Annotated in this window: 51 protein-coding genes and 3 tRNA genes (2 of these 54 cut by a window edge); 41 read left to right on the forward strand and 13 right to left on the reverse strand. The window is 66.5% G+C overall.

The window, feature by feature from the left end; translation table 11 throughout:
- The 3 genes from QNO00_RS08335 to QNO00_RS08345 all read left to right on the forward strand — a co-directional run.
- Positions 1 to 102, forward strand: partial view of a bifunctional o-acetylhomoserine/o-acetylserine sulfhydrylase gene (locus QNO00_RS08335; protein ID WP_284024233.1) — the 3' end only. It extends 1,215 nt beyond the left edge of the window; 102 of the gene's 1,317 nt are visible here — the last part of the coding sequence; the start codon falls outside the window, past its left edge; its stop codon occupies positions 100 to 102.
- 74 nt (positions 103 to 176) lie between these two features.
- A complete protein-coding gene (metX, locus tag QNO00_RS08340) occupies positions 177 to 1,304 on the forward strand; it encodes a homoserine O-acetyltransferase MetX (protein WP_502863278.1) in 1,128 nt (375 codons plus the stop codon).
- A 73-nt stretch (positions 1,305 to 1,377) separates the two neighbouring features.
- Complete coding sequence (locus QNO00_RS08345) at positions 1,378 to 1,905, forward strand: SRPBCC family protein (protein ID WP_284024235.1); 528 nt, start codon at positions 1,378 to 1,380, stop codon at positions 1,903 to 1,905.
- Between the two features lie 30 nt (positions 1,906 to 1,935).
- Here QNO00_RS08345 and QNO00_RS08350 read toward each other — a convergent pair whose 3' ends face one another.
- A complete protein-coding gene (locus tag QNO00_RS08350) occupies positions 1,936 to 2,781 on the reverse strand; it encodes an SGNH/GDSL hydrolase family protein (protein WP_284024331.1) in 846 nt (281 codons plus the stop codon).
- A gap of 164 nt (positions 2,782 to 2,945) precedes the next feature.
- On the opposite strand from QNO00_RS08350, the gene QNO00_RS08355 reads away from it, so the two are divergent.
- Entirely contained in the window at positions 2,946 to 3,596 is a 651-nt protein-coding gene (locus tag QNO00_RS08355) for an alpha/beta hydrolase (protein WP_284024236.1), read from the forward strand.
- Between the two features lie 51 nt (positions 3,597 to 3,647).
- Here QNO00_RS08355 and QNO00_RS08360 read toward each other — a convergent pair whose 3' ends face one another.
- Positions 3,648 to 3,878, reverse strand: a complete 231-nt coding sequence (locus QNO00_RS08360) for an RNA-binding S4 domain-containing protein (protein WP_229967416.1) — start codon at positions 3,876 to 3,878, stop codon at positions 3,648 to 3,650.
- Positions 3,879 to 3,948: 70 nt separating this feature from the next.
- Here QNO00_RS08360 and QNO00_RS08365 point away from each other — a divergent pair, with 70 nt between their 5' ends.
- From QNO00_RS08365 to QNO00_RS08450, 18 genes are all read left to right on the forward strand, one after another.
- On the forward strand, positions 3,949 to 4,920 hold the full coding sequence (locus QNO00_RS08365) for a DMT family transporter (RefSeq protein ID WP_229967417.1): 972 nt from the start codon (positions 3,949 to 3,951) through the stop codon (positions 4,918 to 4,920).
- Positions 4,921 to 5,027: 107 nt separating this feature from the next.
- Positions 5,028 to 5,990 carry a DMT family transporter gene (locus QNO00_RS08370; protein WP_284024332.1) on the forward strand — a complete coding sequence of 321 codons (963 nt, stop codon included), beginning with the start codon at positions 5,028 to 5,030 and terminating at the stop codon, positions 5,988 to 5,990.
- Positions 5,991 to 6,144: 154 nt separating this feature from the next.
- Positions 6,145 to 7,533 (forward strand): glycine--tRNA ligase, encoded by a 1,389-nt coding sequence (locus QNO00_RS08375; protein ID WP_229967420.1) that lies wholly within the window; start codon positions 6,145 to 6,147, stop codon positions 7,531 to 7,533.
- Positions 7,533 to 8,441 carry a GNAT family N-acetyltransferase gene (locus QNO00_RS08380; RefSeq protein ID WP_284024237.1) on the forward strand — a complete coding sequence of 303 codons (909 nt, stop codon included), beginning with the start codon at positions 7,533 to 7,535 and terminating at the stop codon, positions 8,439 to 8,441. The genes QNO00_RS08375 and QNO00_RS08380 overlap by 1 nt, the downstream gene beginning before the upstream one ends.
- Before the next feature lie 921 nt (positions 8,442 to 9,362).
- Positions 9,363 to 11,027: a YibE/F family protein gene (locus QNO00_RS08385; protein ID WP_284024238.1), complete on the forward strand. Its 1,665-nt coding sequence runs from the start codon at positions 9,363 to 9,365 to the stop codon at positions 11,025 to 11,027.
- Between the two features lie 548 nt (positions 11,028 to 11,575).
- Entirely contained in the window at positions 11,576 to 12,748 is a 1,173-nt protein-coding gene (gene dusB / locus QNO00_RS08390) for a tRNA dihydrouridine synthase DusB (protein ID WP_229967423.1), read from the forward strand.
- A 6-nt stretch (positions 12,749 to 12,754) separates the two neighbouring features.
- A complete protein-coding gene (locus QNO00_RS08395) occupies positions 12,755 to 14,038 on the forward strand; it encodes a deoxyguanosinetriphosphate triphosphohydrolase (RefSeq protein ID WP_229967425.1) in 1,284 nt (427 codons plus the stop codon).
- A 370-nt stretch (positions 14,039 to 14,408) separates the two neighbouring features.
- Positions 14,409 to 17,246 carry a DUF5979 domain-containing protein gene (locus QNO00_RS08400; RefSeq protein ID WP_284024239.1) on the forward strand — a complete coding sequence of 946 codons (2,838 nt, stop codon included), beginning with the start codon at positions 14,409 to 14,411 and terminating at the stop codon, positions 17,244 to 17,246.
- 112 nt (positions 17,247 to 17,358) lie between these two features.
- Positions 17,359 to 19,434 (forward strand): DNA primase, encoded by a 2,076-nt coding sequence (gene dnaG, locus QNO00_RS08405; protein ID WP_229967429.1) that lies wholly within the window; start codon positions 17,359 to 17,361, stop codon positions 19,432 to 19,434.
- 85 nt (positions 19,435 to 19,519) lie between these two features.
- Positions 19,520 to 19,592, forward strand: a tRNA-Asn gene (locus QNO00_RS08410).
- Positions 19,593 to 19,886: 294 nt separating this feature from the next.
- Positions 19,887 to 19,959, forward strand: a tRNA-Asn gene (locus tag QNO00_RS08415).
- 406 nt (positions 19,960 to 20,365) lie between these two features.
- Complete coding sequence (locus tag QNO00_RS08420; protein WP_229967431.1) at positions 20,366 to 21,802, forward strand: sugar porter family MFS transporter; 1,437 nt, start codon at positions 20,366 to 20,368, stop codon at positions 21,800 to 21,802.
- Between the two features lie 98 nt (positions 21,803 to 21,900).
- Complete coding sequence (locus tag QNO00_RS08425) at positions 21,901 to 22,692, forward strand: phage holin family protein (RefSeq protein ID WP_229967433.1); 792 nt, start codon at positions 21,901 to 21,903, stop codon at positions 22,690 to 22,692.
- Between the two features lie 82 nt (positions 22,693 to 22,774).
- A complete protein-coding gene (locus QNO00_RS08430; protein ID WP_284024240.1) occupies positions 22,775 to 23,344 on the forward strand; it encodes a CDP-alcohol phosphatidyltransferase family protein in 570 nt (189 codons plus the stop codon).
- A complete protein-coding gene (locus QNO00_RS08435) occupies positions 23,344 to 24,285 on the forward strand; it encodes a DMT family transporter (RefSeq protein ID WP_229967437.1) in 942 nt (313 codons plus the stop codon). The genes QNO00_RS08430 and QNO00_RS08435 overlap by 1 nt, the downstream gene beginning before the upstream one ends.
- On the forward strand, positions 24,282 to 25,478 hold the full coding sequence (locus QNO00_RS08440; RefSeq protein WP_229967439.1) for a glycosyltransferase: 1,197 nt from the start codon (positions 24,282 to 24,284) through the stop codon (positions 25,476 to 25,478). Before QNO00_RS08435 ends, QNO00_RS08440 begins: the two co-directional genes overlap by 4 nt.
- 143 nt (positions 25,479 to 25,621) lie before the next feature.
- A tRNA-Ile gene (locus QNO00_RS08445) sits at positions 25,622 to 25,695 on the forward strand.
- A 435-nt stretch (positions 25,696 to 26,130) separates the two neighbouring features.
- On the forward strand, positions 26,131 to 26,742 hold the full coding sequence (locus QNO00_RS08450) for a hypothetical protein (protein WP_284024241.1): 612 nt from the start codon (positions 26,131 to 26,133) through the stop codon (positions 26,740 to 26,742).
- A 303-nt stretch (positions 26,743 to 27,045) separates the two neighbouring features.
- Here QNO00_RS08450 and QNO00_RS08455 read toward each other — a convergent pair whose 3' ends face one another.
- The 3 genes from QNO00_RS08455 to QNO00_RS08465 all read right to left on the reverse strand — a co-directional run bounded on the left by QNO00_RS08455 (position 27,046) and on the right by QNO00_RS08465 (position 29,185).
- The gene (locus QNO00_RS08455; protein WP_284024242.1) at positions 27,046 to 27,516 is read right to left on the reverse strand and encodes a TOBE domain-containing protein; all 471 of its coding nucleotides are present in this window, start codon (positions 27,514 to 27,516) and stop codon (positions 27,046 to 27,048) included.
- A gap of 229 nt (positions 27,517 to 27,745) precedes the next feature.
- Positions 27,746 to 29,017 (reverse strand): hypothetical protein, encoded by a 1,272-nt coding sequence (locus tag QNO00_RS08460; RefSeq protein ID WP_284024243.1) that lies wholly within the window; start codon positions 29,015 to 29,017, stop codon positions 27,746 to 27,748.
- Between the two features lie 39 nt (positions 29,018 to 29,056).
- Positions 29,057 to 29,185, reverse strand: coding sequence for a hypothetical protein (locus tag QNO00_RS08465; RefSeq protein ID WP_284024244.1), 129 nt, complete (start codon positions 29,183 to 29,185; stop codon positions 29,057 to 29,059).
- A 27-nt stretch (positions 29,186 to 29,212) separates the two neighbouring features.
- Here QNO00_RS08465 and QNO00_RS08470 point away from each other — a divergent pair, with 27 nt between their 5' ends.
- From QNO00_RS08470 to QNO00_RS08480, 3 genes are all read left to right on the forward strand, one after another.
- The gene (locus tag QNO00_RS08470) at positions 29,213 to 29,866 is read left to right on the forward strand and encodes a hypothetical protein (protein WP_284024245.1); all 654 of its coding nucleotides are present in this window, start codon (positions 29,213 to 29,215) and stop codon (positions 29,864 to 29,866) included.
- Positions 29,867 to 29,964: 98 nt separating this feature from the next.
- The gene (locus QNO00_RS08475; protein WP_284024246.1) at positions 29,965 to 30,372 is read left to right on the forward strand and encodes a hypothetical protein; all 408 of its coding nucleotides are present in this window, start codon (positions 29,965 to 29,967) and stop codon (positions 30,370 to 30,372) included.
- Positions 30,373 to 31,084: 712 nt separating this feature from the next.
- Positions 31,085 to 32,269 carry an acyl-CoA dehydrogenase family protein gene (locus tag QNO00_RS08480; protein ID WP_229967441.1) on the forward strand — a complete coding sequence of 395 codons (1,185 nt, stop codon included), beginning with the start codon at positions 31,085 to 31,087 and terminating at the stop codon, positions 32,267 to 32,269.
- A gap of 145 nt (positions 32,270 to 32,414) precedes the next feature.
- Here QNO00_RS08480 and QNO00_RS08485 read toward each other — a convergent pair whose 3' ends face one another.
- Complete coding sequence (locus tag QNO00_RS08485) at positions 32,415 to 33,038, reverse strand: murein hydrolase activator EnvC family protein (RefSeq protein ID WP_284024247.1); 624 nt, start codon at positions 33,036 to 33,038, stop codon at positions 32,415 to 32,417.
- A gap of 430 nt (positions 33,039 to 33,468) precedes the next feature.
- On the opposite strand from QNO00_RS08485, the gene rpsB reads away from it, so the two are divergent.
- From rpsB to QNO00_RS08515, 6 genes are all read left to right on the forward strand, one after another.
- A complete protein-coding gene (rpsB, locus tag QNO00_RS08490; protein WP_284024248.1) occupies positions 33,469 to 34,359 on the forward strand; it encodes a 30S ribosomal protein S2 in 891 nt (296 codons plus the stop codon).
- 135 nt (positions 34,360 to 34,494) lie between these two features.
- Positions 34,495 to 35,334 (forward strand): translation elongation factor Ts, encoded by an 840-nt coding sequence (gene tsf / locus QNO00_RS08495; protein ID WP_229967454.1) that lies wholly within the window; start codon positions 34,495 to 34,497, stop codon positions 35,332 to 35,334.
- A 138-nt stretch (positions 35,335 to 35,472) separates the two neighbouring features.
- Positions 35,473 to 36,204, forward strand: coding sequence for a UMP kinase (pyrH, locus tag QNO00_RS08500; protein WP_229967456.1), 732 nt, complete (start codon positions 35,473 to 35,475; stop codon positions 36,202 to 36,204).
- 282 nt (positions 36,205 to 36,486) lie between these two features.
- Complete coding sequence (gene frr, locus QNO00_RS08505; RefSeq protein WP_229967458.1) at positions 36,487 to 37,044, forward strand: ribosome recycling factor; 558 nt, start codon at positions 36,487 to 36,489, stop codon at positions 37,042 to 37,044.
- A 74-nt stretch (positions 37,045 to 37,118) separates the two neighbouring features.
- Entirely contained in the window at positions 37,119 to 38,021 is a 903-nt protein-coding gene (locus tag QNO00_RS08510) for a phosphatidate cytidylyltransferase (RefSeq protein WP_229967460.1), read from the forward strand.
- 161 nt (positions 38,022 to 38,182) lie between these two features.
- Positions 38,183 to 38,761 carry a DivIVA domain-containing protein gene (locus tag QNO00_RS08515; protein ID WP_284024249.1) on the forward strand — a complete coding sequence of 193 codons (579 nt, stop codon included), beginning with the start codon at positions 38,183 to 38,185 and terminating at the stop codon, positions 38,759 to 38,761.
- 50 nt (positions 38,762 to 38,811) lie between these two features.
- On the opposite strand, the gene QNO00_RS08520 is transcribed toward QNO00_RS08515, so the two are convergent.
- Genes QNO00_RS08520 through QNO00_RS08535 form a run of 4 tightly spaced genes read right to left on the reverse strand, consistent with a single transcriptional unit; the run spans position 38,812 to position 42,693 of the window.
- Complete coding sequence (locus tag QNO00_RS08520; protein ID WP_284024250.1) at positions 38,812 to 40,278, reverse strand: sodium/solute symporter; 1,467 nt, start codon at positions 40,276 to 40,278, stop codon at positions 38,812 to 38,814.
- A 15-nt stretch (positions 40,279 to 40,293) separates the two neighbouring features.
- Positions 40,294 to 40,713, reverse strand: a complete 420-nt coding sequence (locus QNO00_RS08525; RefSeq protein WP_284024251.1) for a DUF485 domain-containing protein — start codon at positions 40,711 to 40,713, stop codon at positions 40,294 to 40,296.
- Positions 40,710 to 41,468, reverse strand: a complete 759-nt coding sequence (locus tag QNO00_RS08530) for a LytR/AlgR family response regulator transcription factor (RefSeq protein ID WP_284024252.1) — start codon at positions 41,466 to 41,468, stop codon at positions 40,710 to 40,712. Before QNO00_RS08530 ends, QNO00_RS08525 begins: the two co-directional genes overlap by 4 nt.
- A 19-nt stretch (positions 41,469 to 41,487) precedes the next feature.
- Positions 41,488 to 42,693, reverse strand: a complete 1,206-nt coding sequence (locus tag QNO00_RS08535) for a sensor histidine kinase (RefSeq protein WP_284024253.1) — start codon at positions 42,691 to 42,693, stop codon at positions 41,488 to 41,490.
- Positions 42,694 to 42,912: 219 nt separating this feature from the next.
- On the opposite strand from QNO00_RS08535, the gene QNO00_RS08540 reads away from it, so the two are divergent.
- A complete protein-coding gene (locus QNO00_RS08540; RefSeq protein ID WP_229967472.1) occupies positions 42,913 to 43,287 on the forward strand; it encodes a DUF485 domain-containing protein in 375 nt (124 codons plus the stop codon).
- Complete coding sequence (locus tag QNO00_RS08545) at positions 43,284 to 44,912, forward strand: monocarboxylic acid transporter (RefSeq protein WP_229967474.1); 1,629 nt, start codon at positions 43,284 to 43,286, stop codon at positions 44,910 to 44,912. The genes QNO00_RS08540 and QNO00_RS08545 overlap by 4 nt, the downstream gene beginning before the upstream one ends.
- Before the next feature lie 87 nt (positions 44,913 to 44,999).
- Here the strand turns inward: QNO00_RS08545 and QNO00_RS08550 are convergent, their stop codons facing one another.
- A complete protein-coding gene (locus tag QNO00_RS08550) occupies positions 45,000 to 45,479 on the reverse strand; it encodes an Lrp/AsnC family transcriptional regulator (RefSeq protein WP_284024254.1) in 480 nt (159 codons plus the stop codon).
- 166 nt (positions 45,480 to 45,645) lie between these two features.
- Between QNO00_RS08550 and pdhA the strand changes: the two genes are divergently transcribed.
- The 3 genes from pdhA to QNO00_RS08565 are packed head-to-tail and all read left to right on the forward strand — an operon-like array spanning position 45,646 to position 49,450.
- Positions 45,646 to 46,863, forward strand: coding sequence for a pyruvate dehydrogenase (acetyl-transferring) E1 component subunit alpha (gene pdhA / locus QNO00_RS08555; protein ID WP_502863251.1), 1,218 nt, complete (start codon positions 45,646 to 45,648; stop codon positions 46,861 to 46,863).
- Positions 46,860 to 47,906 (forward strand): alpha-ketoacid dehydrogenase subunit beta, encoded by a 1,047-nt coding sequence (locus QNO00_RS08560; protein WP_284024255.1) that lies wholly within the window; start codon positions 46,860 to 46,862, stop codon positions 47,904 to 47,906. Before pdhA ends, QNO00_RS08560 begins: the two co-directional genes overlap by 4 nt.
- Complete coding sequence (locus tag QNO00_RS08565; RefSeq protein ID WP_284024256.1) at positions 47,903 to 49,450, forward strand: dihydrolipoamide acetyltransferase family protein; 1,548 nt, start codon at positions 47,903 to 47,905, stop codon at positions 49,448 to 49,450. Before QNO00_RS08560 ends, QNO00_RS08565 begins: the two co-directional genes overlap by 4 nt.
- Before the next feature lie 68 nt (positions 49,451 to 49,518).
- On the opposite strand, the gene QNO00_RS08570 is transcribed toward QNO00_RS08565, so the two are convergent.
- Both QNO00_RS08570 and QNO00_RS08575 read right to left on the reverse strand, forming a co-directional pair.
- Positions 49,519 to 49,986, reverse strand: coding sequence for a GNAT family N-acetyltransferase (locus tag QNO00_RS08570; protein ID WP_229967482.1), 468 nt, complete (start codon positions 49,984 to 49,986; stop codon positions 49,519 to 49,521).
- Positions 49,987 to 50,023: 37 nt separating this feature from the next.
- A complete protein-coding gene (locus QNO00_RS08575) occupies positions 50,024 to 50,677 on the reverse strand; it encodes a TetR/AcrR family transcriptional regulator (protein WP_284024257.1) in 654 nt (217 codons plus the stop codon).
- Positions 50,678 to 50,829: 152 nt separating this feature from the next.
- Between QNO00_RS08575 and QNO00_RS08580 the strand changes: the two genes are divergently transcribed.
- The 5 genes from QNO00_RS08580 to QNO00_RS08600 form a co-directional block, all read left to right on the forward strand.
- Positions 50,830 to 52,434, forward strand: coding sequence for a carboxyl transferase domain-containing protein (locus QNO00_RS08580; RefSeq protein WP_284024258.1), 1,605 nt, complete (start codon positions 50,830 to 50,832; stop codon positions 52,432 to 52,434).
- A gap of 7 nt (positions 52,435 to 52,441) precedes the next feature.
- Positions 52,442 to 54,562 carry an acetyl/propionyl/methylcrotonyl-CoA carboxylase subunit alpha gene (locus QNO00_RS08585; RefSeq protein ID WP_284024259.1) on the forward strand — a complete coding sequence of 707 codons (2,121 nt, stop codon included), beginning with the start codon at positions 52,442 to 52,444 and terminating at the stop codon, positions 54,560 to 54,562.
- Positions 54,549 to 55,724 carry an acyl-CoA dehydrogenase family protein gene (locus QNO00_RS08590; RefSeq protein ID WP_284024260.1) on the forward strand — a complete coding sequence of 392 codons (1,176 nt, stop codon included), beginning with the start codon at positions 54,549 to 54,551 and terminating at the stop codon, positions 55,722 to 55,724. Before QNO00_RS08585 ends, QNO00_RS08590 begins: the two co-directional genes overlap by 14 nt.
- A 99-nt stretch (positions 55,725 to 55,823) precedes the next feature.
- Entirely contained in the window at positions 55,824 to 56,621 is a 798-nt protein-coding gene (locus QNO00_RS08595; protein ID WP_284024261.1) for a CoA transferase subunit A, read from the forward strand.
- A gap of 1 nt (position 56,622) precedes the next feature.
- On the forward strand, positions 56,623 to 57,103 hold the 5' portion of the coding sequence (locus tag QNO00_RS08600) for a CoA transferase subunit B (protein ID WP_229967493.1). Its footprint extends 161 nt past the window's final position; the window shows 481 of its 642 coding nt (coding positions 1-481); its start codon is at positions 56,623 to 56,625; the stop codon falls past the right edge of the window.

The following is a 57,103-nucleotide window of genomic DNA, read 5'->3' on the forward strand; positions in this document are numbered from 1 at the left end:
GGTGTCAGCCCCGGACTGGTCCGGCTGTCGGTGGGGATTGAGCACGTTGATGACATCATCGCCGACCTCGACGCCGGCTTCCGCGCCGCCAAGGGAGCGTAGCGGTTAGCGTGGCAGTGCCTTCACCCCGGAACACCGTCCTTTCCGGTTCCGCCGCGTCCGATTCGGCTGCGCCGTTGAGCGTTCCGACGGCGCCGCAGCACCCCGCCCCGGCCCCGGACGGGGTGCTGCTCCACGCCAAGATCGGCAGCCTGGAGCTGGAAACCGGCGGGCGCCTGCCCCAGGTTTCCCTCGCCTATGAGACGTGGGGGCAGCTGAACGACGACGCCTCCAATGCCGTCCTGATCTGCCACGCCCTTACCGGCAGCACCCACGTGGCGCGGGGGGATTCCGCGGAGGACGGCTGGTGGGACACCCTGGTGGGTCCCGGAAAAACCGTCGACACCAACCGGTTTTTCGTCGTCTCGATCAACATGCTCGGCGGCTGCTACGGATCCACCGGGCCGTCCTCGGCTGATCCGCAGGGCCTGCCCTGGGGCTCGCGCTTTCCGTTTGTCACGGTCCGCGACTCGGTCCGCGCCGAGGCGCGGCTGGCGGACCTGCTCGGCATCCGGAGCTGGCACACGGTGCTGGGCGGCTCGCTCGGCGGGGCGCGGGCCCTGGAGTGGGCCGTCACCGAACCCGCCCGGGTGCGGCGCTGCGCCGTGATCGCGTGCACGGCGGCCAGCTCCGCGGAACAGATTGCCTTTGGCCAGGCGCAGCTTGAAGCCATCCGGCTGGATCCGCATTTCAACGGCGGTGATTACTACAACGGCAGGACGCCGGCGGCCGGGCTGGGCCTGGCCCGGCGCATCGCGCACATCACCTACCGCTCGGAGCCGGAACTGGAATACCGTTTCGGGCACGAACCGCAGCCGCAGGAGGATCCGTTGGGATCTGCCCTGTCGGCGGGCCGGGGACGCTATGCCGTGGAGAGCTATCTGGACCATCAGGCCCGGAAGCTCGTGGACCGGTTCGACGCCAACAGCTACCTGGTGCTGACCGAAGCACTGATGAGCCACGACGTCGCCCGCGGCCGCGGACCGCTGGAGCAGGCCCTGGCCGGCGTCACCGCCGAGTTCTTCATTGCCGCCGTGGACTCGGACCGGCTCTACTTTCCGCAGCAATCCGAGGTTCTGGCCGCGGCCTTGCCCGGAGACACAACGGTGCACATGATTTCCGCTCCCATCGGCCACGACGGGTTCCTGACCGACGTCGAGCAGCTTGGAGTGCCGCTGCGCCAGCGGTTCTTCGGGCCGGCCTGATCCCGCGGGGCGCACTGCTCTTGCCAAGCCGGGCCGGCCATGGCAGAACAGGGTGTCATGGAAGAGCAACGTCATGGGTGATTCGATCCGGGTGTCGGCCCAGGCCCAGTGTGCCCCGGCGGACCTCTGGCACGCGCTGGTGGACAACCGGGCCGTGTGGTGGCCGGAAATGGACTTCACCGCCAGCCCCGGAGCCCCGCTCACCGAGCGTCCGGCGGAGCACCCGCACGGCGCCGGGTACGACGGCGGTGGTGGCGGCGGCGATGACGACGACGGCGGCGGCGGCTTCGGGGCCGGCGTCGGGGGCGGCGTCCCCGGGGCCGAGCAGCGGGCGACGGGAACTGTGCTGGCCGTGGCCCGGGATCGGCTTCTGTCCTTCCGCTGGACCAAACCCGGCTGGAACGCCCACACCGTCGTGAGCTTCCTGCTCGATGCCGTACCCGGGCCGGACGGGGAAACGGACTACACCGATGTCGTGATCACCGAAAGCGGCCTCGGCATTCTGACAGCCGGCGAGGAGGTGGCCCGCATCCACACGGAGGACTGGGCCGACCATCTCGCCGCCCTCATCCGGCTGGCCGAAAACGGTGCCCGGGCCTGAGCGTTGAGCCCGTCAGCAACCCGAGGCCGGTCAGTCAGCCGAGCCGGGCGGCATGCCCTGCCCGTCGAACATCGGTCCAGCGTCGGGACGCTTGGCGGCAATTCCGTCGCCGGAGGACCGGTGGCGGACCCGGCGCACCACCCACGGCATGAAGTATTCGCGGGCCCAAGAAAGATCCTCGGTGCGGGCCGTCCGCCAGTTCTTGGCCTGCAGCGGTTTCGGTTCCGAGGGCTCCAGGGTGTGCGCGACGGCGAGCGTGTCCAGCACCATCATCGCAATGGTGTGATGGCCCAGCGGTGAAAAGTGCAGCCGGTCCGGAGCCCACATTTCCCGGTTGCTCAGCTCACGCAGCGCCCACATGTCGGCGATTACGACGTCGCGGCGGGCGGCGATGGTCCGGAGGTTTTCGTTGTAGACGGCCACCCGTCCCCGGACGCTGCCGAGCACCGGGGTGGTGCCCAGGTCCGGGCCGGTGAAGAGGACCACCGTGGCCCCGCTGCCGGTCAGCCGGGCGATTGCCGCGTCCATTTTTTCGGCGAGCTTGTCCGGATCACCGCCGGGGCGGATCACGTCGTTGCCGCCGGCGCAGATGGTCACCAGGTCCGGCCGCAGGTCCAGGGCCGGTTGCAGCTGTTCTTCAATGATCTTGTTCAGCAGCCGTCCGCGGATGGCGAGGTTGGCGTAGGCGAAGTCGTTCCGGTCCCGGGCCAGCTCCTCGGCCACCCTGTCAGCCCAGCCGCGGTGTCCGCCGGGGCTGTCCGGATTCGGGTCGCCAATCCCTTCGGTGAAGGAATCTCCGAGGGCAACAAACCGGTGCCACGGGTGCGGCGAATCAGCTTCGGCTACGCTCAGCGGATCAGTTCCGGGATCGTTCACCGGGGCGGTTGCCGCTGCTGCAGTGGCGGCCGCGGCGGCTGCCGTCGACGAGGGAAGGAAGCTGTCCTGAGGATGCGATGGAGAAGTCACGGCTCCATCCTGCCAAGCGGGGCCCCGGCTACGCGACCGTAGGTTCCGGAAGCGGCCGTGCCAAAATGAATGTCATGCCTACAACAGCTCCCTGGAATCCCACTGTCCTTTGGTCCAAGCCGGAAGCCGAGCGTGCGGGAACGCCGCTGCTCGTCCTCTTCCACGGCTACCTCGCCAACGAGGAAGACCTGATGGGGTTGGCGGACTATCTGCCCACCGAGTTCACGATCGTCTCGGTCCGTGCACCGCAGGCCCAGGGCCCGGGTTACACCTGGTTCCCGCTCATGAGCGACGGTGATTTCTCCGTGCAGCGCGTGGTGGATGCCGTGCGCGATGTCTCCGACTGGCTGGACAGTGTCCGGGGCGGGCACAGCAGCGTCTCGCTGCTGGGCTTCTCGATGGGCATGGCCGTGGCGTCCACGCTGCTGCGGCACCGCCCCGCCGACTTTGCCGCCGTCGTCGGGCTTTCCGGGTTCGTGGTGCCGTCGGAGGGCAATCCGTTCTTCTCCGACGACGACCTCGCCGCCGGCGGCGTGCCGTTCTTCTGGGGCCGGGACCAGGCCGATCCTGTGATCGATGCGCCGCGCATCGAGTTCACCCACGCCTGGCTCAACGAGCACACCGCGCTGACCAAGATTCTGTACTCGAACATGGGGCACGGGATCAACATGCAGGAACTCGGGCATGTGAAGGAGTTCCTCACCCATCTGGTGCTCAAGGGCTGAGGCTTCCGCCGGCCCGAGCCTCAACCCGCTGCGAGCGTCAGACGGCGGTAATCAGCCCTCTTTAACGATGCGGATCGCTTCACCGTTGACCGAGACGATGTCGCCGGGGTGCAGCTGGCGGCCGCGGCGTTCCTCGATCGCGTCGTTGACTTTCACCAGGCCGTCTTCGATGAATTGCTTGGCCTGGATGCCGTCTTCGGCCAGGCTGGCCAGCTTGAGCAGCTGCCCCAGGCGGATCATGTCGTCGCGGATGGGAAGGTCTTGGGGGTCAATAGAACTCATACCTCCATTCTGCCCGACAATGTCCGTCGCCGATTCCGGCAGCGGCTTGGTCCTGCCGTAGGGTTGGTGCGTGCCAAATGCTGTGCGAATCAATCCCCTGATCGGTCTTCCCCTCGCTGTCCTGGCCGGGACGGCCATTCCTGCCCAGGCCCGGGTGAACGGTGCCCTGCGCGAGGAACTCAACGACGGGCTGGCCGCCGCCCTGGTCAGCTTCACCGTGGGGCTGGTGGTCATGATCATCATTTCCGCGGTGCTGCCGCGCGGACGCGCCGGCGCCGCCCAGCTGCTCCCGGCCCTGCGGGAGCGGCGTTTTCCGCGCTACTACGTGCTGGCCGGTGCCATCGGCGGCTACTTTGTGCTCTCCCAGACCCTGACCGTCGCCGTGCTGGGGGTTGCCGTCTTCACGGTGGCCGCCGTCGCCGGCCAGACCATGACCGGGCTGGTGGTGGACCGCCTGGGCATCGGCCCGGCCGGAAAGAAGGCGCTGACGGTGATGCGCGTGGTCGGCGCGGTGCTGACCATAGCCGCCGTCGCCTGGGCGGTGAGCCCCAAACTCAGCGGAGCCTCGGCGGCCTCGGAGCTGCTGCTCCCGGTGCTGCTGCCGCTGACGGCCGGCATGCTGATGAGCTTCCAGCAGGCGATGAACGGCACCACCGGCATGCACTACGGCACGCCCATCACCGCCACCCTGGTCAACTTCATCGCCGGTTCCGCGGTCCTGCTGCTGTTCTGGCTGGCCAAGGTGGCAGTGTCCGGTTTCGGTGAGCCGCTGCCGGGGGAGTGGTACCTGTATCTGGGCGGACCGCTGGGCTGCGTGTTCATCGGGCTGAGTGCCCTGCTTGTGCGCAGCCTGGGTGTGCTGCTGACCAGCCTGGGCATGATCGGCGGCCAGCTGGTCGGGTCACTCCTGCTCGATATTTTCCTGCCCGCGCCCGGCAGTGTGGTGGTGGCGGCCACCGTCCTGGGCACCCTGCTGACACTGGCCGCGATCGTGATCGCCACCCTGCCCTGGAACATGCCGGGCGTCCTGCGCCGCCGCTGAGGCGCCCGCCGCTGCGGCCGCCGCTGCGCCCGGGCGGCCCGCAACAATGCGGCTTCGGTGCGGCTCACCCCTAGGCTGATGGCGTGACTGCCGCAACGCTGCCCCGGATGGCCGGAGCCTCCCGTCTGCCCCCGGCCGCCGGCCTGCTGCTGGCCCTGCTGGCTGGTCTGGCCGTGCCCGTGCAGGCCCGCGCCAACGGCGCGCTCGGCGCCCGGATGAATGACAGCCTGGGGGCCGCCCTGGCCAGCATCGCCGTCGGGCTGGTCTGTATCGGGCTGGTGACCGTCCTGCTGCCCTCCGGCCGGGCCGGTGCCCGCCAGTTCCTTCCGGCCCTGCGCGAGCGCCGTTTTCCCCGCTGGTATGTCCTCGCCGGCGGCATTGGCGGCTACTTCGTCCTCACCCAGTCCCTGACGGTGGGCCTGCTGGGCGTTGCTGTCTTCACCGTCGCCACCGTGGCGGGGCAGACCCTGACCGGGCTGCTGGTGGACCGGATCGGCATGGGCCCGGCCGGGCGCAAACCGGTGACTGCGGCGCGCGCGGCGGGCGCGGTCCTGACCATCGCCGCCGTCGCCTGGGCGCTGAGCCCGAAGCTCGACGGCGGATCGCCGGCTGACCTGCTGCTCCCGGTCCTGCTGCCCCTGACCGCAGGAATGCTGATCAGTTTCCAGCAGGCGATGAACGGCACCACCAGCGTTCAGTACGGCACTTCGCTGACCGCCACTCTGGTGAACCTGGTGGTCGGCACCGCGGTCCTCCTGATCTGCTGGCTGGTCAAGTCGGCCCTGTGGGGTTTCGGCGGTGCCCTGCCGACGGAATGGTATCTGTACCTGGGCGGCCCGCTGGGCGTTTGCTATGTCGGGCTGGGCGCCATGCTGGTCCGCCATCTGGGGGTGCTGCTGACCGGCCTGGGCATGATCTGCGGGCAGCTGATCGGCTCGCTGCTGCTGGACGCGGTGCTGCCCGCGGCGGGATCCGGCGTCGGCGCCGCCACCATCGCCGGGACCGCCCTGACCCTGGCCGCCATGGTGCTGGCCACCCTGCCGTGGAGCCGGCCCAAAGTGCGCCGATAGCCGGCTTTCGCCGCGCTCGCCTTAAGCTGGTAGTTGTAGCTTTTGCCCTCCGCAGTCCCTCACCGTGCAACCTGCCGGTGCATACCGCGGACGGGACCATGAGCGGACCGCACCCAGCGGCCCTGTAAACACGAAAGAACGGCGGTACCATTCCATGGCTTCGACCAAATCCAAGCTGGATCCGATCATCTCCCTCGCCAAGCGCCGGGGGTTCGTCTTCCAGTCGGGTGAGATTTACGGCGGGTCCCGCTCCGCTTGGGACTACGGACCCCTCGGCGTCGAGCTCAAGGAAAACATCAAGAAGCAGTGGTGGCAGCACATGGTCCGCGGCCGCGACGACGTCGTCGGGCTGGATTCCGCCGTCATCCTGCCGCGCCAGGTCTGGGAGGCCTCCGGCCACGTCGAGGTCTTCTCCGACCCGCTGGTCGAGTGCCTGAGCTGCCACAAGCGCTACCGCGCAGACCACCTCGAAGAGGCCTACGAGGAGAAGAAGGGCCACGCGCCGGAAAACGGCCTGGCCGACATTGCCTGCGTCAACTGCGGGACCAAGGGCCAGTGGACCGAGCCGCAGGAATTCTCCGGCCTGCTCAAGACCTTCCTGGGTCCGGTCGCCAACGAAGAGGGCATGCACTACCTGCGCCCGGAAACCGCTCAGGGCATCTTCGTGAACTTCAACAACGTGCTGACCACCTCGCGCAAGAAGCCGCCGTTCGGCATCGGCCAGATCGGCAAGAGCTTCCGCAACGAAATCACGCCGGGCAACTTCATCTTCCGCACCCGCGAGTTCGAGCAGATGGAAATGGAGTTCTTCGTCGAGCCGGGCACCGACGAGGAATGGCACAAGTACTGGATCGAAAACCGGTTCAACTGGTACACCGGCCTGGGCATCGATCCGGAAAACCTGCGCCTCTTCGAACACCCGAAGGAAAAGCTGAGCCACTACTCCAAGGGCACCACCGACGTTGAATACCGCTTCGGCTTCGCCGGTTCCGAGTGGGGCGAGCTGGAGGGTGTCGCCAACCGCACCGACTTCGACCTCGGCACGCACTCCAAGCACTCCGGCACCGACCTGAGCTACTTCAACCAGGCCACCAACGAGCGCTTCACGCCGTACGTGATTGAGCCCGCCGCCGGCCTGACCCGTTCCTTCATGGCGTTCCTGGTGGATTCCTACACCGAGGACGAGGCCCCCAACGCCAAGGGCGGCGTCGACAAGCGCACGGTCCTGAAGCTGGATCCGCGCCTGGCCCCGGTCAAGGCCGCCGTCCTGCCGCTGAGCCGCAACGAGGACCTCTCGCCGAAGGCCAAGGACCTCGCCGCGCAGCTGCGCCGCAGCTGGAACATCGACTTCGACGACGCCGGCGCCATTGGCCGCCGCTACCGCCGCCAGGACGAAATCGGCACCCCGTTCTGCATCACCGTGGACTTCGACACCCTCGAAGACCAGGCCGTGACCGTGCGCGAGCGCGACTCCATGGCGCAGGAGCGGGTGAGCCTGGACAAGGTCGAGGGCTACCTCGCGGAAAGGCTGATTGGCGCGTAATGGCATTGACGTTCCGCCCCTGGCGTGAAGATGACGACCTGGCCCTGAACGAGCTCTGGGGCGACCCGGAAACCGTGCAGGCCGGACAGTTCCGTGCCGTGCTCCGCCCGTCCTCGGACGAGCCGTGGAGCCGGTGCATCGTGGCCGAGGACGACGGCATTCCGGTGGCTGCCGGCGTCGTCTACGAAACCTCGCTGCATCCGGACCGGCTGTGGGTGTACGTGGAGGTGGCCCGGGAGAACCGGCGCGCCGGCCTCGGCTCCACCCTGCTGGCCATGCTGCGGGGTGAAGCCGAAATGGCGCCGTCGGGCGTCACCGCCATGCGCGCGAAGGTGGAGCCGGGCTCGTCCGGCGCCGCGTTTGCCGCGGCGGCCGGTTTCTCCCGGATCCAGCGCTCCCGCGTGGTCGTAGTGGAGCCGGGCCGGATCAGCCTGCCCGTGTTCAACGACGACTCCGGTCCGCAGCTGGACGAGGCGGCCACCGGCTCGGTGGAACTGACGCAGGCCGTGGTGGCGTTCTACAACGCCGTGCACGGCTGGGACCGGTCCGAGATGACGCTGGGGCGCGCGCAGCAGATGCTGCTCAACGACGCCACCGGTGCCGCCGGCGCCGTCGTGCTGCGGGATGCGCCCAAGGCGCAGGGCGGGAAGATCGCCGCCTTTGCCGTGAGCTATACGAAGAACCGCACGGACGAGCCGGCCGATGTGTTCCTAGGCTACGATCCCGAGCTGGAGCAGTCAGAGCAGGAGGCGGCGCTGGAATCGCTGCTGGCGCTGCTGACCTACAAGTACCCGGTGCAGCTGGAGGTCGACGAGTCCATGCGGCCGGTGGCCCGGATTGTCCAGGCACTGCTGCACAAGGGTGCCGCCCGCGAAGTCGGTCCGGCGACGGAGATCGTCAGCACCTAGGCCGGGTTTCTCGCGGCGGCTGGATTTCGGAGCTGCCGCAGGCCTGAAACAACGACGACGGCGGGTGCCGGTTCCTATCGGGAGCCGGCGCCCGCCGTCGTTGTGTTTGTGGGGTGGCTGCCCCGGGCTCAGGTCCCTCGGTAGTACGGATGGCGGGCCCAATCCGGGTGCCTGCCCTTCGGATGCGCGCCCAGAGTACAGATAACGGGCCCAATCCGGGTGCCTGCCCTTCGGATGCGCGCCCAGAGTACAGATAGCGGGCCTTTCCAAGTCTCCGACCCATCCGTAGTACAGATAACGGGCCTATTCCGGGCTGAGAAGCCCGTTATCTGTACTTCGAACGATCGACGCATGACCGGGCTGCCCCGAGGCTGTGCACCTGGGGCTCCGCTCGGCACACTCGGCACGGGCTGGGGCCTTCGGATGCCGGCCGGCGTGTGATGACCGGGTGGCCGGGTGGTGCCGGCACGGGTTCCCAGTCTCTGTGGCGCGTGAGCACTCCCGGGGTCACACCTGCCTCACCAGGTAACAAAGAGTGGGAACCAATGCGCGGAACCGGCCGCCGCGGCCGCCGCGGGCCGTTGCGGGAGGAGCCGAGACGCCGAGGTGCTGAGAGCGCACGTTTGGTGGGTTTCGCAGGTCGCCATAGCTGCACTCTCGAGTAATGCCGGCCGCCATAGCTGCTCACTCGCTGGCGCAAAGTCGCCATAGCTGCACACTCGTGGCCAGTCCCGGCCGCGCGCGTCGTGGCCGGGTACCCGCCAGCCTGACCCGCCGCTCCCGCCGTCGTCGCCTCCCGCCGGCGACCCGCGGGCGGGTGAATTCGCAGAGACCGCCCTGACTTGCGACAATGATGCCGAACCGTGTTTCCTGCGTCCGTTCCGGTGGGCCGCAGCTCCGTGCCGACGCCGAAGGACCCCGATGGGACACAGCCATTCTCCGCACTCCGACGAGCCGCCGTCGCCGGCTGCGCTGGCCGCCCGGCGCCGGGCGAACTGGCTGCTGACCTGGATCCTGGTGCCGCTGGGGCTGCTGGCTGTGGTCGGAATGGTCCTGATGTGGCCGTCGGGGGACCGCAGCAGCATCACCGTCTCCGATCCGTACGCCACCGCCGACGGGGTCAAATTCGACACCGGCGAGGTGCAGCGCGTCAGCGAGGAGGACTGCCCGTCGTCGCAGGCGCTCGTGGATGCCGGCGGCACCGCCCAGCAGTGCCTGGTCGCCTACACCGTTCCCAATGCCGGCGGTCCGACCATCCAGATCGAGGTGCCGCCGGAGGTCGCCAAGGGCGAGGTCATCGAGGCCGGCGACACCATCCGCTACCTAAACCTCGAGGCCGTGATGCAGGGCGGCGGGGGAGCTCCGCCGTATGTCTTCGTGGACTTCGTCCGCTCCGTCCCGATGGCGGCGCTGACCGTGCTGTACGCGGGAGTGGTGATCGCTGTCGCGCGCTGGCGGGGACTGCGTGCGCTCGTGGGGCTGGTCGGAGCCTATGCCGTGCTCGCCGGGTTCATCCTGCCGGGGCTGGTGGAGGGCAAACCGCCGCTGCTGCTGGGGCTGATCGGCTCCAGCGTGATCATGTTCGGGGTGCTCTACTTTGCGCACGGTTTCACCGCCCGCACCTCCACGGCACTGCTCGGAACCCTGTTCGGGCTGTCGATCACGGCGTGCCTGGCGGCGTGGGCCACCGATGCCGCCCACTTGGTGGGGGTCGACGACGAAAACGCCTACACGCTCATCAACTCGTCCGAGAGCATCTCCGTTTCGGGCATCATCCTGTGCGGGCTGATCATTTCCGGGTTGGGGGTGCTCAACGACGTCACCATCACCCAGTCCTCGGCGGTCTGGGAAATGTACGAGCTGGCTCCCGGAGCCAGCGCGAAACGGCTCTTCTCCGGGGCGATGCGGGTGGGCCGGGACCACATTGCCTCCACCGTCTACACCATCGCCTTCGCCTACGCCGGCGCTGCCCTGCCCGTGCTGATCCTGGTGTCCCTGTACGACCGCCCCTTCCTGGACAGCATCACCAGCGGGGAGCTGGCCGAAGAAGTGATCCGAACGCTCGTGGGATCCGTCGGCCTCGTGCTGGCCATCCCGGTGACCACAGCGGTCGCCGTGCTGGTGGTCAAGGCGGTCGGGATCAAGGGCGTGGGGGCGGAGGGCTCACCCCGGAACCCTGTGGCGGTTGCCGGCGGGCTTGCGGTTGGGGTGGGGCCCGACGGCGGGGGCGTGGGCGGCGTTGGCGTTGGCGGCGTTGAGCCGCACGGCCGGGACAGCTCTGCCGCGGTTGTTGCCGGTGTCCGTCCGCATGCTCCCGGGGGGGGACCGCCGAGGCGGACGAGCCCCAGGATCCGGCCGACGGCAGCACGCCTGACCTGCCCACTCGCCGGTCCCTGCGCAGCCGGACGCAGCTCCCGACAGCTCGGGGCCCGGAAGGCTAGGACCGGGGACGGGAACCCGCCAAGACCTCCTGATCTGCACTCTCGGTGCTGGAAGGGCGTTTATGGCTGTCGAGAGTGCAGATGTGCTGGTTTTGGCGCGTCGGTTCCCGTCGATAGTGCATGTCTGGTGGCTTTGGCGCGTTGAATCCCGCCGGATCTGCGCTCTCGGTGCTGGAACGGGATCTCTCGTGCAGATAACGGGGCTTCGGGAAATCTATCGTGCGCAGATCAGGGGCTGAAAATGCCCGAAAACCGGCCTTTGGGCCCGTTATCTGCACTATGGATCGGCTCCGGGGGGCTTGAGGTCAACCGTCGTGCGGATAATGGGGCTTCGCGGGATCTTTCGTGCAGATAATGCTGTCTCGGGAAATCTCTCGTGCAGATCCGGCTCTCTGAAACGCCAAAAGGCCGCCGGGGAGTGCATTATCTGCACGAAGGATCCAGAGAGGGGCTGGGGGAGTGCATTATCTGCACAAAGGGGAATCCTGACAGGTGGCCGTCACCTCGCGCCCGGTCCGAATCGTGCGATCCACCACCCCAACACCCCACCACCCCGCCAACCCCACCACCCCGCCAACCCCAACACCCCGGCAACCCCAACACCCCACCCCACCCACCCCACACCCACCCCACACCCACCCCCCTCAATCCACACCGCAAGCAGGATTTGCATCCACTTGCGAGAATGGGGGTGTGACTGTTTTATCCCCTGAACTCAAGCTCGAGCTGCCGCCGCTGCAGCTGGGTCCCATCACCGTGGACACGCCGGTGATCCTGGCACCCATGGCCGGCATCACCAACAAGGCCTTCCGCCGCCTCTGCCGCGAATACGGCGGCGGCCTGTTCGTGACGGAGATGGTCACCTCGCGGGCCCTCGTTGAGCGCTCGCCGGAGTCGCTGCGCATCATCGAGCACGACGACGACGAGAAGGTCCGCTCCGTCCAGCTGTACGGCGTGGACCCCGTGACCGTCGGCGCAGCCATCCGCATCCTCGTCGAGGAAGACCGCGCCGACCACATCGACCTGAACTTCGGCTGCCCCGTCCCCAAGGTCACCCGCAAGGGCGGCGGCTCGGCCCTGCCCTGGAAGCTGGACCTGTTCAAGGCCATCGTGCAGACCGCGGTGAAGGAAGCCTCCAAGGGCAATGTTCCGCTGACCATCAAAATGCGCAAGGGCATCGACGAGGACCACCTGACCTTCCTCGACGCCGGCCGGATTGCCCGCGACTCCGGCGTCGCCGCCGTCGCCCTGCACGGGCGCACCGCGTCCCAGTTCTACTCCGGCAAGGCCGACTGGTCGGCCATCGCTGAGCTCCGCGAAGCACTGCCGGACATTCCGGTGCTGGGCAACGGAGACATCTGGTCCGCCGAGGACGCCATCGCCATGGTGCGCGAAACCGGCGTCGACGGCGTCGTCATCGGCCGCGGCTGCCAGGGCCGGCCCTGGCTGTTCGGCGACCTGCAGGCCGCCTTCGAGGGCAGCGACGTGCGCCACCGCCCGGGACTCAAGGAAGTCTCCGAGAGCGTTTACCGGCACGCCGAACTGCTGGTGGAAACCTTCGGCGGGGAAATGATGGCGCTGCGCGACATCCGCAAGCACATGGCCTGGTACTTCAAGGGCTACGTGGTGGGCGGAGACCTCCGCGCGCAGCTGGCCACAGTGCCCACGCTGGAAGTGCTGCGCGAGCTGCTGGACCAGCTCGACCCCGAGGCCCCGTACCCGGGCGTCGACGCCGAAGGTCCGCGCGGGCGCGCCGGATCACCCAAGAAGACAGCACTGCCGGAAAACTGGCTGGAATCGCGCGAGCTCAACGCCGCGCAAAAGTCAGTCATTTCCGCAGCCGAACTCAACATTTCAGGTGGCTAAACACCCATGACCTTTCCGCAGGCTTTCCAAACCGCAGGCTATACCGACGTTGACCTTGCCCGCTGGGTCACCGAGCCTGCGAAAAACACCAACCGCACCCAGTTCGGCCGCGACCGCGCCCGGGTCCTGCACTCCTCGGCGCTGCGCCGGCTGGGCGCCAAGACCCAGGTGGTCGCCCCGGACACCGACGACTTCGTCCGGACCCGGCTGACCCACTCCCTCGAGGTGGCGCAGGTGGGCCGCGAGCTGGGCAACGCGCTGGGCTGCGATCCCGACGTCGTCGACGCCGCCTGCCTTTCGCATGACCTGGGGCACCCGCCGTTCGGGCACAACGGCGAGACCGCGCTGAACGACATCGCCCACGCCATCGGCGGCTTTGAGGGCAACGCGCAGACGCTGCGGCTGCTGACCCGGCTCGAGCCCAAGATCATTGCGCCCGACGGCGGGCCGGCCGGCCTGAACCTGACCCGCGCCTCCCTGGACGCCTCCTGCAAATATCCGTGGCGGATGGCCGACGCCCCGCTCGTCAACGGGCACCGCACCACCAAGTTCGGGGTCTACGAGGACGACATGCCGGTCTTCACCTGGCTGCGCGACGGCGCCCCCGCCGGCCGCTCCTGCCTCGAGGCGCAGGTCATGGACCTGGCCGATGACATTTCCTACTCCGTGCACGACGTCGAAGACGCCATCGTCGCCGGCCACGTGCAGCTCAAGTGGCTGGACAACCCGGACCAGCGCGCCCGCGTGGTCGGCTACACCCAGCAGTGGTACCTGCCCGGCACCGACGGCGCCGCGATCGAGGAGGCGCTGAAGCGGCTCGAGGCGGATCCGGTCTGGGTCCGCGAATCCGACGGCAGCCGCAAGGCGATGGCAGCGCTGAAGGACATGACCAGCCAGCTGATCGGCCGGTTCTGCAACAGCGCCCTGGAAGCCACCCGCGGCATTTACGGCACCGACCCGCTCACCCGCTACCACGCCGAGATGGTGGTGCCCGAGGAAACCCAGCTCGAAATCGCCGTCATGAAGGGCCTGGCCACCACGTTCGTGATGACCACCGACCAGCGCCAGCCGCTCTACGAACGGCAGCGCGAAATCCTCACCGCTCTCGTGGCGCAGCTGTCGGCCACCGGGGACCGGCACCTGGAGCCGATGTTCGCCGCGGACTGGCGGGACGCGGACGACGACGGCGCCCGGCTGCGCGTCGTCGTCGACCAGGTCGCCTCGCTGACGGACGGTTCGGCACTCGCCCTCCACGAACGGCTGGTGGGCCCGGTTCCGGCGCTCTGGTAGGGAATGTGGCCGGCTCTCTGGTGAACCGGCGGCTGAACCGTTAGCCTCTGGCGCGGGGTGGTTCAGCGTCCGGCGATTCACTATCGCCGGGCGGTCGGCCGGACACGCGCACCAGAGGACCGCTATGAGCACTGAGCAGACAACCCGTTCCCGCCAGCTACGCCGCGTCAGGAAGGGAAGCCGACGGTTCCACTCTCGGAGCCTCCTGGTTTTCCTGCTAGGCCTGGCGATGTTGCCGCTGGGGCTGCCCGCGCAGGCCGCCCCGGATCCCGGGCCTGTTCTGGGTGCGCCTCCTGCCGACGCGACGAATACGGACATCGTGGTCACCTCCCTGGGTGCCGGGAGAAACGTTTCGGGAGGGTTGCCGCCCGTGGGGCAAACCTGGCCCATTGACGCCTATCCCGCCGGTGTGCCGGCCGGGTACCAGACGGAAAACGTCAGCTTTGCCGGCATCATCAACACCCAGGACGCCAGCGGCACCACCACCGCCGAGATGTACTGCATCGACCTGCGCACCTCCACGAGGGTGAGCATCGGTTACGAAAACGGCAGCTGGGATGAATCCAACGTCCCGAATATCGGATACGTCAACCGGATTCTGAATACGTACTACCCGAGCACGAATCTCCCGGCCGGCGTAAACAACAACACCAGGGCGGCCGCAGTGCAGGCAGCCATCTGGTTCTTCACTGACGGCTACGTGGTCAATCGCACGAGTTCCCTCTACCCGACCGTCGCTTCCATCGTGAATGCCACCATTGACGCCGGGCCGCTGGAGGAGCCCGACCCGCCGGCCATTGCCATCACACCGCCCACCACCGGAGCACCCGTGACCGGAGTCGCCGGGCCGCATACGGTGACGTCCGAGGCGGACGAAATTGAAGTGACGGTCGATGAAGGCTTCAGCCTCTACGCAGATGCCGAGGGAACGGTTCCGTTGAACAGTCCAGTGCCGAGCGGAACGCAGGTCTGGGTGCGGAGCGATACGGGTGCTACGGGACCGGCAAACCTTACGGCCCGGGCCGCGGTCACCGTACCCACGGGCAGCGTCTATCTTTACGACGCGGCAACACCGGGGGTGGACAACGCCCAGAAGCTGATCCTGGCGGTTACGCGGGAGCTCAGCTCCAACGCGACGGCGGCCGCAGCCTTCACCGAAGTGGGCTCCCTGACCGTCACGAAGTCGATCGCCGGTCCGGCCGCCGGCAGCCAGGGCACCGTAGTCATTAACATCGACTGCGGCACCGGGAACCAGTTCACCTTCACCATTGACGCGGAGGCCACCGGGACGCAATCGGAGACCTTCAACGACATTCCCGCCGGTTCCACCTGCACCGTTACGGAACCGACCACCGGCGCCAGCGACAGCGTCGAAGTGAGCACCATCCTGCCCGGCGCCGTCACGATCGTCTCCGGCACGACGGCGACGGCGGCAGTAACTGACACCTATACCTTTACGCCGGGAACGCTGGTGGTGACCAAGACCAACACGGGGGAGGCCGCCGGCGCCCAGGGCGAGGTGACGATCTCCGTCGTCTGCACCCTGAACGGAACCACAGTGCTGGACACCACGGTGACGATTCCGGAGGGAACCATTACCCCGGAAGCGGCCGAATTCCCCGACCTTGACGCCGGCACCAGCTGCACCGTGACGGAAACCGTGGACGGCTCAAGCACCGCCGTGGCCGTTACCGTGACAGGGGAAGGGACCGTAACGGTTCCGGCCGCGGGCAGCGTTACTGCCGCTCTGACCAATGACTACACCTTCACCACCGGAACCCTCGCCGTCCGAAAGGACATCGCCGGGGCCGGGGCGGGACGGCAGGGCGTCGTCACGCTGCAGGTGACCTGCACCGCTTCAGGCGCGACGGTCCTGAACGAGACGGTGACCGTTGCGGCCGGCACCACTGAACCGACCACCGAGGAGTTCGAGGACCTGCCCGCGGGCGCCAGCTGCACGGTCACCGAGACCGCCGACGGCGCCACCACCGAGGTCAGTGTGGAAACCGTCGTTGATCCTGCGGGTGGAACGGTAACGATTCCTGCCGGCGTTGGCGTGGAAGTGGTTTTCACGGACACGTACACGGTGAACCCCGGTGCCCTGACCGTCGACAAGGTGATCGCCGGCCCGGCAGCCCGGGAGCAGGGTCCCATCACGGTCGAGGTCATCTGCACCGCAGACGGAGTAGAGGTGATACGCCAGGACATCACCATTGAAGCAGGCGCCGGAGGTACCGTTCCCGGCACGGTCAGCGGAATCCCGGAAGGTGCGAGCTGCGGCGTCACCGAACCCGGAACGGGTGAAACCCCCGCGGTGGGTGTCACCGTGGAACTGCCCGAAGACGTGACCATAGCCGCTGGGGAAACTGCGGAGGCTAGCGTCATCAACACTTACGAGGTGAATCCCGGCTCCTTGGTCGTCACCAAAGTTATTGCCGGTGAGGCGGCAGGAAACCAGGAATCCGTGGAGGTCGATGTCCTGTGCACCCTCGACGGGGTGACGGTGTTCGAGGAGGTTTCCCAGGTTCCGGCCGGGACCACCGAAGACGTGGGCGCGGTGTTCTCGAATATCCCGGCAGGTGCCTCCTGCTCCATTACCGAACCGGTGACCGGGGCCACCGCCGCGGTCACCGTGACCACCGAATTGCCCGCTGACATCGAAATTCTCGCCGGCGATACCGTCGACACCACGGTGACGAATACCTACAGCTTCCTTCCGGGTGTCCTGGTGGTCACCAAGGTCATCACCGGGGCTGCCGCGGGCGAACAGGGTGAAGTCGTCCTGGAAGTCCGGTGCGGCACGGACGGGTCCGCCCTGGACGAGACGGTAACCATCCCTGGCGGCACCACCGGAGAGGTGACCACCGAGTTTGCGGGCCTGCCCGCCGGCACCGAATGCACCGTTACTGAGACCAGCACGGGTGCCACCTCAACAGTGGAGGTGGAATCCACGCTGCCCGCACCGGTGACGGTACCGGCCAGTGACACTGTGACGGCCGTGGTCACCAACAGCTACGAATTCGCTGCCCAGCCCGCACCCGTTCGTCCCGAGCCGCAGCCCGCGCGTCCGGAGCCGCAGCCCGCCCGTCCGGACCTGCCGGATACCGGTGCCACCTCGGTTGCAGGTCCTCTGGCCCTGGCTGCCGGGCTGCTCCTAAGCGGGGGACTGGGAATGTACCTCAGCCGCCGTCGGCAGGCAGAGGAGTAACGGATAGGGACACAGCAGCGGGGGCGTTCCCCGGCCGGCTTCGGACGGCAGGGACGCCCCCGCTGCTATGCCTCCCGGCGCCGGTTTGGCGGGGAAGAATAGACTGGGTTGCATGGCCGGTTTGATTAAACGCGAAGACATTGACGAAGTACGTTCCCGCACCGACATCAAGGCCGTGATCGACGGCTACGTGACGCTGAAGTCCGCAGGCATCGGCTCCTACAAGGGGCTGTGCCCCTTCCACGACGAGCGTTCACCGTCCTTCCACGTCCGGCCGCAGGTGGGCAGCTACCACTGCTTCGGCTGCGGCGAGAGCGGCGACGTCATCTCCTTCGTGCAGAAAATGGATCACGGCACGTTCTCCGAAACGGTGGAGAAGCTCGCCGCCCGGCTCGGCTACGAACTGCACTACGAGGACGGCGGCACCGGACCCCGCCGCGAGGACGTCGGCAAGCGGCAGCGCCTGCTCGACGCCCACAAGATCGCCGCCGAGTTCTTCGCCGCCCAGCTGCGCACCCCCGGAGCGCAGGCCGCCCGGGACTTCCTGCAGGAACGCGGCTTCGACCCGGCGGCCGCGGCCCACTTCGGCGTCGGCTACGCCCCGCAGGGCTGGGACTCGCTGCTCAAGCACCTCACCGACAAGGGCTTCACCCGTGACGAGCTCGCCGGCACCGGCATGTTCTCCACCGGCTCGGACGCCTCCCGGTTCTACGACCGCTTCCGCGGCCGGCTGATCTGGCCCATCCGCGACCTGACCGGCGCCGTGATCGGCTTCGGTGCGCGCAAGCTCTACGAGGACGACCAGGGCCCGAAGTACCTGAACACTCCCGAAACGCAGCTCTACAAGAAGTCCCAGGTGCTGTACGGAATCGACCTGGCCAAGCGCTCGATCGCCAAGGACCGGCAGATCGTAGTCGTCGAAGGCTACACCGACGTGATGGCCTGCCACTTGGCGGGCATCACCACCGCCGTCGCCACCTGCGGCACGGCCTTCGGCGAGGACCACATCAAGATTGCCCGCCGGCTGCTCTCCGACGACGGCACCGGGGGAGAAGTGATCTTCACCTTCGACGGCGACGCCGCGGGCCAGAAGGCCGCACTGCGCGCCTTTGAGGAGGACCAGCGCTTCACTGCGCAGACGTACGTGGCGGTGGATCCGGAGGGTATGGATCCCTGTGACATCCGGCAAAAGCACGGCGACTCAGCCGTCGTCGAACTGATCCGCTCGCGCCGGCCGCTGTTTGAATTCGCGATCCGCTCCACGCTGCGCAAATTCGATCTGAACACCGTCGAAGGCCGGGTGCAGGCACTGCGCGCCGCAGCCCCTGTGGTGGCCGAGATCCGCGACCCGGCCATGCGTCCGGCCTACGCCCGCGAGCTCGCCGGCTGGCTGGGGACCGACGTCGACGACGTCACCCGAGCCGTCGCCGGAGCCGCCAAACGGCTGCGCGAAGGTGCCGCGCACGGCAAATCCGGGCACGGCAAGACCGGGTCCGGGACGGCAGCGCACGACGACGGACGCGGCTCCCAGCGCGGCTACCGGGACACTGGCCAGCAGGGAAGCCAGGGCCAGCGGGGAGGCCAGCACGGAGGCCGCGGTTCGCAGCAGGAGTCCCGCGGCGGATACGGGCAGCCGCAGGGAAGCCAGCAGCAGGGCTCGCAGGCCGGTTACCAGCAGCAGGTGCCGGAACCCACCCTCGAGCCGCCGGCGTTCTCCCGGCCGGACCCGCGGGATCCCGCCGCACGGATGGAACGGCAGGCGCTGGAGGTGGCGCTGCAGCAGCCGGGCCTGCTGGATGAGGGGCAGTGGGAGCGCTTCAAGGCCGCCCGCTTCTCCGTGCCAGCCTACCTGGCGGTGCACAACGCGATCATTGCCGCCGGCCACGCCGGCACCGCACCGGCGCAGTGGGTGGAACAGGTCCGCCAGGAGCTGCCGGACACGCTGCGGGATTTCGTCAGCGAGCTCGCGGTGACTCCGCTGCATGCCCGCGACAACGACGCCCTGGCGCGCTACTGCCGGGACATCCTGAATCGGCTCTTTGAACTGCAGGTGACCCATTTGAAGGCCGAGAAGCTGGGCCAGCTGCAGCGCCTGGACCCCAACGCCGATCCGGCCCTGTTCCAGCAGCTGAACCGTGACCTGATGGAGCTGGAAATGCAGCGCCGGGCACTGCGGGGGGACCAGTAGGCGCGGCCGCGGGGCGAGAAAAAATCCCCGCCGGCGCACCGATTTCGCTTCCCTGCGAAACCTCTGTAGAGTAGGACACGCGCTTTCCTCCGTAGCTCAATTGGCAGAGCATTCGACTGTTAATCGAAGGGTTACTGGTTCAAGTCCAGTCGGAGGAGCAAAAGAATGAGGCTCTGACTTGGCATTATGCCGGTCAGGGCCTCATTTGTTTCCCGGGCCAAGCCCGTCTCGGGTGCCCATCCGGCGCCGTTCCGGGAGGAATCGACCGTTGTGGGAAATCCCTGCCACTGCGGACCGGCAGCAGAATCCCGAAGCGGCGGCGGAAATTTCAAAACCCGCAGGGACCAGCGTGTGCCGCGGGGCCGCGGAGCGGCGGGCCGAAAGTGAGAGCCTGAACACATCGAAACCGTGCGCGGGCACTCCGCAAAGCCTGTATAGTAGAACTCGCGCTTTCCTCCGTAGCTCAATTGGCAGAGCATTCGACTGTTAATCGAAGGGTTACTGGTTCAAGTCCAGTCGGAGGAGCAAACAGGCTCCCCGGCCAGCATCACTGCTGGCCGGGGAGTCTTTTTTTGACCTTTTCCGGCGGCACGCCCGGCACCCGAGTGACGTCCGGCACTCCCGTGACACCGCGGAAGCGCGCAGGCCGACACGCAGGTGCGGCGCCCGCCGCAGCTGTGGCTGCCGCCGTCGTGCGCCAGGCGCGCCGCCCGGACGCATCCCGCCCGCCGCGAACTGGCGGCGCAGCAACGGCTGGCAGCAGGCCTCCGCCCGCAATCCGGCGCAGGCCTGCTGTTTCTTTCCAGCCCCTCTTGTCTGCTCCCCGGCTTACGTGTTCCCTCCGCCGCCCGTCGTGCCTAGGGTTATGCGTAGGATTACTAGGTTTGGGGCGGAACTTTCAAATAACCAACGACAGACAGAGGATCCTTCCATGGGCGCGAGCCAACCAAGGCCTAATCCGGGCGAGTCCGAGAAGGTGGCCCATCCATTCAAGGTGATTGCAGTCACCGTTGCGGCGGCTGTGGGCGGTCTGCTCTTCGGCTTTGACACTGCCGTCATCAACGGCGCAGTGGACGCCATTGGCGAAGAATTTACGCTTACTCCCGGCGTGCTGGGCTTCACCGTCGCCATCACCCTGCTGGGCTGCGCCGTCGGCGCCTGGTTCGCCGGGCAACTCGCCGACCGCCTGGGCCGCAAGAAAGTCATGGTCGGCGCCGCGGTGCTGTTCGCCGCCAACTCGATCGGGTCGGCCTACGCCTTCAGCGAGTGGGACCTGATGTGGTGGCGTCTGGTCGGCGGCCTCGCCATCGGAACCGCGTCGGTGATCGCCCCGGGGTACATCGCCGAAGTCGCGCCCAACAAATGGCGCGGCGCCCTGGGGTCCGTCCAGCAGCTGGCGATTACCCTGGGCATCTTTGCAGCGCTGCTCTCCGACGCGTTCCTGGCCAATTCTGCCGGCAGCGCCCTGGGCGAGCTGTGGTGGGGGCTGGCCGCATGGCGCTGGATGCTCCTGGTCGGCGTGTTCCCGGCCATCGTTTACGGTGTCCTGGCGCTCACCATCCCGGAGTCTCCGCAGTATCTGGTCCGCCAGAACCGTGATGAAGATGCCGCCAAGGTGCTCCGCACCGTCTCCGGCGTGGTGGACACCGACCTGAAGATCCGCCAGATCCGCGAGAGCTTCAAGAGCAAAAAGCCCACGTTCAAGGACCTGCGCGGCCCGAAGTTCGGCCTGCAGCCCATCCTGTGGGTGGGCATGGCCATTGCCGCCTTCCAGCAGCTCGTCGGCATCAACGCGATCTTCTACTACTCCACCACGCTGTGGCAGTCGGTGGGCTTCAGCGAAAGCGACTCGTTCACGACGTCGGTCATCACCTCGATCATCAACGTGCTCATGACCATCGTGGCCATTGCCTTCGTCGACCGGATCGGCCGCCGCAAGCTGCTCATGATCGGCTCGGCGGGGATGTTCGTGGGCCTGCTGATGGCGACGGTCTCGTTCTCGCAGGCCGAGGGCATGGGCGACGACGTCGCGCTGCCCGGCATCTGGGGCCCGGTTGCCCTGGTCGGCGCAAACCTGTTCGTGATCTTCTTCGCCGCGACGTGGGGTCCGGTCATGTGGGTCACCCTGGGCGAGGTTTTCCCGAACAACATCCGCTCCCTGGCCCTGGGCCTGGGTGCGATGGTCAACTGGATTTTCAATTTCATCGTCACCCTGTCCTTCCCGTGGGTGAGCGATAACTTCGGAGTCTGGATCATGTACGCCATCTTCACGATCTTCTCCGTGCTTTCCTTCTGGTTCGTCAAGACCAAACTGCCCGAATTCTCCGGGCGCGCACTGGAGGACCGCGAAGGCCTGGAAACCCCGTAGCGGCCCGGTACACCTGTTCACAGTGTGAAACGTGAGGAGAATGGTAATTTTGGATAATGGCAACGGCGAACAGTAATCAGGGGATGGAGGCAGGGCGCATGAATCGCTCCGCTAGCACACGAAGGACCGCAGGGAATTCGTCATTGGTGGGCCTGGCGAAGGTGATGGCCCGGTTGACCCCCCGCCAGCTGAATGACGAATTCGCGCTGGCCACTGCCGAGATGAAGCAGAAGGGCATCAAGGCGGGGGTCGCTGCGGCGTTTCTCGTCGTTGCACTGCTCTTTATCGCAGGCCTGGCCATCGCGCTGATTGTCGCCGCGATCCTGGGTTTGGCCACCGTGATGCCGGGTTGGCTTGCCGCCCTGCTGGTGGCCCTGCTGTTCCTGGTTATCGCCGCAGTGGGAGGCTTGATCGGCGTCAACCGGTTCAAGAAGACACTGCCGCTGCTGCCCGAGGAAGCCATCTACGGGCTGCGCTACGACCTCGGTGTCCTGAAGGAAGGCCGCAGCTTTGATCCGGCAACGCTGGAGAAGAAGCCGAAGGAGCCGAAGGACAAGGACAAAGACAAGAAGAAGAAAGAGCAGGCGGAGGACGGGCCGAAGCCGGCAACGCCCGAGGAGCTGCGGACCCGCGCCCGGCAGCGGCGCGAACACATCGCCGCCGTCCGCGACGGGCTGGGCGAAAAAGTTGACGTCAAGACGCAGATCAACGAGCTCAAGGCCCGCCGGGCCCGCCAGCAGCGCACCTCGGACACCGCAGGGCAGGGTGACGGGCCCTCCGCGGCCGACGACATCCTGGCCATGATCAAGGAGCGGTGGCAGCCCCTGACCGTCCTGGCGGCCTCGCTGCTGGCCATGGCCATCATGATCCGCAGGCTCGCCTCCAAGTAGGTCCCGCCATCGCTGACAGGGGGAGTGGACCGTGATCAGGTTGATCGGTGCAGGAACACGTCCGGGCCGTGAGCTAACGGTCTTGGACACTTTCTGGACGATTCCAAACCTGATCACGGTCCTCCGTTTTCTGGGGGTCCCGCTCTTCCTGGCGTTCATCCTTCGGGAGGACTACGGCCCGGCCTTCCTCACCCTCGTGATCGTGGGTTCCACCGACTGGGTGGACGGCTACCTGGCCCGCCGCCTGGACCAGGTGTCCCGGGTGGGGCAGTGGCTGGATCCGGTCGCGGACCGGTTGGCCCTGATCGTCGTCGCGGTGACCTTCGTGGTGCAGGGCATCGCACCGGCATGGCTGGTCCTGACCATCGTGATTCCCGATGCCATTCTGATCCTCAACGCGCTGGTGCTCTTTCACGGCAACCCCAACCTTCCGGTCAGCAACGTCGGGAAAATCCGGACGGCGCTGCTGCTGCTGGGGGCGCCGCTCCTGCTGCTGCAGCGGGTGCCCGGATTCGACTATGCCTGGCTGTTCACCGCAGGAAACGCCGTGCTGCTGCTGGGCTGCGCGGGGCACATCATTGCAGCGGTCGGATATCTGCGGGCCTTGTGGCATAAACATGCCCGGCTGCGCAGTGCGGCCGGGAACGGCTGATGGTTGGTTTAGCCATTGTCTGCGCCCTGGCCAGCGCGGTGTTCCTGGCCTTCGGGGCCCAGCGCCAGGGGAGCGCGGTCAGTGCCGACACCGGCGGGCTGGACCTCAATTCGTCGCAGCTGCTGCGGCTGCTGCGCAATCCGCGCTGGCTGCTGGGACTTCTCCTGCTCGCGGTGGGCATGGCCCTGAACGTGGCGGCGCTGGCCATGGCTCCGCTGACTGTGGTGCAGCCGATCGGCTCCATCGCCCTGGTCATCACCACCATCGTCAATTCCCGGGACCAGGGCCTGCGGATGAACCGCATCACCGTCGTCTCCATCGTGGCCTGCGTCCTCGGCAGCGCGCTCTTTGTCTCCCTCGCCGTCGGCGTTACGCGTGATCCCGGCGAGGTCCAGCCGGCGCAGGAACTGACCATCGTCCTGATTCTGGCCGTTGTGGTGGTGTTCTTCGGCACACTCAACGTCCTCTTCGGGCGGAAAATCGGTGCCATCGGATTCATCGTGGGTGCCGGGGTCCTCTACGGGTTCGTCGCGGTCCTGACCAAAGTCATCACCGGCGACCTGTTGAACCCCAACGGCCGCTTCCTGCTCAATGTCCCCTGGTACACCGTCGTCGGCATAGTGGTGGCCGCGGGACTGGGCGCCTGGTTCGTTCAAAGCGCCTACTCCAGCGGTCCGCCCGACCTGGTGATCGCCGGTCTGACCGTGATCGATCCGATGGTCGGCATCGCCATCGGCATCGGCGTCCTCCACGAGCTGCGGCCGGATGTACCCGCCGTGGCGGCAGTTGCCATGGGGGTGGCAGCTTTGATTGCTATCGTGGGGGTCGTTGCGCTCTCCCGTTATCACCCGGATGTTATCCAGCGGCGGGCAGAGGCACGGCACCGGCAAAAGCAGGCCGCCGAGAAAACGTCTAAAGACCAAAAGAGGGACTCCCTGTGACCGACGCAACGGCCGATAAACCGCTGACGATCCTCATTGCCTGCGACACCTATCCGCCGCACCTGAACGGGGCGGCGCAGTTCGGCTACCGGCTGGCGCGGGGAATGAACGGGCGGGGCCACGACGTGCACGTGCTGGCACCCAACGACGTCGACGGCGGCAGCCGCTCCGACCTCGACGGCGAGTGGCCGGTGCACCGCCTGCGGTCGCACGGCGTGCCGACCCACGACTACTGGCGCATCTGCCTGCCGTGGGAGATCAAGAAGGAAATCAGCCTGCTCTTTGACCGGGTGCAGCCCGACGTCGTGCACATCCAGTGCCACTACATGGTGGGGGAGTACACCCTGTACGAGGCCGAGAAGCGCGGCATCCGGGTCATCGCCACGAACCACTTCATGCCCGCAAACCTGGATCCCTTCCTGCCGTTTCCCCGGTGGCTGAAGGACATCGTGGCCAAGAACTCCTGGAAGGACATGGGCAAGGTCATGGGCCGCGCGGCCGTGGTCACCACGCCCACGCCGCTGGCCGCGAAGGCCATGCACGCCCATGCCTTCCTGCCCGACGTCCTGCCGCTGTCCAACGGCATCGACGCCTCGGTCTACGAACTGCAGCCGGGCGAGTCCGACGAACGGCACGACCATCCGACGGTCCTGTTCGTCGGCCGCCTGGCCGAAGAGAAGCACGTGGACGTAATGATCGACGCCGTGGCCAAGGCGCCGGCGCACCTGAACGTTCACGCCGAAATCATCGGCGGCGGCGAAGTCAAGGCCAGCCTGCAGGCGCAGGTGAAGCGGCTCGGCCTGGCCGACCGCGTCGTTTTCCGCGGCCTGGTGTCCGACGAGGAACTGCGCCGGGCCTATCAGCGGGCCGACGTGTTCGTGATGCCGGGAACCGCCGAACTGCAGTCCCTGGTGACGCTGGAAGCCATGTCCGCGTCCACACCGGTGCTGCTGGCCGATGCCATGGCCCTGCCGCACCTGGTGGATCCGGGTAAGAACGGCTACCTGTTCGCTCCGGGCAACAGCGATGAGCTCAGTGAACGGCTCACCGAGATCCTGCAGCTGGACACCGAGGCACGCGCCGAGATGGGTGCCCGCAGCAGGGCCATGGTGGAACGGCACAGCCTGGACGCCACCCTGCAGACCTTCGAGGATTTGTACCACGGACGGCCGGTCACGCAGGGAACCATCTAGGTCGCTGTTTCCCCGAGCCTTCCCGTGTCATCCCCCGTGTCTTCCCCCGCGTCTTCCCGTGCCGCCAATTGGCGGCACGGGCGCGGCTGCCACTAGGATGTTTCTATTGTGCTCCTCGGTGTTTGCGCGCAGAGGAGCGTCTTGGGGCTGTAGCTCAGCTGGTCAGAGCAGCGGACTCATAATCCGTGGGTCGTGGGTTCAAGCCCCACCAGCCCTACGAGATACCGGGGATTTTCGGAGGTCCAGTAGCCTCCGGAGGTCCCCGGTCATCACAAAGTCTTCACAAAGTCCGTGGAGTCGAGTGGATTAGTCCTCGTCGTAGGGATCCTGACAGGATTATTCGTCCCGCCCGATCCGCCGGACGCTGCTTGCGAGCACCCAGCCATTGTGAGCCTTCCCAGCATCGTCGACCCAGTGTAGAAGTACCTGCGTCGGCGTCCAGGCGGCCGCCTTAGCGTCTACCGTCCCAAACTGGGGAGCTCCCGCCCTCACATACAGTTCGGCCCCGTACGGGGCGTAGGTGGGACCTTCCGGCGAGTGTATGACCGCCGGGCACACGAAGCCCTTGCCGCGCTTCCATGACATCGACTGCTGGTCACGCGTAGAGCTGTCCTCCGATAGGCTGTAGTTCGCTTTTACAACTGGGGGAAAAATGAAAAAAACAGTATTGATTGCTGTCGCATCGTTGGCTCTGCTCACCGGCTGCAGCAGTACGGACGAGCCCGCGGCCAGCGAGCCGAACGTTCCACCTGCGACCGCTGATGGAAACGGCTTAAAGTCACAGGGATTGGACGGGCCGGAGCGATCTGACAGAGGAAACCTCATTGCAGAGGTGGGCAAGGCCACTGGCTACAGTATTGATGGCACGCAGATCGTGGACTTTGTTGTGACGTCCATTGTGGTGGACCCCGTTTGCACAGGGGAAACAGCAGTGCCTCCGGAAAATGGTCACTTTGTCGTCGTGAATATGGAAGTCTCAACTGCGCCTGAGCTTGCAGATGACAAGAATCCCTACTTCATGCCTGATAACTTCGATGTAATAGCGGCCAACGGAACAAACATGAATGGGATCCCGTATACAACCGCAGCTGGCTCTTGTCTTCCAAGCAATGAAATGATCACCATGACCATGGGTCCAGGCGAAAAGGCTGCAGGCTCAGTAGTGCTGGACGTCCCCACACCTTCAGGCACCCTTATCCTCGATGATTTCGCCGATAATGAGAACTGGGAGTTCGAGTACCCCACCGCTACAGCCGCAGCCTAGTCAGCTCGCCCGGCCCGCCCACGAAAGTCCCACGGCGAAGGCATGGGGCGCGGTTCCTATAGTTTCGAAACGGTTTTGCCCCGTCCTGCATGCTTCGGCGCGGGTCACCGCCTCCCACCTGATGTCTGGTAGCAGGCAGTGCTGCATCTTGTTCGCAGTTCAGCCATGCCGGGAGACCATGATGACCATGTGGTCCCTTGGGCGGTGCTCTTGCCCGTGATCTCCGCCGTGCACTCGCTCTTGCTTCCCCTAGGTTCGCCTGTCACTTTCTATTAGACCAAGTAACACTTGGTATTCCGTACATTATTCGGCGGAAAGTGCACGCAATTCCCGGGGGACAACGGTCTGCACGAGTACCCATTGGTCGGTGGTGAGGTTGAGGGCTTCGAGGGCGCCGCGGGTGACCCGGGCCACCAGCTCACCTTGTGACTCGCCGAGACGTACCCTGCACTCCTCGATGCCGGCCTTGAGCGCTGCTGTTGACCCTGACCAGGTGCTCGCGCTCCTTGAGGCAGACCTGGTACGTACCAGACACTCACGCCTGCCTGCTCGACGGTAGTCTGGCCCAACCTTATTCCGGTACTCCGTCTGCCCCCACACGAGAGCGTGAGCGTCGGGGTTGCCTGGCTCGTCATCTGCTTCGGCCCATTCGTGCTCCCGCGTCCCCTTGGTGAGATGCTCGACCTCGTCGAGGTCGGCGACCTTCTCACGGAGCCACTGCACATGCGCGTAGGTCACGCTGATCTCGTCGAGGAGCGCCTTGCTCGGGTCCACGTCCTGGTATTAGTCGGTGATGCCTAGGGTTCTGACGGCTTTCTCCATATTCCTGGTCGCTTCCTGGTCGGCGAGCCGGCGCTCGGCTGCCTTCTTCGCCTGCGGGGACTTGCCGCCATGCCGGGCGCAGCCGCGCTGGCCCTTCGTTGTGGCAGCGCCGCATGGGTCCCCATTGCGCTTCTTGGCGCCGCAGTCAGCCATGGTAAACCTATGTCCCGTCGGCAAGTGCTCATGCATCGACTTCAACTGTCTTTGGTTTTCTTTTCAGGGCAATCAAATCCTCAATGCTCGTCACCGGTTTCCGCTCACCGGGTCTGATTTCACTGACGCAATTAATAAACTCAGCACGAAAATTCTTAGAGTTCAATACGAATTTACCAAATGGATTCTTACTAAATGTGCAATCTTCGAAGTGAAATGATACCGATCGGTCTTCGGTGGCCCACATGCGGGCTCCTCTAAACTCACATTCACGAAAGTGGTAGTCTCTCGCTGCGTCGTTGTGGGTGCGGCCATAAAATACGATCCTTCCGCCGTTCATTGAGCAGTTTGAGAAGGTTGCGCTTAGAGGGTATGTCGAATGCTTCAGTGCGACTTCCAGCCTGCCGCCTTCGAGGACTAGCTTTTTAAGTGTGCTCTCGGCGACCGAGCCAGCGGATGGCGGATAGTTGTCTTCTAGTCGTACCGTCCCGCTTCGTATCGTCATCGTGTTCACCGCGAACGACCCCTCTCTCCGCGGAGAAGCGGTTACGGTGCCCCCGTCGACAATCCAATCCTCAATAGCCGTTCCAACACACGCAGTGGCGTCGACAGTCAGGCATCCCCACGCCTCATTGTCCTCCGCATCCAGCCTCATATGACGGTCTAACGTTCTCGTTATCGTCTTTCGGAATTCCTGTCCCTGTGTGGTCCTGTCACTATTAGCCAACCTTGCTGTAGAGAGTAGAAGTCCGAGAGAAGCGCTTGCCTCTCGAATATTTTCAAACTGCCGCCAAGAAATGGTGAGGCTTTCTAGTGCATGCAGGGCCGTGATTCTGTTCAAGTCCCCCTTCGTGTTAAGTAGGGTCGCAATGTCTAGGTAACGCTTGCGCAGGGTATCCAGGGTCTCCCGGTCCATCCTCTTGGATTCCATCGTCTGTGCTTTGACTGCTAGACGCTGAGTTTCAGCTGTGTATGTAAGAGTTTGTTCCGCAACCCGTTGCCTACGATATGAAAGTACAATTGTCACGCCGAGGCCGAGTGCGGCGGCCGCAGTGACCGTATTTCGTATCACAGAAAACATGCCTTCGGCGCTGAGGGGCGGGAATAAGATCCAGGCAGGACACGTAGGAGCACATTGTCTGAGATATTCCTGTTCTGCAAAATACCAGCCAAGTAAGACAAGAACGGCTAGGGAAGCGAAAAGGCCGAGGCTTACAAGGGCGGGGAGCGGTATCCCCGCCTGTTGCCTCTTCGCTTCTTGGGGGTCGTCCTTTGGGGAATCAACAGGGCTCATGCTCATAGCTGAAGCTTATCCATCGGGTCGAGAGGAATCTGGGTGCTAGCAGGCTGCGGGAGTGTGTTGCCGGAGCGGTCCACCCATCCGCCACAAGCGCAGCGGCGGGTCCTTGGCGCCGGCGCACCCGTCAGCGAGGTGATGGGACACCATGACGGTGAGCAGCTGGCCCATCAGAACACCTCCCGTAGACTCAAGCGCATGTTGCGCGGAATAGTGCTTGGGGAATTTTGGGGCATTGAACGAGATGAGTGGATTGAACTTTGGGCCGGACTCTTAGGCGCTGTTCCGGCAGCTGTACTTTCAGCCGCTGTTGCTGCACTCGTAGCGGTGTTCGTCCTTGGAAGGTCGAATAGGCACCAGCAGGCGCTGGTTGAGGAGCAGCTGAAAGTCCAGCGAAATGAGGCGGCCTTAGCCGGCGAAAAAGCTGCCATGGCCGACTTGATTGCTATCACAAACAGGTTCGTTTCGTATGGGGTGGGTACCGATCCTGACCTCATCAGAAGAGCGACTGTTTCATTCACCGCAGCCTCCTATCGATGGGCATTGGAAACAGGGGATAGGAACCATGCGTCGGTCTTGCTGAGCTGCGCCAGTGTCCTTGGTGGTGCGGGCGTTGTCGTTTCTATGACGAAAGAGGACAGCACGGGAAAGTTCGAGGACCTCCATACTGCGGTGAGGTCCATACTGAACGAGATGGTGCGACTAGTCGCGAACTTTGGGCTGGCTTGGTACTTGGACCCTCCAATCGCTCGTTCTGCAGCGCTGGAAGGTCTCCAGAAGGACGCGGAGCGTTTAGATGAGGGGGTGCATTCACTAGTGATGGCATCTGATGCAAGTGCAACTGTCGGCTGACAGATCACCATTCCGCCTTCCTGTCGTGGATGGCTTGCACGAGTGCGCGGCCTTCCGGGTCTTGGCTGTGTGCGCAGTGCCGGAGCCAGACGCTGGCCTTGTCTGCGCCGGCCAGAGTCTCGACCGGCATCTCGTCGGCCGCGGGAACGGTGCGGCGGACCACGAGCACCGGGCTCTACCGGCAGCCCTTCCCCAAGTCCGAGCACGGCCTACGCGTGCTGACTCTGCCGGCGTTCGCCGCGGTCATGCTTGCCGGTCGAAAGCTGGCGGATGATCCTGCCAAGAACCCGACCGGACTTGTCTTCCAGGCGCAGCGCGGAGGCGTCGTGGACCCGGCTAACTCCCGCCGGCAGTGGAGGTCGGCACGAGGTGAGGAGTTCGAGTGGGTGAAGCCGTCGTCCTTCCGGAAAGCTGTGGCCACCCTCTTGGATCGCGAGCTTGGGTCGTTGACGGCCGCGCGGCAGTTGGGCCATTCCTCGGACTGCTACTACATCGAGCGGAACTAGCTGGCGCCTGATTCCACGCATCCTGGACCAGTTCGCGCCTGTTTCGAAGAGCGCCGGCTAGTCATTACTTAGTCATCACAAAGTCTTCACAAAGTCCGTGGAACACCGTGTAACCGCGTGGTTTCAAGTGGAGTGTGCAGCGGCGCCGCGGCCAGTGCGAGTGGTGATGCGGGGATCGCCGTGGTGCTGCGTGGAAACCGTGCACCATATCCGTGGGTCGTGGGTTCAAGCCCCACCAGCCCTACCCTTGTTTTCTTTTGCCTAGCAGTAGCCGGTGCACGGAAAGAGCGACGGGCGACGACTCAAACCCACCGTAGGTGTGCTCTCGGCGTGCGGCCGGCGGCGAAACCCACCATACGTGCGCTCTCGGCGTGCGGCGGGCGCCCAGTGTGCAGATATGGCGACTTCAGGACGAGGATGGCCCGCCCAGGGTGCAGATATGGCGACCTCACGGCGTTGGAACCCGCCATATGTGCGCTTTCGGCGTGCGGCCGGCGGCGGAACCCACCATAGGTGCACTCTCGAAGAGGGTCGCGTGCCCAGTGTGCAGATATGGCGACCTGGCCCATTCGGAGAGTGCGCCGGGGCCGGCCGCTCAGCCTTTTCTGCTTGGCCGCACGCGATGTTGTGCGAGATATTACTCGCGGGTAACATCAGTGAGACCGGCTTCACAGCCCGGGTCACTGATGACCAGCAGCGAAGGACATTTTTCATGGCAATTATCGACGTCGACAATCTTCCCTACGCGGACGGCGACTTCTACGCATTCGAGGACCTGCTCTCGGACAAGGAGCGGGACCGGCTCCATGAGATCCGCGCCTGGCTGAAGACCGAGGTTACGCCTTTCGCGGCCGACTGGTGGAACGCGGGGGAGTTCCCGCACCACATGATCCCGAAGATTGCCGAGCTGGACGTCATGAGCCCGGTCTACCGCCAGGGCCACTCGAACCTCTTTGCCGGCCTCTGCCACGCCGAGTTCACCCGCGCGGACACCTCGTTCGCCACCTTCCTGGGCGTCCATGACGGACTGTTCACCGGTTCCATTGAGGCGCTGGCGTCCGAAGAGCAGAAGGCCGCGTGGCTGCCGGACATCTACTCGCTGAAGAAAATCGGAGCTTTCGGCCTGACCGAACCGCTCGGCGGCTCCGACGTGGCCGGCGGAACCCGCACCACCGCCCGCCGCGACGGGGACAACTGGATCCTCAACGGCGAAAAGCGCTGGATCGGCAACGCCACGTTCTCCGACTGGGTGGTCATTTACGCCCGCGACGTGGCAGACAACCAGGTGAAGGGCTTCCTGGTCGACACCAAGACCAAGGGCTACAGCGCCACCAAGATTGAAAACAAGATTGCCCTGCGCACCGTGCAGAACGCCGACATCGTGCTGGACAACGTGGTGGTCAGCGACGACTTCCACCTCAAGGGCGCCAACAGCTTCAAGGACACCAACAAGGTCCTCAAGGTCACCCGGCTGTCCGTTGCCTGGCAGGCAGTGGGCCAGCAGATGGCCGCCTTTGACGTGGCCCGCAAGTACGCCGTGGAGCGCCATCAGTTCGGCAAGCCGCTGGCTTCCTTCCAGCTGGTGCAGGACCAGCTGGTCCAGATCCTGGGCAACACCGTCAGCTCGATGGGCATGATGGTCCGCCTCGCGCAGCTTGAGGACCTCGGCCAGGCCAAGGATGAGCAGTCCGCACTGGCCAAGGCCTTCACCACCGCCCGCATGCGCGAATCCGTGGCCATGGGCCGCAGCATCCTCGGCGGCAACGGAATCGTCACCGACTACGGCATGGCCAAGATCTTCTCCGATGCCGAGGCAATTTACTCCTACGAAGGCACCTACGAGATCAACACCCTCGTCACCGGCCGCGCCATCACCGGCGTGGCGGCGTTCGTCTAGAACGTTTCGCCTGCGGAGGCAGCTGAAGCTGTTCCCGGGCAAGGCAAGCGCAGAGCAAGACAAGCGATGCACAGGTGTGGCCGGTCCTCTCGGGGGCCGGCCACACCTGTTTCCGTCTGGTCGCATGGTGTCCGGGAAGCACTCTTCAGCGGAGCGGCAACAACACGGACGGCCTCCGATCCGTGACGTAGTTCAGCGGATTGACGTATTCCTGATTGAGCCGCACGCCCCAGTGCAGGCATGAGGCTGCGCAATGGCCCGGAACCGCCGACGCAGGATCAGCCAGATGGCCCAGCACCTCGCCCTCGGCCACGCTGTCGCCGGCCATCTTTTCCGCGTGCACCGGCTCGAAGCTTGCGAGCAGGCCGCCGCCGAGATCCACCGTCAGGACCGGACGGTTCACCACCCAGCCGGCAAACACCACTGTCCCCGACGCCGGACTGAGAACCGGTGCCCCCGGCAATGCCTCCAGATCGACTCCGCGGTGCCCGGCAAGCCAGCGCTGCGCAGGCGCCTGGAAGGTGCTGAGCACAGCGGGTTCGGGGGAGAGGGGCCAGCTCCACGGAGGCTGAAACCCGGCAGCGGATTGCACCGGCGCCTTGGCCTGCTCGTCCCAGCCAACCGCGGGGACGGCCACCGCCAGAATCATCGCCGCCAGGACTCCGGCCATGGCCAGGGGCCGCAGTCGGGACCGGCGGTGTCCGGGGCCGGGGCCGGACACCGCCGGCATGGTGCGGCCGGGTTCTTCTCGGGTCCACGTTTTTCCCATGTCCGGAGTCTGCCCCGGCTTTCCTGGCCGGCGCGGGCCCTCCGCGCCGGCTGTGGACAACTTGCCCCGGTGGACTTCTGAACCGGTCCTGGGGAGGACAAAAGCTCCACGGAGCTGGTGTATAGTTGACGAAGCAGTTTGCTGTGCCATGTTCCCTGCCCGCAGGGAGGACGCCGCCCGGGATTTCACCGAAACCCGAGCGGAGGTCGCACGGAATTCTGACTACGCGTGTCCCAATTATCCCGGCCTTTCCTCGGAGAAGCCGCGGGTGCTCTTCCATCGGTCCGGTAAGCCGGCAGGGAGGGCATGCTGACCTTCAGCTGATGGGCACCAGGAGCTTCACCCGCCCGGGTGTACAGCTATAAACCGTCAATTGGCAGCAGGACTTCCGTGCTTCGGCACGCCGTCTGCTGCCGGAAGGAGTGACGACATGCCCGTCGTTACAATGCGCCAGCTGCTCGACAGCGGCGTCCACTTTGGACACCAGACCCGTCGCTGGAACCCGAAGATGAAGCGTTTCATCTTCACCGAGCGCAACGGCATCTACATCATCGACCTGCAGCAGTCGCTGTCCTACATCGACCGCGCCTACGAGTTCGTCAAGGCCACCGTTGCCCACGGCGGAACCGTACTGTTCGTCGGTACCAAGAAGCAGGCCCAGGAAGCCATCGCCGAGCAGGCCACCCGTGTTGGCCAGCCCTACGTGAACCAGCGCTGGCTCGGCGGTATGCTCACCAACTTCCAGACCGTTGCCAAGCGCATCCAGCGTCTGAAGGAACTCGAAGAGATCGACTTCGACGATGTTGCCGGTTCCGGCCACACCAAGAAGGAACTGCTGCTGCTGAAGCGCGAGCTCACCAAGCTGCAGACCAACCTCGGCGGCATCCGCAACCTGACCAAGGCTCCGTCCGTGGTCTGGATCGTTGATACCCAGAAGGAACACCTCGCCATTGACGAGGCCAAGAAGCTGAACATCCCGGTTGTTGCCATCCTGGACAGCAACTGCGATCCCGACGACGTCGACTTCCCGATCCCGGGTAACGACGACGCCATCCGCTCCGTCAACCTGCTGACCCGCGTTATCGCCGACGCCGTTGCTGAGGGCCTGATCGTCCGCCACAACAAGTCCGGCAACACGGAAGCACCGGCCGAGCCGCTGGCCGAGTGGGAGCGCGAGCTCCTCGAGGCTCCTGCCGCTGAAGCTGCTCCCGCCGCTGAAGCAGCTCCGGCTGCCGAAGAGGCCGTCGAAGCTGAAGCAGCAGTAGAGGCTCCGGCCGAAGCCGCTGCCGAGGCTCCGGCCGCGGAAGCAACAGAGAAGTAAATAGAAGTTCCTTGGGTCACCGCTGCTGAGGCCGCGGCGACCCGAGGGTATCTGCTGGCGCGGCTGGCCGGAATTTTCCGGCCAGCCGCTCTGGCGGAATCTCACCAAACTTACAACGGGAGGACTGGAGTCCAAATGGCGAACTACACCGCTGCTGATATCAAGGCTCTGCGCGAGCGCACAGGCGCCGGCATGATGGATGTGAAGAAGGCTCTTGACGAGGCCAACGGCGATGCCGACAAGGCCATGGAGCTCATCCGCATCAAGGGCCTGAAGGGCGCCACCAAGCGCGAAGGCCGTTCCACCGCCGAGGGCCTGGTTGCTGCCAAGGTCATCGACGGCACCGCCGGCGTCATGATCGAGCTCAACTGCGAAACCGACTTCGTTGCCAAGTCGCCCAAGTTCATTGAACTGGCCGCCAAGGTTCTGGACGCCGCCGTGGAGTCCGCTGCTGCTGACGCCGAGACGCTTCTGGCCTACAACGTTGACGGCAAGCCGCTCTCCGACGTCATCGTCGAAGAAGGCGCCATCCTGGGCGAGAAGGTTGTCGTCCGCCGGGTTGCACGCCTCGAAGGCAAGACCGTTGATGCCTACCTGCACAAGACCTCCAAGGACCTTCCGGCCCAGGTTGGCGTGCTGTTCGCTGTGGATGGTGACAGCGACGAGGCAAAGACCGCTGCACACGACATCGCAGTGCACACCGCCGCTTACGCTCCCACGTACCTCACGCGCGAAGAAGTTCCCGCCGAGACCGTGGAAAACGAACGCCGCATCGCTGACGAGACGGCACGCGCCGAGGGCAAGCCCGAAGCCGCGCTGACCAAGATCGTCGAAGGCCGCATGACCGGTTTCTACAAGGAAATCGTGCTGCTGGACCAGCCGTTCGCGAAGGACGCCAAGAAGACCGTGGCAAAGGTACTCGAAGAAGCCGGTACCGCACCGTCCGGCTTCGCCCGTTTCCGCGTAGGCGCCTAGCCTCCAAGGCACTGGACCTGACGGAAGCGTCATTATGAACAACTGGGGTGGTCACCAAGGTGACCGCCCCTTTTGTCTGCCCAAAACTGCTCTCTACTCTATAAACCAAGCACGTCCTATGCCCCGGGAGGCACCACCATGGCCCACGTCCTGAAAGAAACCGCTTTGGCGCGCCGACGCGTGCTGCTCAAGCTCTCCGGCGAAGTCTTCGGCGGAGGAAAACTCGGCGTGGACCCGGATACGGTGCGCGCCGTCGCCAAGCAGATTGCCGCGACCGTCGGCGAGGTCGAGGTCGCGATCGTGGTGGGCGGCGGAAACTTCTTCCGCGGCGCCGAACTGTCCCAGAGCGGCATGGACCGCTCCCGGGCCGACTACATGGGCATGCTGGGCACCGTGATGAACTGCCTGGCCCTGCAGGACTTCCTGGAACAGGCCGGCGTCGAGACCCGCGTCCAGAGCGCCATCACCATGGGACAGGTCGCCGAGGCGTACATTCCGCGGCGCGCCATCCGCCACCTGGAAAAGGGCCGCGTGGTCATCTTCGGCGCCGGCGCCGGACTGCCCTACTTCTCCACTGACACCGTCGCCGCCCAGCGCGCCCTCGAGGTGCACGCCGACGAGGTGCTCATGGCCAAGAGCGGCGTCGACGGCGTCTACACCGCCGACCCCAACAAGGATCCCAGCGCGGTACGGCTCGAAACCCTCACGTACGACGACGCCCTGCGCCAGGACATCCGCGTCATGGACCAGACGGCGATGACGATGTGCAAGGACAATGACCTCAACATGGTGGTCTTTGGCATGGAGGGCGAAGGCAACGTCACCCGCGCCATCCGCGGCGAGAAGATCGGCACCATCGTTTCCAACTAGGCTTACCGCCTCACCGTTCCGGGTCCGCGCCTGCGGGCCTGGAACGGCGGCAACGATATTCCCTCGGCCGCGGACGGCCTCCGGAATAATAAAGCCGCCTTCCTCCAGGCCCTCCGGTGCGGGCGTGCCCCGCCAGCTGCGGTGCAGGCCCGTGCGCCAAGAAGGTCTCCCCTCCACCTCGCAAGAGCTCGGTGCAGGGAACCCCGACCCTTTTGGCTTAGGATGAATAAGAGAGCCCAGCCACCATCTGAGTGGACATTTTTTGTGTGTTAGGAGACACCCGTGATTGAAGAAACGCTGGCAGAGGCAACCGACAAAATGGACAAGGCGGTGGAAGTAGCCAAAGAGGACTTCGCGACCATCCGCACCGGCCGCGCCACCCCCGCACTGTTCTCCAAGGTCCTGGTGGACTACTACGGTTCTCCGACCCAGCTCCAGCAGCTCGCGTCGTTCGGCACGCCGGACGCACGCACCCTGCTGATCACGCCCTACGATGTTTCCGCACTGCGGGCCATCGAGCGCGCGCTGAGCGATTCCGAGGTCGGCGCGAACCCCTCCAACGACGGCAAGGTCATCCGCGTGATCATGCCCGAGCTGACGCAGGACCGCCGCAAGGAATACGTCAAGATCGTGAAGACCAAGGGCGAGGACGCCAAGGTCTCGGTCCGGAACATCCGCCGCAAGGCCAAGGATGCCCTGGACCGCCTGGTCAAGGACGGCGAGATCGGCGAGGACGACGGCGCCCGCGCCGAAAAGGACCTCGACGCGCAGACGAAGGCCCACACCGAGGCCATCGACGATCTGCTCAAGCGCAAGGAAGCCGAGCTGCTCGAGGTCTGATGACGAACGACCAGCCTCCCAGCAAGGCTGGCGGTACGTCCCTTGAGACTGATCCGGCAGCAAAGGCCACGGATATGAGTGCAACCGACGGAGCCGGGCCTGCCCGGAAGGGAACAGCGTCCCGGCGCTTTTCCCGCGTGACCGGAACGCCCAAGGCGCCGGCCAAGCCTTCGAAGGCCGGCCGGAACCTGCCGGCGGCCATCGCCGTCGGCGTCACCCTGCTTGGTGCGCTTCTGGCCGGCCTGCTGTTCTTCCCCTTTGCGATCGTTGCCATTGCCACGGTGTTTGCCGCCGTCGGCGTGTGGGAAGTCAGCCGTGCCCTGGAAGTGCGCGGAATCAAGGTGCCGCTGGTTCCGGTGCTTGTGGGCACCGTGGCGCTGCCGTTCGCGGCGTATTTCGGCGGCAGCGAATCACTGGCTTTTGCCCTCGTGGCGACGGTGGTGGCGATCCTGCTCTGGCGGGCGATTGATACCGCCGAAGACGCGGTCCGCAGCATCTTCGCCGGCATCTTCGTGGTGCTGTGGGTGCCGTTCCTGCTGAGCTTTGCGCTGCTCCTGCTGGGCGAACCCGACGGTCAGATCGGCGTCGCTGTCCTGCTGCTCCTGGTGGTATCCAACGACACCTTCGGCTACATGGTGGGAGCCATCTTCGGCAAGCACCCCATGGCGCCGAAGATCAGCCCCAAGAAATCCTGGGAGGGGTTCGCCGGGTCGGCGGCAGGCGCCACAGTTGTCGGGATCGTAGCGGCCATCTTCTTCCTGGACCAGCCGTGGTGGTTTGGCCTCGTGCTGGCTGTAGCCACCGTTGCCGCAGCCACGGCCGGCGACTTCTCGGAGTCCATGATCAAGCGGGAGCTTGGCGTCAAGGACATGTCCAATCTGCTGCCCGGACACGGCGGAATCATGGACCGGCTGGATTCGGTGGTCTTTGCCTCACCCGTGGTGTTCATGCTCTCGGTGCTGCTGGCTCGAGCCTAGCGGGAGGGGTCGCCCGGAGCACCTTCAGGGGGCGGCGGAGCGGCGGAACAGTGCCTCGGTCATGCCGAACCGGAGCCGGACAAGCGACAACGTAAGATATGCACAGGTTTTCCAAAGAGTCTCGGCACAAAGCGGCATGACCACAGAGGAACAATTTAGACATGGACGAAGCGCGGCAGGCCAACGCCCCTTTTGAGCGTGTGGGGCGACGGGAATACGGCTACAACACGCGCCAGGTTGATGAGTTCCTGGCAAAGGCGCGCAGCTACTACAACTCCGAAAGCACGTCCACGAAGGCCATCACCAGCCGCAACGTCCGATCGATGGCGTTTGACCCGGCCAAGGCCGGCTACGAACCGCAGGCCGTTGACGCCGCACTGGACCGGCTGGAAGACGTTTTTGCCCAGCGTGAAAGAGACCAGCTCATCCAGGACAAGGGCGAAGAAGCCTGGCTGCTGCAGATCGGCCGCAGCTCCGCCGTTTTGCGTGCCCGGCTGCACCGCAAGCCCGGTGAACGGTTCCGCCGCCCCAGCAAGCGCAAGGTGCCCAGCTACAACGTTGAAGACGTGGACGCGCTCTGCAATGATCTGCTGGACTACTTCGAGAACGACAAGCCGCTGAGCGTGGACGTGGTCCGCCGCGCGGTCTTCCGCGAAGCCAAGGGCGCCGAGGGCTACGAGGAAACCCAGGTGGACGCGTTCCTGGACCGCGTTGTCGAGCTCATGGCCTCGATCGACTAAGTACGGCTCGACGGCCCCGGCTCAGCGCCGTACCGCTCGACGACGCCGGCTCAGCGCCGCCGTTCCGGTGTGTGCAGCCGGGCCAGGATCTTGGCGGCCCCGGCCGGCGCCAGGTCCGGCCACAGCCGGGACACGGCCACCGTCACCGCAAAGGCGGCCGGCACGGTCCACGCGGCGGGCAGTTCCAGCCACGCCGGCGAACTCTTTCCTGCGGTGGCCAACACGCCGCCGGCGACCATCGCGCCGCCGCACAGCACCGCGCCGGTCACCATTCCGGACACCGCGCCCCGGGACGTGAGCCCCCGCCACCAGATGCCGAGCACCAGCAGCGGACAGAGCGTCGAGGCGGTGAAAGCGAACACCATGCCCACGCTGCCGGCCAGCGCCTGCGAGCTCGTCAGCAGCGCCAGGCCCAGGGGCACGACGGCGGCCAGGACGGCTGAGAGCCGGAACCCGCCCACGCTGCCGCGGAAGAACTGCTGGCTGACGACGCCGGCCAGGGAGACCACCAGCCCGCCGGTGGTGGACAGGAAGGCGGCGAAGGCTCCGGCCGTCACGAGCGCCGAGAGCAGATCACCCAGTGCTCCGTCGAACACCCGCCCGGGCAGCAGCAGGACCGTCGAGTCCGCTCCTCCGGCGGCCAGCTCGGGCGTGTAGATGCGGCCCAGCACGCCGTAGATGATGGGAAAGATGTAAAACAGCGACAGCAGCCCCAGCACAATCAATGTGGTCCGCCGGGCCGAGGCGCCGTCCGGATTTGTGTAGAACCGCACCAGCACGTGCGGCAGGCCGAGGGTTCCGCAGAGCAGCGCAATGCTCAGCGAGATGTTCCGGTACAGGGAGGCGCTGGTCTCGGGGTTCAGCGCCGCGGCGAACACCGCGCCGCCGTCGGTCCAGGGCAGGCCCTCCCGGGAGAGCCGAAACAGCACGAAGAGCACCGGCACGGCAATGGCCACGAGCTTGAGCCAGTACTGGAAAGCCTGCACGAAGGTGATGGACCGCATGCCGCCGGTGACCACGTTCAGGCAGACGACCACCACAACGGCCACCGAGCCCACCCAGCCCGGCAGCCCAGTGGTGATGCCGATGGTCAGCGCCGCCCCGTGCAGCTGCGGCACGATGTACAGCCAGCCGACGGCGATCACCAGCAGGCCGGTGACCCGGCGGACGGCCAGGGATTCCAGCCGGGCCTCCGCGAAATCCGGGATGGTGTACGCGCCGGACCGGCGCAGGGGAGCGGCCACGAAGAGCAGCAGCATCAGGTATCCGGCCGTGTAGCCGATGGGAAACCACAGGGCGTCCACGCCGGACACGAGGATCAGCCCGGCCACTCCCAGGAAGCTGGCGGCGGACAGGTATTCCCCGCCGATCGCCGAGGCATTCCACCACGGCCGCACGGTCCGGGAGGCCACATAGAAATCTCCGGTGGTCCGGGAGATGCGCAGCCCGTACACGCCGATCAGCAGCGTGGCGGCGGTGACGGCGGCCAGTGCGGCGTAGCCGGCGACCGGGTTCATGCCGGCACCTCGGAACTAGGCATCATCGACCAGGTCCAGGAAACGCTGTTCGTTGCGGTCGGCGCTGCGCACATACAGGGCACCGCAGATGATGACCAGGGGATAGACGCCGACGCCCAGCAGGATCCAGGGCGCCGGAACGGTGAACAGCGTGAGGGTGGCGATGACCGGAAGGAACGCCAGGAGTACCGGAACGCCCAGCAGGATCAGCAGGAAGCCACCGGTGACCACCAGGGCCAGGCGGAGCTGGGAGCGGATCAGGGAGCCAATGAACAGCTCGCCCACCTCGGTCTGCTCATCCAGCTCCCGCGACACGGTGTAGGGGTCCGCGGAAGCCGGAGCGGTGCGCGGGGCGGTGACCCGCACCCGCTGCTGCCCGGCGGCCGTCGGCGCGGCGTCCGGTGATGCCGCCGCCTGGCCAGCATCGGGGCTCATGCGCGGGGCCGGATCCGGTTGGCGGCGAGCGTGCTGCGCACCCCGGGCAGGTGCCGGCGGCTGACGGGCAGCTCCGCCGTGCCGACGCTGATGCTGGCGCGGCCGCCGGCCACCCGCACCTGCCGGATGTGTGAGCGGGACACCAAATAGGAGCGGTGGATGCGGACAAACCCGGCCTCCGCCCACTGCTCCTCCAAGTCCGTCAGCGGAACCCGGATCAGGTAGGAGGATTCGGCGGTGTGCAGCCGGGCGTAGTCGCCCTGCGCCTGCACGTACCGGATGTCGTCGCGGCGGATCAGGCGGGTGGTGCCGCCCTGGACCACGGTGACGACGTCGCTGTCGCCGTCGCCGTCGGCCGCCTCGGCGGCGAGGTCGCAGATGCGCCGGACTGATTCGGCCAGCCGTTCCGGGCGGACGGGCTTCAGCAGGTAATCCACGGCCGCCAGGTCGAAGGCTGCGAGGGCCTGTTCCTCGTCTGCGGTCACGAACACGAGGGCCGGCGGGCGCTCCCGGCTGCCCAGGACGCGGGCGATGTCCAGCCCTGACATTGCCGGCATGTGGATGTCCAGGAACACCGCGTCCACTGAATTTCCTTCGATCGCGAGCAGGGCCTGGGCGCCGCTGGATGCCCGGTGCACCTCGCCCACCCGGGCGTCCCGGCCAAGCAGGAAGGCCAGCTCGTTCACGGCGGGCAGCTCGTCGTCGACCACCACCACGGAGATCTGCCGGGAAGCCGGTTTACCTGATGCTGACATGTGAATCAGGTTACAAGACTCAGGTGCGGTGTCCCGGCTGCGACTTGGGTATGTGCATGGTGATCAGGGTTCCGGCGCCCGGAGCGGTGTCAATGATCAGCCCGTGGTCCTCACCGTAGACCTGGCGCAGCCGGACGTCGACGTTCCGCAGGCCCACATGGTCGCCTTCCGCGTGGCCGGCCAGCACGGCGCGCAGATATTCGGGATCCATGCCCGCACCGTTGTCCTCGACAGTGATGACGGCCTGCGCGCCGGCGTCGGCGGCCGTGATGGTGATGTGGCCCTCGCCGTCGGCGGCTTCCAGCCCGTGCCGCACCGAGTTTTCGACCAGCGGCTGCAGCGAAAGGAACGGAATGACGGTGCCCAGGACCTCGGGGCCGATCTGCAGGCTGATCTTCAGGCGGTCGCCGAAGCGTGCCCGCTCCAGCAGCAGGTACCGGTCGATGGCCTGCAGCTCCTCGGCCACAGTGGTGAAGTTGCCGCTGCGCCGGAAGGTGTAGCGGGTGAAGTCGGCGAACTCGACCACCAGTTCCCGGGCCCGCACCGGATCCGTCGTGATGTACGAGGCGATGGCATTGAGGGAGTTGTAGATGAAGTGCGGGCTGATCTGGGCCCGCAGGGCGCGGACCTCGGCCTCCATCAGCATGGTGCGGGATGTGTCCAGCTCGGCCAGCTCGATCTGCGCGGCCACCCAGGCGGCGACGTCGTTGGCCGCCCGGACCAGGCCGGCGCTGACCGAGGGCGTGAAGACGGCAAGGGTGCCCACCGTTTTCCGGTTGACCTGCAGCGGGCACACCAGCAACTCGCGTCCGCCGTCGTCGTCGAGCCCCAGGGAACGCAGTGAAGCGCCGCGGAACACCTTGGTCCGCCCGCTGTCCAGGACCGTGCGGGAGGCCTCGAGCAGCCGGGCGCGGGAGCGGGGCGTGTCCGGCAGCGATCCCTCCCAGGCCAGGACCGCCGCGGCATCGGCCAGTGCCAGGGTGTCGCAGCCGAGCAGTGCCCGGAGGTGGCGCCCGGCCTTGCTGGCGCCCGCGGGGGTGAGGCCGGCGCGCAGGTGGCGCGACGCCAGGCTCGCGGTGTGGAGGGCCGAGTAGACGGCCCGTTCCCGGTCGGATCCCAGGTCGCGCTGGGACCGGCTCAGGCGGTGGCCCAGGGCTGCCACCAGGGCCACGGTAAGAACGGCGATGGCGCACACCATGGCAATGTCGACGGCGGGGCTGAACATCCCCCTACCCTAGCGGCAGCGCCCGACGGCGGGCGCGGGGCACCGTTTACCGCAGGGGAATGACCGCTCGGCGAGGCGCGGGTGTCGAAACTGGTGCCGCGGAGCCGTCCATAGCAGGGTGATGGGGATCACAGTTTGTGCGTGTGTGGTGTCCGAAGCCGGCCCGACCGGTCAACGGCGGGCAGCGGCGTGCGGACGAGCCCAACTCAAGGAGGAGCGATGGCTTCACAAAAGCCCCAAGGAACCGGTGCGCATGCCGCTGCACCGGTGGACTTCACTGAAGTCCAAAAATCACCCGAACTGCAGGAGCTGCGCAAACGCCAGCGCAGCTTTATTTTCCCGATGGCCCTGGTGTTCCTGCTGTGGTACTTCGCCTACGTGCTCCTGGCCGACTACGCCCACGACTTCATGTCCACCCCGGTCTGGGGCAACATCAACGTCGGGCTGATCCTGGGCCTGCTCCAGTTCGTCAGCACCTTCGGCATCACCATGTGGTACGTCAGCTACGCCAACCGCCGGATGGACCCCATCGCTGCGGGCCTGCGCGAAAAACTTGAGGCCAAGGGCGTCCGGCGTCCGGAGGAGAGCAAATGAGCACCGTCAACATTGTGGCTGCCACTGAGGTGACCGCCGAGGCCGTCAAGGAAACCGGCTGGCTGAACATGCTCATCTTCGGGCTTTTCGTGGCAGTCACCCTGGTGGTCGTGCTGCGGGCCAGCCGCAACAACAAGACCGCGGCTGACTATTACGCCGCCGGCCGGTCCTTCACCGGCCCGCAGAACGGCACTGCCATCGCCGGCGACTACCTCTCGGCCGCTTCCTTCCTGGGCATCGTCGGCGCCATTGCCATCAACGGCTATGACGGCTTCCTGTACTCCATCGGCTTCCTGGTCGCCTGGCTGGTGGCCCTGCTGCTGGTGGCGGAAATGCTGCGCAACACCGGCAAGTTCACCATGGCCGACGTCCTCTCGTTCCGGCTGAAGCAGCGCCCGGTCCGCATTGCCGCGGCCATCACCACCCTGGCGGTCTGCTTCTTCTACCTGCTGGCCCAGATGGCCGGCGCCGGCGGACTCGTTTCGCTGCTGATGGGCATCGACGGCAAGATCGGCCAGTCCCTGGTCATTACCGTCGTCGGCGGCCTGATGATCATTTACGTACTGATCGGCGGCATGAAGGGCACCACCTGGGTGCAGATCATCAAGGCCGTCCTGCTTATTGCCGGCGCTGCCATCATGACGGTCTGGGTCCTGGCCCTGCACGGCTTCAACCTCTCCGAGCTGCTCGGCAGCGCCGTTGAAATGTCCGGCAACCCCGAGCTCCTGAATCCGGGCCTGCAGTACGGCAAGACCGACACTTCCAGGCTGGACTTCATCTCGCTGGGCATGGCCCTGGTGCTCGGCACCGCGGCCCTGCCGCACGTGCTGATGCGCTTCTACACCGTTCCCACCGCCAAGGAAGCCCGTCGCTCAGTGGTCTGGGCCATCTGGCTGATCGGCATCTTCTACCTGTTCACCCTGATCCTGGGCTACGGCGCTGCTGCGCTGATCCCGAAGGAGACCATCACCTCGGCTCCGGGCGGCGTGAACTCCGCGGCTCCGCTGCTGGCCTTCGCCCTTGGCGGCCCGGTCCTGCTGGGACTGATCTCCGCGGTGGCCTTCGCGACCATCCTGGCCGTTGTTGCCGGCCTGACCATCACGGCTGCCGCTTCCTTCGCCCATGACATTTACGCCAACGTCATCCGCAAGGGCAAGGTGGATGCCGACGGTGAGGTCAAGGTGGCCCGCCGCACGGTAATCGTGATCGGCGTCGTCTCCATCCTTGGCGGCATCGGGGCGCAGGGGCAGAACGTTGCCTTCCTGGTGGCCCTGGCCTTCGCGGTGGCGGCCAGCGCCAACCTGCCGACCATCCTGTACTCGCTGTACTGGCGCCGCTTCAACACCCAGGGCGCCATCTGGAGCATGTACGGCGGACTCGGCTCGGCCATCCTGCTGATCCTGCTCTCGCCGGTGTTCTCCGGGTCCGAAACGTCAATGGTTTCCGCCATCGACATCTCGGTCTTCCCGCTGAGCAACCCGGGCCTGGTCTCCATCCCGCTCGCCTTCTTCCTGGGCTGGCTGGGAACCGTGGTGGGCAAGGACGACGAATCGCCGCAGAAGCAGGCGGAGATGGAGGTCCGCTCGCTCACCGGCGTCGGCGCAGAGAAGGCCGTGGACCACTAGTCCGCACCAGCCGGTTCCCGCTCCCGCCGAAATGGCAGAAGGTGCGTCTCTCAGAGCTGAGAGACGCACCTTCTGCCATTTCGCGCTTCAGTCTGTGCCGGCGGTCCCGTCGCGTTCCAGCAGGGGAGAAACCCGGAACGGGATGAGCTCGCCGATGGCCAGGTTGGTGTCACAGCGCTCGACGCCGGAGACGGCCAAGACAATCTTGGCGACCCGGAACAGATCCTCGGCGTCGGCGGCCACCACGCGCAGCAGGATGTCCGCGTCCCCGGTCAGCCCGTGCGCCTCCACCACCTCGGGGATCAGGGCGAGTTCCGACGTGATCTCGGCCAGCCGCTGCTGCTGGACGTGCACGCGGGCAAAGGCCATCAGCGGGTAGCCCAGCGCAGCCGGGCTGATCCGGCGCTCGAAGGGCAGGAACACCAGCTTCTTCTCCAGCTGCCCCAGCCGGGCCTGCACCGTGTTGCGGGAGATGCCCAGGACCCCGGCCAAGGCCACCACCGTTCGCTGCGGATCGCGGGCCAAAGCGAGGAGCAGCCGGGTATCGGTCCTGTCCAGGGGGCGCATAGTGCGAAAGATTAGCACGGTGGAATTGCTGTTGATAGGGCACAATGCTCAGCTGTACGCCTCATGGTTGTGCCGCATGTTTGGTGTGAGTAGGGTCACAGGTAGCCGGGCAAGGGTGCCCGGGCATCGGTTCGGCCCCGCCACCCCGGGGGCCCAACACGGAAGGATGCGTACCAACGTGTCTCTGCATACTCCTGTTCGCCCACCGCACGAGACCGGCGCCACCGCAGCCGGCCCCTACGTCCAGCTGGTCCGTCCCGACGGTTCCCGCGTGGCCTCCTCCTACGATCATTGGGTGGAGGACGTCGACCCGGACCAGTTGCGCAGCCTCTACGAGGACATGGTGGTGATCCGCCGGATCGACACCGAGGCCACCGCGCTGCAGCGCCAGGGCGAGCTGGGTCTCTGGCCGCCGCTGCTGGGCCAGGAAGCAGCGCAGATCGGCTCCGCCCGCACCCTCCGGGCCAGCGACTTCGTGTTCGGCAGTTACCGGGAGAACGGCGTGGCCTGGTGCCGCGGCGTCGACCCCGAATCCCTGATGCGGGTGTGGCGCGGCAACGCTGCGGCCGGCTGGGATCCCGCCACGGTGAACATGGCCCCCAGCCAGGTGATCATCGGCGCCCAGGCGCTGCACGCCGCCGGCTACGGCATGGGCGTGGTGACCGACGGGACCGACGACGCCGTCATCACCTACTTCGGCGACGGCGCCACCAGCCAGGGCGACGTCAACGAGGCCATGGTCTTCGCCGCCAGCTTCCACGCGCCCGTCGTGTTCTTCTGCTCCAACAACCACTGGGCCATTTCCGAGCCCGTGGGGCTGCAGGCCCAGGTGCCAATCGCGAACCGGGCTCCGGGCTTCGGGATCCCCTCCGTCCGGGTGGACGGCAACGATGTCCTCGCCGTCATGGCCGTGACCAGGGAAGCCCTGGACCGGGCGCGCAGCGGGGGAGGCCCCAGCTTCATCGAGGCCGTCACCTACCGGATGGGCCCGCACACCACCGCAGATGATCCCACCCGCTACCGCGATGCCGCGGAACTGGAAGAGTGGCGGGCCAAGGATCCGATCAGGAGGGTCGAGGCCCTGCTCCGTGCCGAGGGCCTGTTTACCGATGAGTTCGGCGCCGCCGTCGCCGCCCGTGCCGACGCCGTGGCCGCCGAGCTCCGCTCCTCCTGCACCTCGATGCCCCCGCCGCCGGCCCTGGACATTTTTGCGCATGTGTACGCCGAGCCGAACTCCTGGCTGGAGAACCAGCAGGAGGAATATGCGCGCTACCTGGCGATGTACGGCACGGCGGACGACGCCGGCCACCCGGTTCAGGTGCACGGCACCGACCCGGTGGGTTCCGCTTCCACGGGTCCTCGGGAAGCGGGGGACCGGGCATGAGCACAATGACCTTTGGCCGGGCGATCAACATCGGGCTGCGCGCCGCAATGGACGCCGATCCCAAAGTGGTCCTGATGGGGGAGGACATCGGCACCCTCGGCGGAGTCTTCCGCATCACTGACGGGCTGAAAAAGGACTTCGGCGCCGCCCGGGTGATTGACACCCCGCTGGCCGAATCCGGCATCATGGGCACCGCCGTCGGGCTCGCCTTCCGCGGCTACCGGCCCGTGGTGGAAATCCAGTTCGACGGATTCATCTATCCGGCCTTCGACCAGATCGTCTCCCAGGTGGCGAAGATGCACTACCGCACCCGCGGCGCCGTGAACATGCCGCTGACCATCCGGGTGCCGTTCGGCGGAGGCATCGGTTCGCCCGAACACCACTCCGAGTCCCCGGAAGCCTACTTCACCCATACCTCCGGGCTGCGGGTGGTGAGCGTGTCCAACCCGCAGGATGCCTACACGATGATCCGGCAGGCCATTGCGAGTGATGACCCCGTGCTGTATTTCGAGCCCAAGCGCCGCTACCACGTCAAGGGCGAGGTGCAGGAAACCCTCGACGGAGCGCTGCCGCTGGGCCGGGCCCGCGTCGTCGCCGAGGGCACCGACGTCACGCTGGTGACCTACGGGCCGCTGGTGATGACCGCCGCCGACGCCGCGATTGCCGCGTCCGATGAAGGCGTGTCCGTGGAGGTGATCGACCTGCGCTCGCTGTCACCGGTGGACTATGCCACGGTCGAAGCGTCGGTCCGCAAGACGGGGCGCCTGGTGATCACCCACGAGGCCGGAAAATCCGGCGGCGTAGGCGCTGAAATCTCCGCCAGCATCACCGAACGCTGCTTCGACTATCTGGAGCACGCACCCGTGCGGGTCACCGGCTTCGACATTCCCTATCCGCCCTCCAAGCTGGAACACCACCACCTGCCGGACCTGGACCGGATCCTCGACGGCGTGGACCGCGCACTGCGCCGTCCCAACTCGCTCAGCAACTTCCCGGCTGCGCACAGCACCTCGGCAACGGCGCTGGAAGGAGCGGGTCTGTGATCCGGGAATTTCGGCTGCCGGATTTGGGTGAGGGGCTGACCGAGTCGGAGATCGTTTCCTGGCACGTGGCCGTGGGGGACAGCGTCACCCTGAACCAGGTCATCGCCGAAGTTGAAACCGCGAAGGCCGTGGTGGAGCTGCCCTCACCGTATGCGGGCACCGTGGCCCGGCTCCATGAAGCGGCCGGTGCCGTGGTGGAGGTCGGCGCGCCCATCGTGTCCTTTGATGTCGGGGGAGAGGCGGGCGGTCCTGCTGTCGGCGGGACGGCCGCCGGCGGAACGGCCGGTACGGCCGGCACGGCGCAAGGCCTCCTGTCCGCTGGTGCGCTGCCGGTTCCGGACGAGTCCCTGAAGCGCACGCCCAACCTGGTGGGCTACGGTGCCGTGCCGGAGAAGGGCGGGCGTCCGGCCCGGCGGCGCTGGATCACCGGTGCCGCCCCTGCCGCATCCGCTCCTGCCGCAGCCGTCACGGCCGCCGCGGTCGCCGGGCAGCCGGAGGCTCCGGAAACCCGGAAGGCTGCTGCGCCGTCCGGCCAGGAATCGCAGGAACGTCCGCGGTCAACGCCTCCGGTCCGGAAACTGGCCCGGGATCTGGGCATCGATCTGGAACAACTGCAGGGAACCGGCCCCGACGGGCTGATCATCCGCGCGGATGTCACCGGCGCCGCGGAATCCACCGCGCAGCCGGGAAGCCAGGTTCAGCAGCCGGGAAGCCACTCGCAGCCGGGCAGCCAAAATCAGCAGGGCAGCCGGGACCCGCAGCCGGAGCCGGCGCGAGAGTACCAGCCGATGGCGCCGTCGTCGTCGGGCGTTGGAACGGCACCGTCCCACAGTGCCCCGGACGCGCGGGAGGAGCGGATTCCGATCGCCGGAATGCGCAAGCACACGGCCGCCGCCATGGTGGCCAGCGCGTTCACGGCGCCGCACGTGACCGTTTTCCTGACCGTTGATGTGACTCCGTCGATTGATCTGCTGGCGCGCCTGCGCCGGCAGCAGGCGTTCGACGGCCTGAAGCTGACTCCGCTGACGCTGGCCGCCAAGGCGGTCTGCCTCGCACTCCAGCGGCATCCGTCGCTGAATTCCCGCTGGGATGATGCGGCCCGGGAGATTGTGCAGTACCGCTACGTGAATCTGGGCATCGCAGCGGCCACGCCGCGCGGACTGATGGTTCCCAACGTCAAGGACGCTGCGGCGCTGGGGCTTCGCGAGCTGGCTGCGGCGCTGGGAACCCTGGCGCAGACGGCGCGGGCCGGCAAGACCACTCCGGCCGACCTCGCGGGCGGAACCTTCTCGATTTCCAACGTGGGGGTCTTCGGGGTCGATGCCGGAACGCCCATCCTGAATCCGGGCGAGGCGGCGATTCTGGCGCTCGGCGCTGTCCGCGAACAGCCCTGGGCCTACGAAGGCGCTGTTGCCCTCCGCCAGGTGATGACCCTGAGCCTGTCCTTCGACCACCGGCTGGTGGACGGCGAACAGGGCGCCCGGTTCCTCAGCGAGGTGGGAATGATCCTGGCCGAGCCGGCCATGGCGCTCGCCCTGGTCTAAGACGAAACCCGCTGCAGCCGAGGTTCGGTGCAGCGGGTTTCGCCTGACTTGTTCAGTTGTTGGCTCGGCTAGCTCAGCTCAAGCTCAAGTTCGCGCACCACGGCGCCGCGGGCGTTCGCGAAGCCCTGCGTCTCGCCCACCACGGTGAAGCCGTACTTCTCCAGAATTGCAATGGAACTGGCGTTGTCGGCCACCGCCCGGGCGCGGATGGGGCGTTCGGAGAATTCCTCCAGGAACTGTCCCACGGCGGCGGTGGTGATGCCCTGGCCCCAGCGGGCGGTGTCCACCCAGTAGCTGATCTCCGGAACGCCGCCTTCGCGGTATGCCAGGATGCTGCCGACCACGTCGCCGTCGGCCACGATCGTGCGCACCGTAATGGTGGGATCATTCAGGATGTTCTGCCAGTGGTGATCAAACACACCGCGGTCAGAGGGGTTTTTGGCGGCAAAGGCGGCCATTTGGTTGGCGCTTGGATCCAGCTGATGGGAAAAGAACTCATCCAAATCGGCGGGAACTACGGCACGAAGCTCAATCACAGCAGGTCTTTCTGCTCGAGGGGTTTGGTTCAGGTTACTAGGCATTCAGGGCGGCCCACGCCATTGTTTCGAGCAGCGACCGCAGCCGTGCCGTCTCGCGGGCCTTCAAATTTCCGTGCAGGGTATGCGATGTGGAGTTGATCAGTCCGAAGACCGCCTGCGCACGGTGGCGCAGCAGCGGGAGGCTGCAATCCGGATGCAGGGCGGAGAGGGCGTCAACCCACACCTCCACGTACTGGCGCTGAAGCGTCCGCACTGCGCGTTTGTCGTCCTCGGGCAGGCTGTTCAGATCGCGGTCCTGAACCCTGATGACATCGGACTGGTGCAAGGCGAAGTCCACATGGAACTCCACCAGTCCGCGCAGTGCCGCATCAGCCGTGGTGGATTCCGTGACCACGGCCTTTCCGCCGTCGAGCAGGTCTTCGCTCACCCCGACCAGCAGGGCCGAAAGGACAGCGGGCTTTCCGCTGAAATGCCGGTACACCGCAGGGCCGCTGACTCCGGCGGCTGCGCCGAGTTCCTCAATGGACACGCCCTTGTAGCCGCGTTCGGCGAAGAGGCTCGCGGCGGCGTCGAGCATTGCGGCCCGGCGGGAAGCCTTGGCCAGGCTGCGTCCGGTTGCGCGCGCGGCCGGCTGCGGCCTTTCCCGGTGGGGCGGGACTGCCGGTGCTTCTTTTTTCGCTGCGTCCATGCAAACCTTTCCGGCAGTTTTTATTCCACGAGCAGCTTCCATTGTGGTGGACAGCTGAGTTAATAACCAATAACCTGATTTGAGTTAGCAATCATTAACTGGATTGGCCTTCGGATCCCGTCGGCGGCAGCCCGCCGAGAAAAGAGACGTCAATGGAGACCCTTGTTGCCCGGCTGGATCCTGCATCACCCGAGTACACCCGCAATGCCGCCGCCCAGAGCGCTCTGGCCGGCGAACTGCGCAAGCGCCTCGCCGACGCCGCACTCGGCGGGCCGGAACGGTCCCGGGAACGGCACACGGCCCGCGGCAAGCTGCTGCCGCGCGAACGCGTGGACCGGCTGCTCGACGAGGGCAGTCCCTTCCTGGAGATCTCGCCGCTGGCCGCCACCGGCATGTACGACGACGAGTGCCCCGGCGCCGGTCTGATCGCCGGCATCGGGCTGGTCCAGGGCCGGCACGTCATGGTGCTGTCCAACGACGCCACCGTCAAGGGCGGCACCTACTATCCGATGACGGTCAAGAAGCACCTGCGGGCGCAGGAAATCGCGCTGGAAAACCGGCTGCCGTGCATCTACCTGGTGGACTCCGGCGGCGCCTTCCTGCCCCGGCAGGACGACGTCTTTCCGGACCGGGAGCACTTCGGCCGGATCTTCTTCAACCAGGCGCAGATGTCGGCCCGGAAAATTCCGCAGATCGCCGCCGTGCTGGGCTCCTGCACCGCCGGCGGCGCCTATGTTCCGGCCATGAGCGACGAAACCGTGATTGTGCGCAACCAGGGCACCATCTTTCTGGGCGGCCCGCCGCTGGTGAAGGCAGCCATCGGGGAAATCGTCACCGCCGAGGAGCTGGGCGGAGGAGACCTGCACTCACGGATCAGCGGCGTCACCGACCATCTGGCGGAGAACGATGCGCACGCCCTGGAGATCGTCCGGACCATCGTGGAGACCTTTCCCGAGCCGTCACCGGCCTGGCAGCCGCTGCCCGGCCGGCCGCCGTCGTACGCCGCGGAGGAAATCTACGGCACCGTGCCCGCTGACCTGCAGACCCCGTACGACGTGCGCGAGCTGATCGCCCGGCTGGTGGACGGCAGCGAATTTGCCGAATTCAAGAAGGAGTACGGCGCCACCCTGGTCACCGGCTTCGCCCGGCTGCACGGCCACCGGGTGGGCATCGTCGCGAACAACGGCGTCCTGTTCTCCGAATCCGCGCTCAAGGGAGCCCATTTCATTGAGCTCTGCGACCAACGCGGCATTCCGCTGATCTTCCTGCAGAACATCTCCGGCTTCATGGTGGGCCGGGACTACGAGGCCGGCGGCATCGCCAAGAACGGCGCCAAGATGGTCACTGCAGTGGCCACCGCCCGGGTGCCGAAGCTGACAGTGATCGTGGGCGGATCCTTCGGCGCCGGCAACTACTCCATGTGCGGCCGGGCGTACAGCCCGCGCTTCCTCTGGATGTGGCCCGCGGCGCGGATCTCCGTGATGGGCGGGGCTCAGGCCTCCTCGGTCCTGGCCACGGTCAAGCGCGACCAGCTCGAAGCCCGCGGCGAGGACTGGAGCGCCGACGCCGAAGAGGCGTTCAGGGCGCCCATCCGCGACACCTACGAGGCCCAGGGCAGCCCGTACTACTCCACGGCCCGGCTGTGGGACGACGGCGTCATCGACCCGGCGGACACCCGCACCGTTTTGGGCCTGGCCCTGGACGTGTGCGCCAACGCCCCGCTGCCGGAGACCTCCTTCGGCCTGTTCCGGATGTGAGGCAGAAATGACCGCTGCTCTTTTCGACACCGTGCTGGTGGCCAACCGCGGCGAAATCGCCTGCCGCATCATTGCGACCCTGCGGCGGCTGGGGATCCGCTCGGCCGCGGTCTACAGCGACGACGACGCCGGCGCCCGGCACGTGCGCGAGGCGGACGTCGCGGTGCGGCTGGGTCCGGCCGCGCCCCGGGAGAGCTACCTCAACATTGAGGCCATCCTCGCCGCCTGCCGGCTGTCCGGGGCGCAGGCCGTGCACCCGGGCTACGGCTTCCTCAGCGAAAGCGCCGACTTTGCCCGCGCCCTGGACGCGGCGGGCATCGTCTTCATCGGCCCCGGGGTGCGGGCGCTGGAGCTGATGGGGGACAAGATCCGCTCCAAGAACCATGTCTCCTCGCACGGGGTGCCCGTGGTGCCCGGGATCGCCGAACCCGGTTTGACCGATGAGCAGCTGATCGAAGCCGCCGCCGCCGTGGGCTTTCCGCTGCTGATCAAGCCCTCCGCCGGCGGCGGCGGCAAGGGGATGCACGCGGTGGACCGCCCGCAGGACCTGCCCGCCGTGCTGCCCACCGCCCGGCGGGTCGCGGCGTCGGCCTTCGGCGACGACACCCTCTTCCTGGAACGGCTGATCGCGGTGCCGCGGCACATCGAGGTGCAGATCCTGGCGGACACTCACGGCAACGTCATCCACCTGGGGGAACGGGAGTGCTCCCTGCAGCGCCGCCACCAGAAAGTCATCGAGGAAGCACCGTCAGTGCTTCTGGACGAGGCCACCCGCGCCCGGATCGGCGAGGCGGCCTGCGAGGCGGCGCGGTCGGTGGACTACGCCGGGGCCGGAACGGTGGAGTTCCTGGTCTCCGACGCCTCGCCGGGGGAGTTCTTCTTCATGGAGATGAACACCCGGCTGCAGGTGGAGCATCCCGTGACGGAGATGGTCACCGGACTGGACCTGGTGGAGGAGCAGATCCGCATCGCCGCCGGGGAAAAGCTGCAGCTCGCCCAGTCCGATGTCCGCCTGGTTGGCCATGCCGTGGAGGCCCGGGTCTACGCGGAAAATCCCGCCCGCGACTTCCTGCCCACGTCGGGGCAGGTGCGCATCCTGCACGAGCCCTCCGGGGAGGGCATCCGGGTGGATTCCTCCCTGCTGCCGGGGCTCGCGGTGTCCTCCAGCTACGACCCGATGCTCGCCAAGGTCATCGCCTGGGGCCCGGACCGGAACACGGCGCTGGACCGGCTGGACGCCGCGCTGGCACAGACACTCATCCTGGGCATCGGCACCAACATCGAATACCTGCGCCTGCTGATCAACGATCCGGAGGTTCGGGCCGGCCGGCTGGACACCACCCTGATCGAGCGCAGGCTTCCCGAGCTGGCATTCCGCAGCCCCTCCGAAGCGGAACTGGCCGCCGCGGCTCTGCTGCAGGCGGCGGACCTGGCGGACCCGGAAACCTCCGGCACGGAGCCGTCGCCCTGGCGGCGCGCCGACGGATGGCGGATCGGTGCGCCCCGGCCGGTGAGCCTCGTCTTCGCCGCCGCCTCACCGCAGGCGTCCGACGACGTCGTGACCGTCCGAAGCGTCCGGGGCGGGAAAACCGTCAGCGTCAACGGGGGACCGGACCGCCGGGCCTCGCTGCTGCGGGACGGGGACCGCGCCCTGGTGACACTCGACGGCGTCGTGCACCCGCTGACCGTGGTTCCGGTATCCGGGGCACCGGGGGAGCGCACGGGGGAGCGCCCGGGGGAATACACCGTGTGGATCGCGGACGCCGGCTACACTGCCGCGCTGCGGCTGCGGACCCGGGCCGAGCTGCTGGCCGCCGCCCGTGCCGCGGCCGGCCGGGCCGAGGGCGCCGCCGACCCGGTGCTGCGCTCGCCGATGCCCGGCACCGTGGTGGCGGTGGCGGTGGCCGACGGCGATCGGGTCACTGCGGGCCAGCCGCTGCTCAGCGTGGAAGCCATGAAGATGGAACACCAGCTCGTGGCTCCCGTGGCCGGCACCGTGGCCCTGAACCTTTTCCCCGGAGACCTGGTCAAGGCTGACCAGGTGCTGGCCGTAGTGACGCCCGACCCCGATGCAACGCCCGAATCCGATGCAACACCGTCTGAAGGAGCAGGACATGCCGGACTTTGAACTCAGCGCTGACCATCAGGACCTGGTGGAGACGGTCCGCGAATTCGCGGACACCGTCGTCGCACCGGTGTCCGCCCAGCACGACGCCGAGCACAGCTTCCCCTACAAGGTGGTCGCGCAGATGGGGGAGATGGGCCTGTTCGGGCTGCCGTTTCCGGAGGAGTACGGCGGCATGGGCGGAGACTACTTCGCGCTGGCCCTGGCACTGGAGCAGCTGGCCCGGGTGGACCAATCGGTGGCGATCACCCTGGAGGCGGGCGTCTCGCTGGGCGCCATGCCCGTCTACCGGTTCGGCACGGAGGAACAGAAACAGCAGTGGCTGCCGATGCTCGCCTCCGGCACGGCGCTCGCCGGTTTCGGGCTGACCGAAAGCGAAGCCGGCTCCGATGCCGGAGGCACCCGGACCCGCGCGCACCGCGAGGACGGGCAGTGGGTCATCAACGGCACCAAGGAATTCATCACCAACTCCGGCACCGACATCACCGCGCTGGTCACCGTCACGGCGGTCACCGGAACCGCCGAAGTGCCGGACGGCAGCGGCGGCACCACCACCAAGAAGCAGATTTCCACCTTCCTGGTGCCCGCCGACACCCCGGGATTCACCGCTGAAAAGGCGTACAACAAGGTGGGCTGGAACGCCTCGGACACCCATCCGCTCACCCTTGACAACGTCCGGGTGCCGGAGGCCAACCTGCTGGGCGCCGAGGGACGCGGATTCGCCAACTTCCTGCAGATCCTCGACGAGGGCCGCATCGCCATCGCAGCCCTGGCCACGGGAGCGGCGCAGGGCTGCGTCGAGGAGGCCCTGCGCTACGCCAAGGAACGCCAGGCCTTCGGCGCCGCCATCGGCACCAACCAGGCCATCTCCTTCAAGATTGCCCGGATGCAGACCCGCGCGCACACTGCCCGCCTGGCGTACTACGACGCCGCGGCCCGGATGCTGGCGGGCAAGCCGTTCAAGACGCAGGCTGCCATGGCGAAGCTGGTGGCCGGTGAGGCCGCGATGGACAACGCCCGCGACGCCACGCAGATTTTCGGCGGCTACGGCTTCATGAACGAGTTCCGGGTGGCCCGCCACTACCGGGATTCCAAGATCCTGGAGGTGGGCGAGGGCACCACCGAGGTCCAGCTGATGCTGATTGCCAGGGAGCTGGGGCTCTAGGATGGGCGGACCGGTCCGGAATCGGCGCCGCCGGCGTGTGCGCCCGGAGCCCGGCAGCCCGGCAGGTTGGTCAATGGAGACGAACGAACGGATGAAGCGATGATTAACAAGGTGATGGCAACGGCCGCCGACGCGGTGGCCGACATCCCGGACGGAGCGTCCCTCGCGGTGGGCGGCTTTGGCCTGTGCGGCATTCCGGTGGCGCTGATTGACGCCCTGCATGACGGCGGCGCGACGGATTTGGAAACCGTGAGCAACAACTGCGGCGTGGATGACTGGGGTCTCGGCCGGCTGCTGGCGGACCACCGCATCCGCCGGACGGTCAGTTCCTATGTGGGGGAGAACAAGGAGTTCGCCCGCCAGTTCCTCGCCGGCGAGCTGGAAGTGATCCTCACCCCGCAGGGCACGCTGGCGGAAAAGCTGCGGGCCGGCGGCGCCGGAATTCCCGCCTTCTATACCAGTGCAGGGGTGGGCACCCAGGTCAGCGAGGGCGGCCTGCCGCAGAAGTACGACGGCGACGGCTCGGTCCTGCAGGCCTCGGAGCCCAAGGAGGTGCGCACCTTCCGCGACGCGGAATACGTGCTGGAAGAATCCCTGACTCCTGATTACGCCCTCGTGCACGCCTGGAAGGGGGACCGGCACGGGAACCTGGTCTTCTCCGCCACCGCCATGAACTTCAATCCGCTTTGCGCCATGGCCGGACGGATCACCATCGCCGAGGTGGAGGAACTGGTGGAACCGGGCGAGCTGGACCCGGCCGCGGTGCACGTTCCGGGGATCTTCGTGCAGCGGGTGGTTCCGGTCGGGCCGGGGGAGAAGCGGATTGAGAAGAGGACGGTGACGCTGGCGCCGGCTGAGCCATCGTCGTCGTCAGCACCTTCCGGAAAGGACTCCTGACATGGCCCTGACCCGAAACGAACTCGCCGCCCGGGTGGCCCGCGAGCTGGAAAACGGACAGTACGTCAACCTCGGCATCGGCATGCCAACGCTGATTCCGAACTACATCCCCGAGGGCGTGGAAGTGGTGCTGCACTCCGAAAACGGCGTCCTCGGCGTCGGGCCCTATCCCACCGAAGCGGAACTGAACCCGGACCTGATCAACGCCGGGAAGGAAACCGTGACGGTGAACGCCGGCGCGTCGTTCTTCGACTCGGCTGCCTCCTTCGGCATGGTCCGCGGCGGGCACGTCGACGTCGCCGTGCTCGGGGCAATGGAGGTGGCGGCCAACGGAGACCTGGCCAACTGGATGATTCCAGGGAAGATGGTCAAGGGCATGGGCGGCGCCATGGACCTGGTGTTCGGTGCCAAGCGCGTGATCGTGATGATGGACCACACCGACCGCGGCGGGAACCCGAAAATTGTTCCCGAGTGCTCCCTGC

The organism is Arthrobacter sp. zg-Y1219 (assembly GCF_030125545.1).
In the GTDB taxonomy this organism is placed as follows: domain Bacteria; phylum Actinomycetota; class Actinomycetes; order Actinomycetales; family Micrococcaceae; genus Arthrobacter_B.

Bases quoted from the DNA above. Each gene is read 5' to 3' on its own strand.
- QNO00_RS08515 (WP_284024249.1), top strand. From the start codon at position 38,183: ATGGACGAAGCGCGGCAGGCCAACGCCCCTTTTGAGCGTGTGGGGCGA.
- QNO00_RS08575 (WP_284024257.1), bottom strand. From the start codon at position 50,677: ATGGACGCAGCGAAAAAAGAAGCACCGGCAGTCCCGCCCCACCGGGAA.
- QNO00_RS08585 (WP_284024259.1), top strand. From the start codon at position 52,442: ATGACCGCTGCTCTTTTCGACACCGTGCTGGTGGCCAACCGCGGCGAA.
- QNO00_RS08535 (WP_284024253.1), bottom strand. From the start codon at position 42,693: ATGTTCAGCCCCGCCGTCGACATTGCCATGGTGTGCGCCATCGCCGTT.
- QNO00_RS08480 (WP_229967441.1), top strand. From the start codon at position 31,085: ATGGCAATTATCGACGTCGACAATCTTCCCTACGCGGACGGCGACTTC.
- QNO00_RS08470 (WP_284024245.1), top strand. From the start codon at position 29,213: ATGTTGCGCGGAATAGTGCTTGGGGAATTTTGGGGCATTGAACGAGAT.
- QNO00_RS08435 (WP_229967437.1), top strand. From the start codon at position 23,344: ATGGTTGGTTTAGCCATTGTCTGCGCCCTGGCCAGCGCGGTGTTCCTG.
- QNO00_RS08525 (WP_284024251.1), bottom strand. From the start codon at position 40,713: ATGAGCCCCGATGCTGGCCAGGCGGCGGCATCACCGGACGCCGCGCCG.
- QNO00_RS08520 (WP_284024250.1), bottom strand. From the start codon at position 40,278: ATGAACCCGGTCGCCGGCTACGCCGCACTGGCCGCCGTCACCGCCGCC.
- QNO00_RS08460 (WP_284024243.1), bottom strand. From the start codon at position 29,017: ATGAGCATGAGCCCTGTTGATTCCCCAAAGGACGACCCCCAAGAAGCG.
- QNO00_RS08580 (WP_284024258.1), top strand. From the start codon at position 50,830: ATGGAGACCCTTGTTGCCCGGCTGGATCCTGCATCACCCGAGTACACC.
- QNO00_RS08595 (WP_284024261.1), top strand. From the start codon at position 55,824: ATGATTAACAAGGTGATGGCAACGGCCGCCGACGCGGTGGCCGACATC.
- QNO00_RS08540 (WP_229967472.1), top strand. From the start codon at position 42,913: ATGGCTTCACAAAAGCCCCAAGGAACCGGTGCGCATGCCGCTGCACCG.
- pyrH (WP_229967456.1), top strand. From the start codon at position 35,473: ATGGCCCACGTCCTGAAAGAAACCGCTTTGGCGCGCCGACGCGTGCTG.
- QNO00_RS08530 (WP_284024252.1), bottom strand. From the start codon at position 41,468: ATGTCAGCATCAGGTAAACCGGCTTCCCGGCAGATCTCCGTGGTGGTG.
- QNO00_RS08425 (WP_229967433.1), top strand. From the start codon at position 21,901: ATGAATCGCTCCGCTAGCACACGAAGGACCGCAGGGAATTCGTCATTG.
- QNO00_RS08355 (WP_284024236.1), top strand. From the start codon at position 2,946: ATGCCTACAACAGCTCCCTGGAATCCCACTGTCCTTTGGTCCAAGCCG.
- rpsB (WP_284024248.1), top strand. From the start codon at position 33,469: ATGCCCGTCGTTACAATGCGCCAGCTGCTCGACAGCGGCGTCCACTTT.
- QNO00_RS08560 (WP_284024255.1), top strand. From the start codon at position 46,860: ATGAGCACAATGACCTTTGGCCGGGCGATCAACATCGGGCTGCGCGCC.
- QNO00_RS08545 (WP_229967474.1), top strand. From the start codon at position 43,284: ATGAGCACCGTCAACATTGTGGCTGCCACTGAGGTGACCGCCGAGGCC.
- QNO00_RS08375 (WP_229967420.1), top strand. From the start codon at position 6,145: ATGGCTTCGACCAAATCCAAGCTGGATCCGATCATCTCCCTCGCCAAG.
- QNO00_RS08510 (WP_229967460.1), top strand. From the start codon at position 37,119: ATGAGTGCAACCGACGGAGCCGGGCCTGCCCGGAAGGGAACAGCGTCC.
- QNO00_RS08395 (WP_229967425.1), top strand. From the start codon at position 12,755: ATGACCTTTCCGCAGGCTTTCCAAACCGCAGGCTATACCGACGTTGAC.
- dnaG (WP_229967429.1), top strand. From the start codon at position 17,359: ATGGCCGGTTTGATTAAACGCGAAGACATTGACGAAGTACGTTCCCGC.
- QNO00_RS08360 (WP_229967416.1), bottom strand. From the start codon at position 3,878: ATGAGTTCTATTGACCCCCAAGACCTTCCCATCCGCGACGACATGATC.
- QNO00_RS08380 (WP_284024237.1), top strand. From the start codon at position 7,533: ATGGCATTGACGTTCCGCCCCTGGCGTGAAGATGACGACCTGGCCCTG.
- QNO00_RS08450 (WP_284024241.1), top strand. From the start codon at position 26,131: ATGAAAAAAACAGTATTGATTGCTGTCGCATCGTTGGCTCTGCTCACC.
- QNO00_RS08485 (WP_284024247.1), bottom strand. From the start codon at position 33,038: ATGGGAAAAACGTGGACCCGAGAAGAACCCGGCCGCACCATGCCGGCG.
- QNO00_RS08465 (WP_284024244.1), bottom strand. From the start codon at position 29,185: ATGGGCCAGCTGCTCACCGTCATGGTGTCCCATCACCTCGCTGACGGG.
- QNO00_RS08385 (WP_284024238.1), top strand. From the start codon at position 9,363: ATGGGACACAGCCATTCTCCGCACTCCGACGAGCCGCCGTCGCCGGCT.
- QNO00_RS08345 (WP_284024235.1), top strand. From the start codon at position 1,378: ATGGGTGATTCGATCCGGGTGTCGGCCCAGGCCCAGTGTGCCCCGGCG.
- pdhA (WP_502863251.1), top strand. From the start codon at position 45,646: ATGCGTACCAACGTGTCTCTGCATACTCCTGTTCGCCCACCGCACGAG.
- tsf (WP_229967454.1), top strand. From the start codon at position 34,495: ATGGCGAACTACACCGCTGCTGATATCAAGGCTCTGCGCGAGCGCACA.
- QNO00_RS08550 (WP_284024254.1), bottom strand. From the start codon at position 45,479: ATGCGCCCCCTGGACAGGACCGATACCCGGCTGCTCCTCGCTTTGGCC.
- QNO00_RS08370 (WP_284024332.1), top strand. From the start codon at position 5,028: ATGGCCGGAGCCTCCCGTCTGCCCCCGGCCGCCGGCCTGCTGCTGGCC.
- QNO00_RS08420 (WP_229967431.1), top strand. From the start codon at position 20,366: ATGGGCGCGAGCCAACCAAGGCCTAATCCGGGCGAGTCCGAGAAGGTG.
- QNO00_RS08590 (WP_284024260.1), top strand. From the start codon at position 54,549: ATGCCGGACTTTGAACTCAGCGCTGACCATCAGGACCTGGTGGAGACG.